General features: G+C 64.4%; 52 protein-coding genes and 1 tRNA gene (2 of these 53 only partly in view). 24 read left to right on the top strand and 29 right to left on the bottom strand.

Annotation, left to right across the window (positions count from 1 at the left end; translation table 11 throughout):
• The 10 genes from HIM68_RS19185 to HIM68_RS09175 all read left to right on the top strand — a co-directional run.
• A protein-coding gene (locus tag HIM68_RS19185; protein ID WP_301539194.1) for a winged helix-turn-helix domain-containing protein crosses the window boundary here: on the top strand, positions 1 to 757 show its 3' portion. It extends 149 nt beyond the left edge of the window; the window shows 757 of its 906 coding nt (coding positions 150–906); its start codon lies off the left edge, out of view; the stop codon is at positions 755 to 757.
• Positions 754 to 1,797, top strand: a complete 1,044-nt coding sequence (gene mshD, locus HIM68_RS09135; protein WP_172171575.1) for a mycothiol synthase — start codon at positions 754 to 756, stop codon at positions 1,795 to 1,797. The genes HIM68_RS19185 and mshD overlap by 4 nt, the downstream gene beginning before the upstream one ends.
• Before the next feature lie 4 nt (positions 1,798 to 1,801).
• Positions 1,802 to 3,946, top strand: coding sequence for an RNA degradosome polyphosphate kinase (locus HIM68_RS09140; protein WP_253903870.1), 2,145 nt, complete (start codon positions 1,802 to 1,804; stop codon positions 3,944 to 3,946).
• On the top strand, positions 3,943 to 4,917 hold the full coding sequence (locus HIM68_RS09145; RefSeq protein WP_172171579.1) for an NUDIX domain-containing protein: 975 nt from the start codon (positions 3,943 to 3,945) through the stop codon (positions 4,915 to 4,917). The genes HIM68_RS09140 and HIM68_RS09145 overlap by 4 nt, the downstream gene beginning before the upstream one ends.
• A 279-nt stretch (positions 4,918 to 5,196) precedes the next feature.
• Entirely contained in the window at positions 5,197 to 6,327 is a 1,131-nt protein-coding gene (gene pstS / locus HIM68_RS09150; RefSeq protein ID WP_367647488.1) for a phosphate ABC transporter substrate-binding protein PstS, read from the top strand.
• Between the two features lie 244 nt (positions 6,328 to 6,571).
• The gene (gene pstC, locus HIM68_RS09155; protein WP_101544086.1) at positions 6,572 to 7,462 is read left to right on the top strand and encodes a phosphate ABC transporter permease subunit PstC; all 891 of its coding nucleotides are present in this window, start codon (positions 6,572 to 6,574) and stop codon (positions 7,460 to 7,462) included.
• Positions 7,463 to 7,476: 14 nt separating this feature from the next.
• The gene (gene pstA / locus HIM68_RS09160; RefSeq protein ID WP_139468090.1) at positions 7,477 to 8,616 is read left to right on the top strand and encodes a phosphate ABC transporter permease PstA; all 1,140 of its coding nucleotides are present in this window, start codon (positions 7,477 to 7,479) and stop codon (positions 8,614 to 8,616) included.
• 55 nt (positions 8,617 to 8,671) lie between these two features.
• Positions 8,672 to 9,451: a phosphate ABC transporter ATP-binding protein PstB gene (gene pstB / locus HIM68_RS09165; RefSeq protein WP_101543804.1), complete on the top strand. Its 780-nt coding sequence runs from the start codon at positions 8,672 to 8,674 to the stop codon at positions 9,449 to 9,451.
• A 406-nt stretch (positions 9,452 to 9,857) separates the two neighbouring features.
• Complete coding sequence (locus HIM68_RS09170; RefSeq protein ID WP_172171581.1) at positions 9,858 to 10,415, top strand: PadR family transcriptional regulator; 558 nt, start codon at positions 9,858 to 9,860, stop codon at positions 10,413 to 10,415.
• Positions 10,416 to 10,583: 168 nt separating this feature from the next.
• A complete protein-coding gene (locus HIM68_RS09175; protein ID WP_253903898.1) occupies positions 10,584 to 12,356 on the top strand; it encodes an AarF/ABC1/UbiB kinase family protein in 1,773 nt (590 codons plus the stop codon).
• A 69-nt stretch (positions 12,357 to 12,425) separates the two neighbouring features.
• Here the strand turns inward: HIM68_RS09175 and HIM68_RS09180 are convergent, their stop codons facing one another.
• Positions 12,426 to 13,064: a helix-turn-helix domain-containing protein gene (locus tag HIM68_RS09180; RefSeq protein WP_172171585.1), complete on the bottom strand. Its 639-nt coding sequence runs from the start codon at positions 13,062 to 13,064 to the stop codon at positions 12,426 to 12,428.
• A gap of 127 nt (positions 13,065 to 13,191) precedes the next feature.
• On the opposite strand from HIM68_RS09180, the gene HIM68_RS09185 reads away from it, so the two are divergent.
• Positions 13,192 to 13,752 (top strand): dihydrofolate reductase family protein, encoded by a 561-nt coding sequence (locus tag HIM68_RS09185; RefSeq protein ID WP_139468085.1) that lies wholly within the window; start codon positions 13,192 to 13,194, stop codon positions 13,750 to 13,752.
• 85 nt (positions 13,753 to 13,837) lie between these two features.
• Here HIM68_RS09185 and HIM68_RS09190 read toward each other — a convergent pair whose 3' ends face one another.
• The 3 genes from HIM68_RS09190 to HIM68_RS09200 form a co-directional block, all read right to left on the bottom strand.
• Complete coding sequence (locus HIM68_RS09190; protein WP_172171587.1) at positions 13,838 to 14,971, bottom strand: hypothetical protein; 1,134 nt, start codon at positions 14,969 to 14,971, stop codon at positions 13,838 to 13,840.
• Between the two features lie 119 nt (positions 14,972 to 15,090).
• Complete coding sequence (locus HIM68_RS09195; RefSeq protein WP_172171589.1) at positions 15,091 to 15,729, bottom strand: response regulator transcription factor; 639 nt, start codon at positions 15,727 to 15,729, stop codon at positions 15,091 to 15,093.
• On the bottom strand, positions 15,726 to 17,264 hold the full coding sequence (locus HIM68_RS09200) for a sensor histidine kinase (RefSeq protein WP_172171591.1): 1,539 nt from the start codon (positions 17,262 to 17,264) through the stop codon (positions 15,726 to 15,728). The genes HIM68_RS09195 and HIM68_RS09200 overlap by 4 nt, the downstream gene beginning before the upstream one ends.
• Before the next feature lie 122 nt (positions 17,265 to 17,386).
• On the opposite strand from HIM68_RS09200, the gene HIM68_RS09205 reads away from it, so the two are divergent.
• Positions 17,387 to 17,845: a DUF4383 domain-containing protein gene (locus HIM68_RS09205; RefSeq protein WP_229663967.1), complete on the top strand. Its 459-nt coding sequence runs from the start codon at positions 17,387 to 17,389 to the stop codon at positions 17,843 to 17,845.
• Between the two features lie 104 nt (positions 17,846 to 17,949).
• On the opposite strand, the gene HIM68_RS09210 is transcribed toward HIM68_RS09205, so the two are convergent.
• The 3 genes from HIM68_RS09210 to HIM68_RS09220 form a co-directional block, all read right to left on the bottom strand.
• Positions 17,950 to 18,963 (bottom strand): inorganic phosphate transporter, encoded by a 1,014-nt coding sequence (locus HIM68_RS09210; protein WP_172171593.1) that lies wholly within the window; start codon positions 18,961 to 18,963, stop codon positions 17,950 to 17,952.
• 3 nt (positions 18,964 to 18,966) lie between these two features.
• Positions 18,967 to 19,587, bottom strand: coding sequence for a DUF47 domain-containing protein (locus tag HIM68_RS09215; protein WP_101543807.1), 621 nt, complete (start codon positions 19,585 to 19,587; stop codon positions 18,967 to 18,969).
• A gap of 340 nt (positions 19,588 to 19,927) precedes the next feature.
• The gene (locus HIM68_RS09220; protein ID WP_253903871.1) at positions 19,928 to 20,515 is read right to left on the bottom strand and encodes a hypothetical protein; all 588 of its coding nucleotides are present in this window, start codon (positions 20,513 to 20,515) and stop codon (positions 19,928 to 19,930) included.
• A gap of 175 nt (positions 20,516 to 20,690) precedes the next feature.
• On the opposite strand from HIM68_RS09220, the gene HIM68_RS09225 reads away from it, so the two are divergent.
• From HIM68_RS09225 to HIM68_RS09245, 5 genes are all read left to right on the top strand, one after another.
• Positions 20,691 to 21,629 (top strand): hypothetical protein, encoded by a 939-nt coding sequence (locus HIM68_RS09225; protein WP_172171595.1) that lies wholly within the window; start codon positions 20,691 to 20,693, stop codon positions 21,627 to 21,629.
• Positions 21,630 to 21,772: 143 nt separating this feature from the next.
• Positions 21,773 to 21,845: transfer RNA gene (locus HIM68_RS09230), tRNA-Lys, on the top strand.
• A gap of 1,277 nt (positions 21,846 to 23,122) precedes the next feature.
• On the top strand, positions 23,123 to 24,283 hold the full coding sequence (locus HIM68_RS09235) for a DNA cytosine methyltransferase (protein ID WP_172171597.1): 1,161 nt from the start codon (positions 23,123 to 23,125) through the stop codon (positions 24,281 to 24,283).
• Positions 24,283 to 25,104 (top strand): GIY-YIG nuclease family protein, encoded by an 822-nt coding sequence (locus HIM68_RS09240; RefSeq protein WP_172171599.1) that lies wholly within the window; start codon positions 24,283 to 24,285, stop codon positions 25,102 to 25,104. Before HIM68_RS09235 ends, HIM68_RS09240 begins: the two co-directional genes overlap by 1 nt.
• Before the next feature lie 83 nt (positions 25,105 to 25,187).
• Positions 25,188 to 26,003 (top strand): hypothetical protein, encoded by an 816-nt coding sequence (locus HIM68_RS09245; protein WP_172171601.1) that lies wholly within the window; start codon positions 25,188 to 25,190, stop codon positions 26,001 to 26,003.
• 1 nt (position 26,004) lies between these two features.
• On the opposite strand, the gene HIM68_RS09250 is transcribed toward HIM68_RS09245, so the two are convergent.
• Positions 26,005 to 26,577, bottom strand: coding sequence for a recombinase family protein (locus HIM68_RS09250; RefSeq protein WP_172171603.1), 573 nt, complete (start codon positions 26,575 to 26,577; stop codon positions 26,005 to 26,007).
• 247 nt (positions 26,578 to 26,824) lie between these two features.
• Here HIM68_RS09250 and HIM68_RS09255 point away from each other — a divergent pair, with 247 nt between their 5' ends.
• Entirely contained in the window at positions 26,825 to 27,253 is a 429-nt protein-coding gene (locus tag HIM68_RS09255) for a hypothetical protein (protein ID WP_172171605.1), read from the top strand.
• Between the two features lie 332 nt (positions 27,254 to 27,585).
• Here the strand turns inward: HIM68_RS09255 and HIM68_RS09260 are convergent, their stop codons facing one another.
• The 4 genes from HIM68_RS09260 to HIM68_RS18815 all read right to left on the bottom strand — a co-directional run bounded on the left by HIM68_RS09260 (position 27,586) and on the right by HIM68_RS18815 (position 31,068).
• Positions 27,586 to 28,431 (bottom strand): hypothetical protein, encoded by an 846-nt coding sequence (locus HIM68_RS09260; protein ID WP_172171607.1) that lies wholly within the window; start codon positions 28,429 to 28,431, stop codon positions 27,586 to 27,588.
• 699 nt (positions 28,432 to 29,130) lie between these two features.
• Positions 29,131 to 29,316 (bottom strand): hypothetical protein, encoded by a 186-nt coding sequence (locus tag HIM68_RS09265; RefSeq protein WP_172171609.1) that lies wholly within the window; start codon positions 29,314 to 29,316, stop codon positions 29,131 to 29,133.
• A gap of 488 nt (positions 29,317 to 29,804) precedes the next feature.
• Positions 29,805 to 30,389, bottom strand: coding sequence for a hypothetical protein (locus HIM68_RS09270; protein ID WP_172171611.1), 585 nt, complete (start codon positions 30,387 to 30,389; stop codon positions 29,805 to 29,807).
• Between the two features lie 385 nt (positions 30,390 to 30,774).
• Entirely contained in the window at positions 30,775 to 31,068 is a 294-nt protein-coding gene (locus tag HIM68_RS18815; RefSeq protein WP_216657049.1) for an AlpA family transcriptional regulator, read from the bottom strand.
• A gap of 575 nt (positions 31,069 to 31,643) precedes the next feature.
• Between HIM68_RS18815 and HIM68_RS09280 the strand changes: the two genes are divergently transcribed.
• On the top strand, positions 31,644 to 32,990 hold the full coding sequence (locus HIM68_RS09280; protein ID WP_172171613.1) for a tyrosine-type recombinase/integrase: 1,347 nt from the start codon (positions 31,644 to 31,646) through the stop codon (positions 32,988 to 32,990).
• Between the two features lie 338 nt (positions 32,991 to 33,328).
• Positions 33,329 to 33,808: an RDD family protein gene (locus HIM68_RS09285; protein ID WP_172171615.1), complete on the top strand. Its 480-nt coding sequence runs from the start codon at positions 33,329 to 33,331 to the stop codon at positions 33,806 to 33,808.
• A gap of 293 nt (positions 33,809 to 34,101) precedes the next feature.
• Here the strand turns inward: HIM68_RS09285 and HIM68_RS09290 are convergent, their stop codons facing one another.
• Complete coding sequence (locus HIM68_RS09290) at positions 34,102 to 34,941, bottom strand: helix-turn-helix transcriptional regulator (protein ID WP_172171617.1); 840 nt, start codon at positions 34,939 to 34,941, stop codon at positions 34,102 to 34,104.
• Between the two features lie 101 nt (positions 34,942 to 35,042).
• On the opposite strand from HIM68_RS09290, the gene HIM68_RS09295 reads away from it, so the two are divergent.
• Entirely contained in the window at positions 35,043 to 36,044 is a 1,002-nt protein-coding gene (locus tag HIM68_RS09295) for an aldo/keto reductase (RefSeq protein ID WP_216657050.1), read from the top strand.
• Positions 36,045 to 36,067: 23 nt separating this feature from the next.
• Here HIM68_RS09295 and HIM68_RS09300 read toward each other — a convergent pair whose 3' ends face one another.
• The 4 genes from HIM68_RS09300 to HIM68_RS09315 form a co-directional block, all read right to left on the bottom strand.
• A complete protein-coding gene (locus HIM68_RS09300) occupies positions 36,068 to 36,310 on the bottom strand; it encodes a PspC domain-containing protein (RefSeq protein WP_172171619.1) in 243 nt (80 codons plus the stop codon).
• A 10-nt stretch (positions 36,311 to 36,320) separates the two neighbouring features.
• Complete coding sequence (locus tag HIM68_RS09305; protein ID WP_172171621.1) at positions 36,321 to 36,890, bottom strand: GNAT family N-acetyltransferase; 570 nt, start codon at positions 36,888 to 36,890, stop codon at positions 36,321 to 36,323.
• Entirely contained in the window at positions 36,887 to 38,272 is a 1,386-nt protein-coding gene (locus tag HIM68_RS09310) for an FAD-dependent oxidoreductase (RefSeq protein WP_172171624.1), read from the bottom strand. Before HIM68_RS09310 ends, HIM68_RS09305 begins: the two co-directional genes overlap by 4 nt.
• A gap of 239 nt (positions 38,273 to 38,511) precedes the next feature.
• The gene (locus HIM68_RS09315; RefSeq protein ID WP_216657051.1) at positions 38,512 to 40,155 is read right to left on the bottom strand and encodes a hypothetical protein; all 1,644 of its coding nucleotides are present in this window, start codon (positions 40,153 to 40,155) and stop codon (positions 38,512 to 38,514) included.
• 279 nt (positions 40,156 to 40,434) lie between these two features.
• Between HIM68_RS09315 and HIM68_RS09320 the strand changes: the two genes are divergently transcribed.
• A complete protein-coding gene (locus tag HIM68_RS09320) occupies positions 40,435 to 40,950 on the top strand; it encodes a GNAT family N-acetyltransferase (protein ID WP_216657052.1) in 516 nt (171 codons plus the stop codon).
• Positions 40,951 to 40,957: 7 nt separating this feature from the next.
• On the opposite strand, the gene HIM68_RS09325 is transcribed toward HIM68_RS09320, so the two are convergent.
• The 6 genes from HIM68_RS09325 to HIM68_RS09350 form a co-directional block, all read right to left on the bottom strand.
• A complete protein-coding gene (locus HIM68_RS09325; RefSeq protein ID WP_172171626.1) occupies positions 40,958 to 42,037 on the bottom strand; it encodes an N-acetylglucosamine kinase in 1,080 nt (359 codons plus the stop codon).
• A complete protein-coding gene (gene murQ / locus HIM68_RS09330; RefSeq protein ID WP_172171628.1) occupies positions 42,034 to 43,086 on the bottom strand; it encodes an N-acetylmuramic acid 6-phosphate etherase in 1,053 nt (350 codons plus the stop codon). The genes HIM68_RS09325 and murQ overlap by 4 nt, the downstream gene beginning before the upstream one ends.
• Positions 43,083 to 44,591 (bottom strand): sodium:solute symporter, encoded by a 1,509-nt coding sequence (locus HIM68_RS09335; RefSeq protein ID WP_172171630.1) that lies wholly within the window; start codon positions 44,589 to 44,591, stop codon positions 43,083 to 43,085. Before HIM68_RS09335 ends, murQ begins: the two co-directional genes overlap by 4 nt.
• 101 nt (positions 44,592 to 44,692) lie before the next feature.
• Positions 44,693 to 45,916: an anhydro-N-acetylmuramic acid kinase gene (locus HIM68_RS09340; protein WP_172171632.1), complete on the bottom strand. Its 1,224-nt coding sequence runs from the start codon at positions 45,914 to 45,916 to the stop codon at positions 44,693 to 44,695.
• Positions 45,913 to 46,689 (bottom strand): GntR family transcriptional regulator, encoded by a 777-nt coding sequence (locus tag HIM68_RS09345; protein WP_172171634.1) that lies wholly within the window; start codon positions 46,687 to 46,689, stop codon positions 45,913 to 45,915. Before HIM68_RS09345 ends, HIM68_RS09340 begins: the two co-directional genes overlap by 4 nt.
• Positions 46,690 to 46,975: 286 nt before the next feature.
• Entirely contained in the window at positions 46,976 to 48,361 is a 1,386-nt protein-coding gene (locus tag HIM68_RS09350; RefSeq protein WP_367647489.1) for a GntP family permease, read from the bottom strand.
• A gap of 95 nt (positions 48,362 to 48,456) precedes the next feature.
• Here HIM68_RS09350 and HIM68_RS09355 point away from each other — a divergent pair, with 95 nt between their 5' ends.
• Both HIM68_RS09355 and mgrA read left to right on the top strand, forming a co-directional pair.
• Entirely contained in the window at positions 48,457 to 49,119 is a 663-nt protein-coding gene (locus HIM68_RS09355; protein WP_172171638.1) for a VOC family protein, read from the top strand.
• A 40-nt stretch (positions 49,120 to 49,159) separates the two neighbouring features.
• Entirely contained in the window at positions 49,160 to 50,200 is a 1,041-nt protein-coding gene (gene mgrA / locus HIM68_RS09360; protein WP_172171640.1) for an L-glyceraldehyde 3-phosphate reductase, read from the top strand.
• A 3-nt stretch (positions 50,201 to 50,203) separates the two neighbouring features.
• Here the strand turns inward: mgrA and HIM68_RS09365 are convergent, their stop codons facing one another.
• The 6 genes in view from HIM68_RS09365 to HIM68_RS09390 are tightly spaced (each overlapping or abutting the next) and all read right to left on the bottom strand, a layout consistent with a single transcriptional unit that may run on beyond the window.
• Positions 50,204 to 51,388 (bottom strand): phosphotransferase, encoded by a 1,185-nt coding sequence (locus HIM68_RS09365; RefSeq protein ID WP_172171642.1) that lies wholly within the window; start codon positions 51,386 to 51,388, stop codon positions 50,204 to 50,206.
• Positions 51,385 to 52,704, bottom strand: coding sequence for a phosphotransferase family protein (locus HIM68_RS09370; protein WP_139468009.1), 1,320 nt, complete (start codon positions 52,702 to 52,704; stop codon positions 51,385 to 51,387). The genes HIM68_RS09365 and HIM68_RS09370 overlap by 4 nt, the downstream gene beginning before the upstream one ends.
• Positions 52,701 to 54,611, bottom strand: a complete 1,911-nt coding sequence (locus HIM68_RS09375) for an ABC transporter ATP-binding protein (protein WP_172171644.1) — start codon at positions 54,609 to 54,611, stop codon at positions 52,701 to 52,703. Before HIM68_RS09375 ends, HIM68_RS09370 begins: the two co-directional genes overlap by 4 nt.
• A complete protein-coding gene (locus HIM68_RS09380; protein ID WP_172171646.1) occupies positions 54,608 to 55,927 on the bottom strand; it encodes a glycosyltransferase family 4 protein in 1,320 nt (439 codons plus the stop codon). The genes HIM68_RS09375 and HIM68_RS09380 overlap by 4 nt, the downstream gene beginning before the upstream one ends.
• Positions 55,924 to 57,279 (bottom strand): glycosyltransferase family 4 protein, encoded by a 1,356-nt coding sequence (locus tag HIM68_RS09385; RefSeq protein WP_172171648.1) that lies wholly within the window; start codon positions 57,277 to 57,279, stop codon positions 55,924 to 55,926. Before HIM68_RS09385 ends, HIM68_RS09380 begins: the two co-directional genes overlap by 4 nt.
• Positions 57,269 to 57,423, bottom strand: the 3' end of a protein-coding gene (locus HIM68_RS09390) for a glycosyltransferase family protein (RefSeq protein WP_253903872.1). The gene runs 1,201 nt beyond the window's last position; only the last 155 of its 1,356 coding nucleotides appear in the window; the start codon falls outside the window, past its right edge; the stop codon is at positions 57,269 to 57,271. Before HIM68_RS09390 ends, HIM68_RS09385 begins: the two co-directional genes overlap by 11 nt.

Genomic DNA, 57,423 nt, shown 5'->3' on the forward strand with positions numbered 1-57,423 from the left:
CGTCGTCATCGCCGACGCCTGCCTCGATCTGTCCCTGGCCCCGCGCATCTCCGACTTGCTCGCCGAGGCACGGATCACCGCCCCCGTCATCGTCGTCCTCGGGGAGGGCGGACTGGCGACCGCCTCGGCGAGATGGAACGTGTCCGACCTCATCCTCACCACTGCCGGCCCCGCCGAGGTGGAAGCGCGGCTGCGCGTGGCCCGTGACCGTCACGCCGCATCCTCGTCAGCTCATTCCGGCAGCGGATTCCCCGGCGGATTGCATGCCGGGTCCGGCCGGCTCGGCGCGAAGGGCGACGCCGGGGGCCGGGGACCGGTTCGCACCGGACGCGGCCCCGTCGGCACCGCCCGAGGAGGCGGGCCCGGTTCGTCCAGCCGCCTCGGCGACACGGGCGAGGAAATGTGGAATGCCGATGGCGAACCGATGGTCGTCGTCACCGGGGACCTGCGCATCGACGAGACCGCGTTCACCGCCGAGCTCGGCGGACGCAGCCTCGACCTCACCTACCGCGAGTTCGCCCTGCTGAAGTTCTTCGCCATGCACCCCGAACGCGTCTTCACCCGCGACGACATCCTGCTCGCCGTGTGGGGCGACGACTACTTCGGCGGCACCCGCACCGTTGACGTGCATGTTCGCCGCCTCCGTGCGAAACTCGGCAAAGACCTTGAGAACGCCATCCACACCGTGCGCAACGTCGGCTACCGGTTCAGCGCCGACAGCGTCACAGACACAGATTCAGAGGACGTGACGGCATGAGAATCCAGGCCAGCGGAGCAATCACCTCCACCCCGATCGACACCCTCACCGAGGATGAGCTGAAGTTCCTCGATGACGTGGCGGCCACCGATGGCGCCCCCGAGATCTCCGGCGGGCTCATGGCCGTCGCCACCGGTGAGGACACCGCCCACGAGGCGCAGACCGCCTCGAGCGTGTGGCGCGTCTTTGCCGACGACGCAGACGGTTCCGGCCCCGCCGATGCCGGCACCACCGATGCCGACTCCGCCGGCAATGACACGACCGGCGAGCTCATCGGGTTCGGAATCCGCGCCCTGCAGGGGGATCGTCACGCCGCCGAGTTCCTCATCGCCCCCGACCATCGTCGTCAGGGCCTCGGCGAACAGCTGCTGAGAACGATCCTCGACGAAGAGCCCGAAGCCTGGTGCTGGTCGCACGGGGACCACCCGACCGCGGCCCACCTCGCCCAGAAGCACGGCCTCGGCCGCGATCGAGTGCTCTATCAGATGCGCACCGACACCGGTCTGCGCCTCGACGGCCTCCCCGAGACGCAGAGCCCCGACGGGGTCGAGATCCGCTCCTTCGCTCCCGGCGACGAGGACGGCTGGCTGACCGTGAACAACGCCGCTTTCGACTGGCATCCCGAACAGGGCGGCCAGACCCGCGCCGATATCGATGCCGTCGTCACCGCTGCGGACTTCGACCCGACCACCTTCATCATCGCCGCCCGCGATGGCGAGGTCATCGGATTCCACCAGACGAAGATCACGGACACGGATGATGAGGGCCGCCTCGGCGAGGTCTATGTCGTCGGAGTCGATCCGCGCATCCACGCCAAGGGCGTGGGCAAGGCGCTGACGGTCGAGGGAATGCGGCGGATGGTGACCGCCGGCGCCGAGACGATCGAACTCTACGTCGAATCGGACAACGCCCCGGCGCTAGGGTTGTACGAGCGACTGGGTTTCCATGTCGCGGTCGCGCACGTGGCCTATGCACCGGCCTCCGCAAAGGTCACCGGCACTGAATCTGCGAGCACGGCGTCGACGGACGAGAAGGAGTAGAGCGTTGTACGACATCGCGGCTTCGGGTAAGGAGCTGGGACTGCCCGACCCGGCAGATCGCTTCCTCGATCGTGAACTCAGCTGGCTGGCCTTCAACGAACGCGTCCTCGATCTCGCCTCGGATCCGGAGATCCCGCTGCTCGAACGCGTCCGATTCCTCTCGATCTTCGCGACCAACCTCGACGAGTTCTTCATGGTCCGCGTCGCCGGTCTCAAACGCCGCATCAACACCGGTCTCGCCGTGCCCAGCGTCACCGGCCGCATGCCCGCGCAGGTCATGCACGATATCGGGGTGCGCGCGTTCGAGCTGATGAGCCGGCATGCCGCCCTGCTCAAGGACGATATCGGTCCCCGCCTCGACGCGGAATCGATCACGAAGGTCCAGGTCGAGGACCTCACCGAGGATGAGCGCCACCGCGTCGACGAATTCTTCTTCGGCCACGTTTATCCCGTCCTCACCCCGCTGGCCGTCGATCCGGCCCACCCGTTCCCGTACATCTCGGGTCTCTCGCTCAACCTCGGCGTGCTCCTGCGGTCGCCGGAGACGGGCAAGGAGTTCTTCGCCCGCGTCAAGGTTCCCCCGCGCCTGCCGCGGTTCTTCAATGTCGCCGAGGCGACCGACCGGCCCGCCGGACGCGACGTCCCCGCCCGCTTCGTCGCCCTCGAGGACATCATCGCCGAACACCTCGGGACTCTCTTCGACGGCATGGAAATCGTCCACCATTCGACCTTCCGCGTGACCCGCAACGAGGACCTCGAGGTCGAAGAGGACGATGCGGAGAACCTCCTCAAGGCTCTGGAGAAGGAGCTGCTGCGCAGGCGTTTCGGTCCGGCCGTGCGGATGGAGATCACAGAGAACATCCACCCCCGCGTCCTCGAGATGCTCAAGGACGAACTGGGCATCCACGACTCGGAGATCTACCACCTGCCCAGCCCGCTGGACCTGTCCGGCATGTCCGATATCGCCGATGTCCCGCGCGATGACCTGCACTATCCGAAGATGGTTCCGCAGATGAACAAGGACCTGTCGCTGCGGGAATCCAGCGACCAGGTCGACGTCTTCGACGCGGTGGCCAGCCGAGACATCCTCCTGCACCACCCCTACGATTCGTTCTCCACGAGCGTGCAGGCCTTCCTCGAACAGGCGGCGTCGGACAAGAACGTGCTGGCGATCAAGCAGACGCTCTACCGCACCTCCGGGGATTCGCCGATCATCGATGCCCTCGTCGATGCCGCACAGGCCGGCATCCAGGTGCTCGCCGTCGTCGAGATCAAGGCCCGGTTCGACGAGGAGGCCAACATCACCTGGGCCCGCAAGCTCGAGCGCGCCGGCGTCCATGTCGTCTACGGAATCGTCGGGCTCAAGACCCATGCGAAGCTCTCCCTCGTCGTCCGTCAGGAGGCTGACGGGCTGGCCCGGTACTGTCACGTCGGCACCGGCAACTACCACCCGAAGACCGCCCGCGGCTATGAGGACTTCGGGCTGCTGACACGTGATCGGGCCGTCGCCGATGATCTGACGAAGCTGTTCAACCAGCTCTCCGGCTATGCGCCGAAGTCCGAATATTCACGGTTCCTCGTCGCCCCCAGCAATGTGCGCACCGGACTCATCGACCTCATCGACTCCGAGATCGCGATCGCACAGTCCGGCGGAGCGGGGCAGGTGCGGATCAAGGTCAACTCGATCGTCGACGAAGCCATCATCGACGCCCTCTACCGGGCATCCCAGGCCGGGGTCGCCGTCGAAGTCTTCGTCCGCGGAATCTGCGCTCTGCGCCCGGGCATCGAAGGTCTGAGCGAGAACATCACCGTGCGTTCCGTGCTCGGACGCTTCCTCGAACACTCCCGCGCCTTCGTCTTCGGCAACAACGGCGACCCGATCGTCTACATCGGTTCGGCAGATATGATGCACCGCAACCTCGACCGTCGGGTCGAAGCGCTCGTGCAGATCGTCGATGACGGTCACCGGGCGGAGATCATCGAACTCTTCGATCTCGTCTTCGCCCCGACCACCTCGGCATTCGATCTGTCCGGTGACGGCAGATGGACCCGGCGGACTCACGACGACGAGGGCAGCATCCTCGCCGACTATCAGTCGGAGCTCATCCGTCGGCACCGGAAGCGTCGGCGAATCGGGGATGAGGCGTGAGCCGGTCCGAGGTCGCCTCGGCACAGGCATCATCGCGCGTCACCGCCGATGTCCTGGCCGCCGGGGCCGTCTGCTGGAGACACGGTCCGAGAGGTCTCGAGGTGGTGCTCATTCACCGCCCGAAGTACAACGACTGGTCGTGGCCCAAGGGCAAGGTCGACCCGGGTGAGACGTTGCCGGAGGCCGCGATCCGCGAGGTCAAGGAGGAGACGGGGTTCGACATCCACCTCGGCATCCCACTGCCGTCGGCCGAGTACACGGTCGGCAAGAACACGCTGAAGAAGGTCTTCTACTGGTCGGCCGAGGTCAAGGACGAAGCGGACTTCGCCCCGGTGAACAAGCGAGAGGTCGACACCGCTGGCTGGTTCCCTGTCGACAAGGCCCGGTCGAAGCTGACGTCGTTCTCGGACCGGGAACAGCTCGACGCGCTGGAGAAGTTCGCTGAGACGGACGCGCTGCGGGCGTGGCCGCTCATCCTCGTCCGCCACGGGAAGGCGTTCCCGCGGGCGAAGTGGTACGAAACCGAGCATGTACGGCCTCTGCTCAAGCTCGGCACCCGACAGGCCATGGCATTGACCGGTCTGCTGGGAGCCTGGGGCGTCCGCAAGCTCGTCTCGAGTCCGTGGAAGCGGTGCATGGCGACGCTGACTCCGCTGTCGGCGGCGACGGGCAAGTCGATCAAGAAGGTGTCGACGCTCAGCGAGAAGGCAACCGCTGCGAACCCGGACAAGACCGCCCGCTATATCGAGAAGCTGCTGGCGAAGGGCAAACCCGTCATCTACTGCACGCACCGGCCGGTGCTGCCGACGATCTTCTCCGTCTACGCGGCCCATGCCCCGAAGCGTGTGGAAGCGAAGCTGCCGAAGGACGATCCGTACCTCAAGCCCGGTGAGGTCCTCATCGCCTATGTGCGACCCGGACCGGTGCCGCGCATCGTCGAGATCGAACGCGTCCGCCCCATCGACAGCTGACCGAGGCGCACGACCCACGAGCGAGCCGATTCTCAAGGTCGAGCATGCGCACTGGGTGGGCCGCCTCGGCGAACTTACACACGTACGGAACGGGCCGCCTCGGCGAGCGAATGCCGGTCCCGACAATGATCCTTTCATGAAACCGACGAAGTCTGTGATCGAGCACTCACAGCGGTTCCAACCCTTCGCCCCTCATTCACCTTCCATTCACGTTTCAACTCCTTGCACTTCACGCGTGATCTTTAGCGTGGATGACGAGCAATCGAGAACTCTCGAGCTGTGTCCACAAACATGAAAGGCATCTTCGTGAAGATGAAGCATCTCGCCCCCTCCGCTGCGATCCTCGCGGTCGGCGCCCTCACCCTCTCGGCTTGCGGTGGCGGACAGTCCGCCACCGGCGAAGAGGCATCCGGCGGCAGCAGTGACCTGCAGGGCACCCTGACCGGCATCGGCGCCTCCTCGCAGAAGGCCGCGATGGATGCCTGGACAGCGGACTTCACCTCGCAGAACTCCGGCGTGACCGTCAACTACTCCCCCGACGGATCGGGTGCCGGCCGTGAACAGTTCCTCGCCGGCAACGCGCAGTTCGCCGGATCCGACGCCCACCTCGACGATGACGAGGTCAAGGCCGGAAAGGAAGCCTGCGGCGCCGACGGAGCCTACGAGTTCCCCGTCTACATCTCCCCCATCGCCGTGACCTTCAACGTCAAGGGCGTCGACGAGCTCAACCTCTCCCCCGAAACGATCGCGAAGATCTTCAAGGGCGACATCACCAACTGGAACGACAAGGCCATCAAGGCCGACAACCCGGATGCCGAGCTGCCGGACCTCAAGATCACCGCCGTTCACCGCGCCGATGACTCGGGCACCACCGAGAACTTCGCCGAGTACCTCAAGGCCACCGCCGAGAAGGACTGGGACGCCGAGGTCGACGGCAACTTCCCGAAGGAGTACGGCGGCGAGGCAGCTCAGGGCACCGACGGTGTCATCCAGACCGTCTCCGACACCGACGGAGCCATCGGCTACGCGGATGCCTCGGCCGTCGGTGAGCTCTCCACCGCCAAGGTCAAGGTCGGCGACGAGTTCGTCGAGCTCTCCCCGGAAGCCGCGACCAAGGTCGTCGACGCATCCGAGAAGGTCGAAGGCCGCAGCGAAGGCGACCTCGCCTTCGACCTGGCCCGCGACACCACCGAGTCCGGCGCCTACCCGATCGTGCTCGTCTCGTACCACCTCGTCTGCTCGTCCTACAAGGACCAGGAGACCGTGGACATGGTCAAGGCCTGGGAGAAGTTCGTGGTCTCGGAAGAGGGACAGAAGTCCGCTGCCGATTCCGCCGGGTCCGCACCGCTGTCGGACGACCTGCGCAAGCAGATCGAAGAAGTCATCGACTCGATCAAGGTCGAAGGCTGATTTCAGTCTCTGACCTGGAGATATAGCCAGTCGGGAGCGGCGCAGAAGCCCTGCGCCGCTTTTCCGCGCCTGTGGAACCACCCCGGTTTCACCACAAGTCACATGAGGAGTACTTGTGCCGATCAGCACACAGACCACTGAGTCAGGCCCCACAGGGCCCGGCTCCACGCCCGAATCCGGGCAGAAGCCGCCGCAGAGTCCGGCAGCTCGGCAGCAGAAGGCCGTCGTCCGACCCGGCGACCGCATCTTCTCAGCCGCCACGCTCATCGCCGGCATCCTGATCCTGGTGATCCTCGCCGGAGTCGCCCTGTTCCTTCTCGCACAGTCGAAGGACACCATCACCGCGCAGATCAGCGACCCCTCCCAGATCACCGGCGGCAAGGGCTTCTTCTCCTATGTCTGGCCGCTGGTCATCGGCACGCTCATCTCCGCGGCCATCGCACTGATCGTCGCGACTCCCTTCTCGCTGGGCATCGCTCTGTTCACCACCCACATGGCCCCGCGCAAGCTCGCTCCGGTGCTCGGCTACGTCATCGACCTGCTCGCCGCCATCCCCTCGGTCGTCTACGGCCTGTGGGGCATCGCTCTGGCCGGCAACCTCACCGGCTTCTACCTGTGGCTGTCGAAGTGGTTCGGCTGGATTCCGATCTTCGCTCCGGCCGCCGACGGTTCCGTGTCGCAGACGGGCCGCACACTGCTCACCGCCTCCCTCGTGCTCTCGATCATGATCCTGCCGATCATCACCTCGCTGACCCGCGAGATCTTCCTCCAGACCCCGCGCCTGCAGGAAGAGGCGGCGCTGGCGCTCGGCGCCACCCGCTGGGAGATGATCCGCATGGCCGTGCTGCCGTTCGGCAAGTCCGGAATCGTCTCGGCCACGATGCTCGGCCTCGGCCGCGCCCTCGGTGAGACCATGGCCGTGGCCATGATCCTCTCGCCCGGCGTCCTCACCGCCTCGCTCGTCGTCAGCGGCAACCAGACCATCGCCTCCGAGATCGCGCAGAACTTCCCCGAGGCCGCGGGACTGCGCCTGTCCGAGCTCATCACCGTCGGCCTCGTGCTCTTCGTCATCACCCTGCTGGTGAACATGGGAGCCCGCGCCATCGTCGCCCGCACCTCGGTGAAGGGAAGTTGAGACCAATGACCACCATGAACACCACCACCGAGGCGGCCGTGTCGAAACCGGCGAAGCTCACCTCCAAACAGCTCCCGAAGGCCACCCCGTGGATCGTCGCCGTCGCCTCGATCCTCGTGGCGATCGTCATCAGCTTCATCGCCTTCGGCGGCTTCAACATCCCCGTCGTGGCCGTCCTCGCCGGCCTCATCAACGCGATCGCCGTGTTCGCGGTCTCCGCGTCCTACGAAGGCCGCCGCAAGGCCGTCGACCGGATCGCGACCACCATCGTCACCTCGACGTTCGTCCTCGCATGCGTTCCCCTCATCTCGCTGCTGTGGCTGACCGTGTCCAAGGGCGGGGCCGCCATCAGCGGTGACCTGCTCACCCGCACCATGCTCGGCATGAAGGGCGTCCTCGATCAGCAGTACGTCGCCGGTGAGGCCACTCTGGCCGGCGGCTTCTACCACGCCATCGTCGGCACCGTGCTCATCACACTCGCCGCCTGCGTGATCTCGATTCCGATCGGCGTCCTCACCGCCATCTACCTCGTCGAATACTCGAACAAGAACCGCCTGGGCAAGGCGATCACCTTCCTCGTCGACGTGATGACCGGTATTCCCTCGATCGTCGCCGGTCTCTTCGCCTTCGCACTGTTCTCCACGATTGCCAACGTGCTTCTGCCCGGCGCGGCCGGAATCGCGAAGACCGGCTTCACCGCGGCCGTGGCGCTGTCAGTGCTGATGATCCCGATCGTCGTGCGCAATACGGAGGAGATCCTCCGCTTGGTGCCGATGGACCTGCGCGAGGCCTCCTACGCACTCGGCGTGCCGAAGTGGAAGACGATCGTGAAGATCGTTCTGCCCACCTCGGTGTCGGGAATCCTCTCCGGCGTCACCATCGCCATCGCCCGCGTCATCGGTGAGACGGCACCCATCATGGTCACCGCCGGGTTCGCCAAGACGCTCAACTGGAACCTCTTCTCCGGTTGGATGTCGACGCTGCCGACGTTCATCTACGACTCGCAGCTGCGCCCGGTCTCGCCGGGAGCCGCCGCCCTGGCCAGCTCGGAACGCGCCTGGGCCGCAGCCCTCGTGCTCGTCGCCCTCGTCATGGTGCTCAACCTGCTCGCCCGCATCATCGCAAAGGTGCTCGCACCGAAGGCCGGACGCTGACCGGCGACAGCCCACAGACCTCCAGACTCACCCATTTCCACGGATAGGAAACACAATGTCCAAGCAGATCGACATCAAGGATCTCGACATCTTCTACGGCGACTTCCGCGCCGTCGACGGAGTGCAGATGCAGATCAAGCCGCGCTCCGTCACCGCCTTCATCGGCCCCTCCGGCTGCGGCAAGTCCACGGTGCTGCGCACGCTCAACCGCATGCACGAAGTCATCCCCGGCGCAAGCGTCTCCGGTGAGGTCCTCATGGACGGCAATGACATCTACGGTGCCGGCGTCGACCCGGTCAACGTCCGCCGCGAGGTGGGCATGGTCTTCCAGCGGGCGAACCCGTTCCCGACGATGAGCATCAAGGAGAACGTGCTCGCCGGTGTGCGCCTGAACAACAAGCGTCTGTCAAAGACCGAGGCCGACGATCTCACCGAACGTGCCCTGCGCGGCGCGAACCTCTGGAACGAGGTCAAGGACCGCCTCAACCTGCCCGGTTCGGGTCTCTCCGGCGGTCAGCAGCAGCGTCTGTGCATCGCCCGCGCAATCGCCGTCGAACCCGAGGTCCTGCTCATGGACGAGCCGTGCTCGGCTCTCGACCCGATCTCGACCCTGGCGATCGAGGACCTCATCAACGACCTCAAGGACAAGTACACGGTCGTCATCGTCACGCACAACATGCAGCAGGCCGCTCGTGTGTCCGACAAGACCGCGTTCTTCAACATCGCCGGCACCGGCAAGCCCGGAAAGCTCATCGAGTTCAACGAGACCTCGACGATCTTCTCGAACCCGGACAAGGAAGAAACCGAGAACTACATCTCCGGTCGCTTCGGATGATCTGAAGGCTCGCCCAAACGGCGGGCGCCCCTCGGGGCGGGTGCCGCCTAGAGGTGGGTACCCCTCAGTGGCGGGTGCCGCCTCGGCGGCATATGCCTCTTTAAGTGGTCGTTCTGGTCACGCTCTGCTCAGCGGAACGTGACCAGAACGACCACTTTGCGTTGGCAGCTCCGCCGGACGCGACTTCGGGCGGTAGGGCACTCGCGCAGAGTCGCCTCGGGGATCGCGCAGGGCGCCGGCAGATCGGTCGTCACGTCACCCTGAACGCGCGCAGTGAGTTGCCTCCGCAGACGACCTCATGGTCTTCCCGACAACACATCGGCGATATATCGTTACATATCGTCAGGGCAGTGAACTTCGTGCAACCAGCGGGGTACTGCGGTGTTGTCAGACCGGGGAGGTCATCATGAACGAGCCATTCACCCACGGAAGCTCCCATCACCGAGGCGGCGACCGGGGCAGCGCTAGCATCTGGGAGGCGTTCGAGCAGCTGCGCTCATCCTTCGCCCCCAAACAGCCTGCCCGCATGAACCGCGGTGACGTCCGTGCCGGAATCCTCTCGCTGCTGGCAGAGGCCCCGATGCACGGATACCAAATCATCCAGGAGATCGAGGAACGCAGCGGCGGCAGCTGGAAGCCCAGCCCCGGGTCGGTCTATCCGACGCTGCAGCTGCTCACGGACGAGGGTCTCATCAATGCGGAGCCGTCGAGCGGACGCAAGACCTATTCCCTCACTGAGGCGGGACGCGAGCACGTCGAGGCCGATTCCGATTCCGCCGCCCCGTGGGAATCGGTCGGCAGGAAAGAGCCTCCGCGCGCGGCCACACTGGCCAAGGCCGGGGTCGAGTTGGCACAGGCCGCCGCTCAGGTCGGACGCTCGGGCAGCAAAGAGCAGGTCGCAGAGGCGGTCACCGAGTTGGAAGAGACCAAACGCAGGCTGTATTCGATCCTCGCTCGGGACTGAGCGATGTCGACGGGAGCCGAACAGAGAAGCGTGAGTCCGGATGAGCTCGGCCGAGAAGCCGGTGAGCACAGCGGAGCAGACACTGTCGGCCCTGGCCAGGGTCTTCCCGACCGGAAGCGAGCGCTGCGGTCCCGGTCGTCCCGGATCCTGCGCTTTGCCGCGGCCCAGATGGCCATGGCCTGGTGGTTCGAGCTCGTCCTGCCTCGCATCGGTCTGGGTCGCCTGGCCGCCCGACGACGAGTGGAGCGCTGGCAGTCGACCGCCAGGAAGTTCAGGGCGCTGGCGATCGATCTCGGCGGGCTGATGATCAAGGTGGGCCAGTTCCTCTCCTCCCGCATGGATGTCCTCCCGCCCGAGGTCGCCGCAGAGCTGGCAGACCTGCAGGACGAAGTATCGCCGGTTCCCTTCGACAGGATCAGGCCCCTCGCCGAGGCGCAGCTGGGTATGCGACTCACCACCGCCTTCGCCACTTTCGACCCCCGACCGCTGGCCGCGGCATCACTGGGCCAGGCTCATTCGGCCACCCTGACTCCGGATGTGGCCGCCGAGCTCGGATTCACCGAGGTGGTCGTCAAGGTCCAGCGCCCCGGCATCGCCGACGTCGTCGAGGTGGATCTGCGTACACTGCGCCGGATCGCGGGGTGGCTCTCCCGCGTCGGGTTCATCGCCAGCCGGGTCGATATGCCGGGGCTGGTCGAGGAGTTCGCCCATGTCAGCCTCGAGGAGATCGACTACCTCCACGAGGCGGCGAATGCGGAGCAGTTCACCACCGAAGCCGCACGCTTCGCGGACGATGCCGAGCGTTCGGCATCGGGTTCGCCCGGTCCGACGCAGGCCCCGCGAATCGTCTGGGAGCAGACCACGACCCAGGTTCTCACCATGGAGGATGTCTCGGCGATCAAGATCAACGATGTCGCGGCGCTGCGCAGGGCAGGGATCGATCCACGCGAGGTGGCTTCGGCGTTCGCGCACACGATGTTCGATCAGCTCTTCCGCGGCGGCTTCTTCCACGCCGATCCCCATCCCGGCAACATCTTCGTCACTCCCGACCGAACTGGAGCGGTCGGGCGCTCGGGTGTCTCTCCGGCGTCCGAGGACATGGGTGGCTCACCGCCGACAGGGGAAACGCACACCTCGACTGGGCATCCCGCCTCGGCGGGGGTCGGCTGGCACCTGACCTTCGTCGACTTCGGAATGATGGGCCATGTCCCCGAGGATCTGCGCTCGGGGCTGCGTGAGCTCATCATCGCCGTGGCCACCAGGGATTCGCACCGCCTGGTCACGAGCGTCGAACTCATCGGGGTGCTGCTTGACGGCGCGGACACCGCGGAGCTCGAATGCGCACTGACCGAGCTCTTCTCCCGGTTCGGCGGGATGGGATTCGCTCAGCTGCGCGAGGTCGACGAGAAGGAGCTGCGGGCCTTCTCCAGGGACTTCGAATCGGTGGTCCGCGACCTTCCGGTCCAATTGCCGGAGAACCTCTTCCTCATCATCCGTGCGCTCGCCATGGTCTCTGGTCTGTGCAGCTCACTCGATCCCCGGTTCAACATCTGGGAGGTCGTCGAACCCTATGCACGCGGCCTCATCAGCGACTCACCGGGAGGAGTCGCCGGCTCGGCGACGAAGGAGGCGCTCAACCTCGTGCGTCTGACCCTGAGCCTGCCCGGACGCCTCGACGCACTGGTCACGAAGGTCGAAGACGGCGAGCTCACGGTGTCGACGCCGAAGCTCGATCGTCGGGTGGAAGGGCTCGAACAGCTGGCGCGCGGCGTGATCTCGGCCGTTCTATTCACCGGCTTCGTCATCGGCGGGTCGATCCTGCTGCCGGTGATGACGGTGGGCGGCGTTCTGCTGCTCATCGCCTCGGCACCCGCGCTTCTCCACGCCCTGGTCACTCTGCTGCGGCACCGAAGGGCAGACCGGCGGAACCGTCGTAGGTGAGGAGTCGGCGCAACCGTCGCAGACGAGGGAACGGCGACAAGCTGTTCGAGGACGACGCGGCGTTGCCTCCTAGCCGGCCGCCGGTTCGTCGCGGGGAGCACGGAAGGCCGCGACGAAATCGACCAGCAGGGATTCGTCGCCGTCGACCGTGATCGTCCCTGCCGCTCGTGCGGCTTCGGCTGCGCCATCGGCAAGCAGGTCGCGCAGCCCGGGACCTTCGATCCTCAGGTCAGCTTCTGCCTGGGCCCCTTCCGCAGCCTCCACACCGCGCTCGCTCACGGTCGCATGAGCCGTCGCGGGGCCGGCAGTGATTTCGACTGTGAAGGGTCGGACTCGGGCGTCGGTGCGCGCGGTCAGCAAAGCCGCGGCCAGAGAGGAGTCCGTCGGAACCTCGCCCTCGCGGGGCTCAGCCATCCGCCGTGCACCCCAGCGGCCGAGCTCGATGAGCACCGGACTAAGATCCGAACCATAGTCGCTGAGTCGGTAGACGACGTTGCGCCCGTTGAGGCCGCGCTCGATGATCTCGGCGGCCTCGAGTTCGCGCAACCGCGTGGTCAGCAGGTTCGAGGGGATGCCGGGATTTCCCTGTCGAAGCTCGTTGAAGCGCTTCGGACCGACGAGGAGGTCGCGGAGGATGATGAGCGACCACCGCTCCCCCAGCACCTCGGCTGCCCGAGCCAGACCGCAGAATTGTCCGTACGACTTCATGGTTGACAGCATAGCAATATCAGTTCACTATTGAAACCATAGTTCACTTTCTGAACTTTCTGGGCTGCGGAACCACAGCCCTCAGGAAACGCAACGGCCCGCACGACAACTCGATGAGGAGATCACCATGTCCCGCACTGTCATCGCCGCACTGTTCCAGTCACTCGACGGGATCGCATCCGATCCGTTCAACTTCCAATTCGATTCCTTCGACCAGGAGATGGGCGAGTGGATGACCACGGCCATCGGCGGCGTCGACGACTGCCTCCTCGGCCGTGTCACCTATCAGGAGTGGGAGGGCTACTGGCCGAACCACACAAAAGGCGAGGACGCACCGTTCGCCGACTTCATCAACTCGACTCCCAAGCACATCGCCTCAACAACGCTGTCGCAGGCCGATCTCAGCTGGGAGAACTCGACTCTCATCCAGGGCGAGCTCGTCGACTTCGTCCGCGAACTCAAAGCCGGCGACGGCGGCAAGATCGCTGTCGAGGGATCGATGTCGATCGTCCGTCAGCTCGTCGAAGCGAACCTCGTCGACGAGCTGACGGTGGCCATCCACCCGGTCGTCGCCGGCAGCGGACGGTCCCTCTTCGAGGGTGGAACGACGACCCGGTTGGAGCTCAAGGACGTGCAGCGGACCAGCAAGGGCAACCTGCTGGCCACCTACGGGCCGTTCCCCGGCTGATCCAGCGGGTGGATCCACCTCGAGATCGTCCGCTTATTCGAGGTGGATCCGCCCGCAGGAGACATCGAAGATTCGAAAAGACAGCTCAGACATCGCCGGACGCACCCGCCTCGGCAGCCAGCCGACGTTCCCGGTAGGCGAAGGTCGCCCAGCCGAGCGCCACGGCCCAGAGCGGGAAGAGCAGCGTCGGCCCGATCGTCACCCACCAGCTGTCGGCGAAGATTTCGGGGGTCCCCGAGAAGATTGTGCGCACCAGGCCGACTCCGCCGGTGAAGATCGCCAGCGACACGATCGTCGCGGGAATCGTCGCCAGAGTGATCGGCACTCGCTTTCCGCCCAGAGGACCAAGCCATGTTGGCAGCCGCTCTCCCCATCTCTGGATGAGACCGAGGGTGAGCAGGATTCCACCGATGGCGGCCAAGGCGAGCGCGAGTCCCGAATGCCAGAGTCCGACGCGCTGCCCTTCATCGAAGAGTCCGGAGCTCAGGCCGAAGGGAATTCCCACGGCCCAGAGGACCCGCGTCAGGGCATAGAAGCCCGGCACGATGACCGCCACGGCGACGGCGATCTTCGCGCTTGCGGTGACCGACGTCGATCTCCCCACGCGTCCGGCACTGTCACCGTCTGCACGCCTGTGACCGGCGGCGGAATCCTCAACCTGAACGGTCTCGGTCAGATGACGATGACTGTCCTCGCGTATCCGACGACTGGTCTTCTCTGCGCCGGCCCACACGATGATCCACAGCAGCGGACCAAGCAGCATGACTGCCTGCCAGATCACCGGAGTCGGGACCGGTGGGAACTGCAGGCTGAGCGCATAGCCGAGGTAGGCCAGCAGCAAGGTGTCGGTGAGCATGACCGTGACCACGGCGGCGAAGGCCAGAACGACAACCCCGAGAACGCGTGTCCCGCCTCTGTCGAAAAGGCGCTGCCGCAGGCGGGTCGCGGTGAGCAGGGCCGCCGAGCCGACAAAGCTGAGCAGGGCGACGGAGCCGATGATGAGACCCGCGAACGGTCCCGGGAGTGCGGCGATCATCGACGTGAACGTCCACTCCTCGGATCCGGCCAGGGGTGAGGAGACGACTCCGAGTCCCCAGAGGACCGACATGATCATGAGGAAGAGCGACCACGCCAAGGCGGCCGTCAGTCCCACTTGCACCCCGCGGTCGGTCGATTGAGTTGGATGATGGGCGGTTTGAGTGAGCTGTTTCCGTGTCATGACTCCAGGCTCGTCCCCGAAGGCCCGCCGGGGGCTCCCCCACAAGGGTGAAGCCGGCTCCCGAGAGGGTGAATGCACACTGGGCGGCTGAACGGCCGTCCCGCCTGCTCACTTTGGGGTCAGGTCTCGACGAACCCCGATTCGAAAGCCTTGATCACCGCTTGTGTCCTGTCACGGGCACCGAGCTTCGACAGCAGCGAACTGACATAGGTCTTCACCGTCTCCGCCCCGAGGAACATCTCCCCGGCGATCTCGGCGTTGCTCATTCCTCTCGACATGAGGGTGAGGACTTCCTGTTCCCGCCTGCTCAGCCCAGCAGAACTCACCACATCGACGGCTCGGTGAGACCGTGCTGCCATGTCCCGGATCTTCTGCGGATAGAGCAGCGCATCTCCCCCGGCCACGGTATGCACCGCCCGGACGAGTTCGGACGGCTGAGCGCGTTTGAGGACGAAGCCGTCCGCACCCACGCGCAGAGCTTCGAAGACGTAGTCATCACTGTCGAAGGTCGTGAGGATGAGCACCCGAGGCGGCTCCTGCCTGCTCATGAGCAGCCGCGTGGCCTCCAATCCGTCGAGGTGGGGCATGTGCACATCCATCACCACGACATCAGGATCCGACCGAGTCACCAGATCGAGTGCTTCCGTCCCGTCATCGCCCTCCCCGACGACCTCGAGTCCCGGGTCGGAGTCGATGATCGCGGCCAGACCCGCACGCACGAGAGGCTCGTCATCGATGAGGATCACCGAAATGGTCATGGCATCTGTCCCTCCGAATACGGCAGTCTCACCTGCAGAATCCATTGTCCGTTCTCGATTCCCCAGTCGGCGCTTCCGCCGAACAGAGCGACCCTCTCACCGATGCCGACGAGTCCGCGTGACTGCCTCGCCGAGGCGGCCGCCCCCTTCGCACCGGCAACCCCCTTCGCATCGCCCGCCGCTTTCGCGTCAGCCGCCGCCTTCCCATCGGCCCGTCCCTTCTCCGATGAGCCGAGCACCGGGCCGGTGGCCGCGCCGGCATTGCGCGTGACCACTTGTACGCAGTCGGCGCCGATGTCGACGGCCACATCGAGGCCGGGCGTCGTCGCGTGCCGCAGCGAGTTCGTCACCGCCTCGCGCACGATCCGGTGGAGTTCGTGGACCACGGTCGGCGGCAGTCCGGTGGCATCCCCGCTGACCGTCAGTCGGGTGGGGTGCCCGATCGCACGGGCCTCCTCGGCCAATCGGGTGATATCGAGCATTGTTCGCCGAGGCGGCCCCGCACTTCCGCTGTCACCGTCCCCCGCGAGCTCTCCGCCCTCCACTGCTTCGCTCTCGGCGCCATCGAGGGCATCGGCACCATCGATGGCATCAGCAACGCCAAGGGCGTCGGCGTCGCCTGCGGTGCTTTCGTCGCTGACTGCGCCGTCGGCCTCCGCACGCAGCAGGGCGAGGACATGGTCCAACTCGGCCACCGCCTCACGGCTGGTGCGAGCGATCTCGTCGACGGCCGCCTCGGCGAGTATCTGATCCTGGTGCAGGGCACGTTTGGCCACAGCTGCCTGCATCATCGTCACGGTCAGGGCATGACCGATCGAGTCGTGGACTTCGCGGGCGAGGACGGTGCGACGGAACCGACGGACTCGCTCGGCCCCGGCGAGCTCAGCCCGGTCAGCGGCCGAGGGGCCGAGCAGGATCTGTGCGTAGTGAGGCAGGAAGTAGCCTTCGGCGATGATCGTGGCCGTGAGGAGAAGCAGGATCACGGGTGCGAGGATCTGCACGAGCCCGGCGGACAGGACGACGACGGACTCGGCACCGGTGCCGGCCGACGGATCGGCATTTCCGGCCGGCGATCCACCAGTCGCCCCGGCTGGGGAGCCCGCAATGCCGAGGAGTCCGTTCGACAGTTCCGAGGCCTGCTGTGGGTCCGCAACCATCAGCAGCACGGAAGGAAGGACCACGACGACCGTGATCAGGAGCAGGGCACCGGCGAAGGCGTGGCCGAAGTAGAACAGGGCACCGCGGAGGCGATCGGACCAGCTCGGCCGCCTCGGCGGGGTGGGGATGGACAGTTCGAGGAGCTGCTCAGCCAGGGTCCGTTCGAGTGCGCGGATGACGGCAAGGAACGCGGGTATGCACAACAGCACGAAGACGACGGCGCTGAAGGCGAGCATGCTGAACGCCAGAGACCGGTCGCTGACCTCGTTCCACGCGGAGACGGCCCAGATGATGACCGCAATATAGGGCACGGCGATGACCCCGCCGATCAGAAGGACCAGCAGTCTGCGCCACAGCTTCGCCGCCCAAGCTCCCATTGCCACCAGACTACAGCGGCGGGCCGACATGAGACGGCGGCCGGAAAGTTTCGCCCGTCGGTCATCCGAATCGGCATCTGCTCCGAATCACCGATACCAGCCATCTTTGGGAAAGGATCGTCATGAATATCTCGATGTCGTCACAGTCGCCCGCCGCTGCACGCGGTGCGCGTTCGCAGGTGCAGATGGTCTCCGGGCTCTTCGGCGCAGTGTTCCTGCTCGTGGGGATCCTCGGCTTCGTCCCGGGCATCACCGCGAATCTCGGCTCGATCAGCTTCGCCGGACACCACACCGACGCTGCACTGCTCGGCCTCTTCCAGGTCACGGTGCTCCACAACATCGTCCACCTGCTCTTCGGAGTCGTCGGGATGCTCGGACTCCGCTCACGTGCACTGGCGAAGAACTACCTCGTCGTCGGCGGAATCATCTATGCGGTGCTGTGGATCTACGGAATGGTGATTCCGATGGAGTCGATGGGCAACTTCGTCGGGCTCAACACCGCCGACAACTGGCTGCACTTCGTCCTCGCCGCGGCCATGATCACCACCGGCTTCGTATTCGGGCGGAAGCCTCGGGGCTGATTCGTCGGCACCGACGTCAGCGATTTCGTCAGAGCCGAGCCCGGGCGCCTCGCGCTCCCGGGCTCGGCTCCGGCGTCAGCGAACAGCAGGAACCGGGTGGCCTGTCAGAGTCCGACGGAGGCCTTGACGATCCACCCGAGCACCACGGCCAACAGCGCGGCGGCCGGGATCGTCAGGAGCCAGACGCCGAACATCGGCACGAAGTACCGGGCTCTGGCGTGGCCCTTGCGCCCGGCGTATTGGGTGCCGAGGATCGATGATCCGAGGACGAAGGTCAGCGACACCGGAACCCGCATGATCAGAGCTGCGGTGTACATGAGGATCGTGGCCGCGCCATCGGCGATGGAGGATTTGAGCGGGTCGAGTCGGACCATGCGCACGGACAGTGTCTGGACCACTCGCCACCCGCTCAATCCGGTGCCCAGAGCCAGAGCCGCGGCGATGAGCAGGCGCACTGGCCAAGAGATGTCGACCACGGAGAGGACATCGTGCTGCTGCGTGTCGACGGCGAGAATGGCGACCATGACGAGGGCCGCGATCTTCTGCGCGTCCTGGACCCCGTGGACGAGCGAGAGGGCCGCCGTGAGCACGGAGTCGACCATGCGCGCACCCCGGAAAAGCGGCTTGGGTGGAGTGGAGGCGAGCGACTTCGACAGGATGAGCGTGAGCACCCACGCGAGAATGAACCCGAGGATCGGTGAGAGCACCAGCGGCCACACCACGGAGTCCATCGCTTCACCGGTATTCACTGAGAACCCGAACACGACTCCCGCGCCGAGCAGACCGCCGATCAGACAGTGGGTCGACGACACAGGCAGCGCGAGATAGTAGGTGAACAGGCTCCACGTCGTCGCTGCGACGAAGGCGATCAGCAAGGTGGTCAGGATGAGGTCTGTCGAACCGGAGAAGAGCACGATCTGGTTGGCCACGACGATGGCGATTCCCTCACCGAGGAGCGCACCGATGAAGTTGAAGATGACGGCCAGGCTGAGTGCCCAGCCGGGTCGCATCGCTCGCCCGACGACCGCGTTGCCGACGGTCAGTGCGGCATCGTGGAATCCGTTCGAGCCGGCGAAGATCACCGCGGCGATGACGACTGCCGCCAAGAGCAGCTCCACGGACTACGACTCCTTGATCGCGATGGCTGCGACGACCTTGCCGAGTTCGGTGAACCCGTGGGCGGCCCGGACGAAGGCCTGCCCGAGTTGGGACACGGCGGCCATATACGTCAGTCCCCGTTTGGAGTTCGGCACCGCGTCCGACATCCGCCACTGCAGGCTCTCGACTTGGTAGGTCAGTCGGTTGATCGCGTCGACGTAGTCCCACTGGTCGAGCTTGCCCGGCAGTCGGGTGATCATCCGCGAGGTGTGGTCCGTCTGATTCGACAGCACGGCCAGGGTCTCGGGGACGCCGGAGGGCAGCGGGTCGAAGGCTCCGGAGGCGAGTACGTAGCCGACTCCGTGCAGCCGGTGGCAGATATCGCGCATGTGGTGGCTGAGCAGGTAGAGGTCGTTGCGGTCGAACGGGGTGATGTAGTTCTCGCGCAGTGCGCGCAGCATCGCGCCCATGTCCTCATCGGCCCTGTCCCCGATCTCGCGGAGGCGGTCGGCGACGTCGCGGCGTTCGCTGATTTCGATTCCGGAGAGTTCGGCGAGCACCAGGTTGCACTGCCGCATCTGTGAGACGAGATCGGACAGCCGCTCATAGAACACCTTGTCCTGCGGTACCCGCTTGAGCCGCATGCGCTCCTCCTGCCCGGGGCCCGGACAAGCCGGACGAATATGCATGATGCCTCAATGATATGTGCCGGACGCTGAACCGAGAGCGCCTCTCGGCGGAAGGCCGCTCGAAGCGGCTGAATTTGGAGCCCGGGGCTTCAGCGATCCAGCGTCCGGTGGCCCGAAGGCCACCCCCTACGATACTCGTTCATGCTCATGAATCCACCGCCGAGGCGGCTCTTCGTCCGTTGAGAATCTCACAGTCGATGTCGTGGTCGGGCGGGAATATCCGGTCCCTACGGGGACCACGCTCATTCGGTCGGGCGGGGCCGCCTCGGCGAGGGGATTGCCGGCGAGCTGAGGATCAGTCGAGGCCGCCTCGGCGATGGGCGACCGCGGCGTCGGACAGGTCTTCGGAGAGCTGGCGCAGGCGGACGGCGGTGTCGTGGTCGTCGGCGCCTGCCGCGCAGATGCCGACGAAGGCGGAGGCGCGCAGCAGCGCAATGACGACGTCACCGCGGAAGGCGCCGACGAGGATCTCGTCGATGGCGTGGGCCACTTCGTCGGGTCCGGCGGGCAGTTCGACGCCGGCGAGGATCTCGTCGTAGCCGATGCCCTCGGTGACGCGGCGTTGGCCGTCGGAGAACATCTCGGCGAGTTCGCGAGGTGCGGACTTGATCCATTGGCGCAGGGCGTAGAGGCGCCACAATGCGCCGGGTGCGGAGACGGCGGGAGCGGCTGACCACATCTCGGCGATGATCTCGAAGCCGATGTCATCGGCGAGTTCGACGAAGCGCCTGGTGGCAGCCTCGTCGCGGTTTCCCTCTGCATCGCCGAGCAGCAGTGCCGCGGTGGCGTGCGAGGTCTCCGAACGGGCGACGGGATCGTCGACGGCACCGACGGAGTCGAGGTCGGCCAGGGGAACGGGACGATGGAATGCGCGCTGTGACATGGTCAGGGCAGTTTAGTCCCTGTCAGGGTGCGCGGACTAGGACGTGGAGCACATTCGGGCTTTCGCCGCACGGTCAGGTTCTGCTCCCGGGACTCACAACGGACGCTATTAAACTTGAGTCTGATTCGTGACTGCGACCGGCAGTCGCGAGTGACCGAAACGAGGAGGAACTCTCGTGGCAAAATCATCAGTGGCGAAGAAGGGTCTCGACAAAGCTGCGAAGTTGGCAGTCAATGACGATGGGACCCTCAATCCCCGCGCCCAGTCGATGTTGTCGCGTCTGCTGTCCGTGCAGCGGCCCGTCGCCCTGGCTTATGTGCGCAGTCTGCGCCGCCGGCATCCGGACGCGACCCCCGAAGAGCTCATCACGATCATTCGCCGGCACTATCTGACCCTGACGACCTCGGGCGGAGCCGCAGTCGGTGCGACCGCGGCCGTTCCGGGATTGGGCACGACGGCCGCGCTGGGTGTCGCCAGCGTCGAGACTGCGGGCTTTCTGGAAGGCACTGCACTGTTTGCGCAGGCCATCGCAGAGATCCACGGACTGCCGGTGGCCGACGCCAAACGGGCGAACGCCCTGGTCCTCGGCCTCATGCTGGGCAAGGACGGGAAGAACCTCATCCAGAAGTTCGGCAAGCAGAACGGCGGCGTGGAGTCGATGTTCGGCAGCTGGGGCGCCACCGTGACCAAGCAGCTGCCGGCCCCGCTGGTCGATCTGCTCGTGCGCAAGCTGCGCAAGACCTTCATCCGCAAGTTCGCCGCCCGTGCCGGCGGATCGCTGGTCGGTCGGCTGCTGCCCTTCGGCGTCGGCGCTGTCATCGGTGCCGTGGTGAATGCGCAGATGGCGCGGAAGGTCGCTGGGGAATCGAAGGAGGCCTTCGGTGCTGCGCCGACGGTCTTCCCCATCGAGACCGACCCCGAGTACGTTGCGCCGAAGAAGGATCGGAAGCTGCTCGCGGGCCTGAGCAATATCCGTGCCCTGCTCGGGAAGGTCAAGAAGAACAAGGCCATCGAGTCCGACGTCATCGAGCCCACGGATCCCGAGGATCTCGAGGCCCCGGACGGTCTGCCTCGTACGTACACCGCTGAGGATCGGCGCGGACTGGAGAAGTGAGCCGCGGAGCTTCGTCGGGAGGAAGTCGACGGACTCCCTCCCGACGGCGGTTCCTGGTTTGAGTAATTCGGGCGCGAACCTCTACTATTGGTTCGTCTCCATCATGCTTCAGCAGGCCTGTGTACTGCGCTTGTGATGGGGCGGGGCCTCTAGCTCAGTTGGTAGAGCAGCGGACTTTTAATCCGCGGGTCGTGGGTTCGATCCCCACGGGGCCCACCGTAAAACAAACCGCCTCACCAGCGATTATGCTGGTGAGGCGGTTTCATTCACAGGTAAAGATGGCTGTCAAATTTACCGGCGTGTCACGTTGGATCATTGCAGGAACTTGCATTCTACTTGCATTCTGAGTCGGCAACTGCGCTTGCCGTTCGCCCTGATCTGCCGGGGGTTCGCGCCGAGACCATGCGATCAAGTTCTGGGGTCACTTCGTTGCGGCAGGACGAGCGCTCGGACTGATCGAACCGTGTTACGCGAACTCTATATCATAGATGATTCGGTTACCACCAAGTGTCAAGTCGGCATTGTAATCTAACTGTAATGATTAGTTTGTGACGATCCGCCGGGATCGGCCAGCGCAAAGGCGTGCGGCTCCTGTCGTGTTGATGGCCTCGGCGCAAATGGGCCGCGAGGTCGGACGGCCTCACCAACGCGGCGTGACGGGAACGGCGGCGCTGATTTCGGTGGAATCCTACTTGATGCCGTAGGGGTCACCAGACCGCTGCTGGTAGTCGCGAATGAATCCGACTACGGCGGAGTATGAGCGGCCTAAAAGTTCGGCGCGTTCCGATAGAGATAGGTCTGTTCGAGTGCATGCAATAGTTGCGTCTTCTCGGCTCCACGGCTTCCACCGGTTCCGGGCCAGGCTTTTCCCGTACTTGCCGACAGCGGGTCTAACCCTCCACTGCCGAAACCATTTACCGAGTGTTGATTCGTTGACTCCGACTGATACGGCAATATCGGTGATGGTCTCGCCCAATTCGCGCCGACGAGTAACTTCATCTCGAACCCGCGCTTTGGTGTCTCGGGTTGTGTATTGCCGTGACTTCTTTGGGCTGACCCCACGCCTATAAGTTGCATAGCAACGCTGGCAGAGGCCGCGAGCTATTGGGCTCCGATCACACCACACCACCGCGCACGTCTTCATGCCGGTCTCATCGTTGAGCGCATGCACGTCAGACTAGTTCAATGCTGGAGCAAGCTCCAGACATTCGTATACATGCGACTACCTGAAGTCAGATAATGATGAAAACCAATTCGGGAGGTAAGCAATGTCGCTGCGCAACGAGACTGAGATAGGTAATTTGCCTGAGCTGGCGAAGTATCGGCCAGAACCAGGGCTTCGCCCCGGTGTCTTTTTCTACCCGCCGGGCAGTTCGCCGGTCGCGTTCTATCCGAGGCCTCGGTCTTCTGACGAATGATCGGTTTACAGTCCCCGCAACGTTCACAGGTGTGCCCTCTGACCAGTGTCAGTCTGCTCAGCTAGTGTTGGGCACATGGGAGATACAACATCGATTGGTGGCACGCGGCCTAAGGTTTTAGAGTTCTTTGCCGGTATCGGACTCGCGCGTATGGGCCTTGAAGCCTCAGGCTTCGATGTTGCATGGGCGAATGACTATGAGCTCGATAAGAAGACCATGTATGACGCTCAGTTCGGAGAGTCTTCCGAGCACTCATTTTCGCTTGGAGACATCGGGGGCGTCGGTGTGGAAGAGCTTCCCCACGGCACCTCACTCGCGTGGGCTTCGTCGCCGTGTACTGATCTTTCATTGGCCGGCGGTCGCGCTGGGTTCGCCGGTTCACAGTCAGGTACGTTCTGGCATTTCATTCGCCTTTTGAAAGAACTTGGCGATGACCGTCCTGAAGTTGCCGTGCTTGAAAATGTTACGGGTCTCGCCTCGTCCCATGGTGGCGATGACCTCATTGCAGCGATCCGCGCTTTCAACGACCTCGGCTATTCGGTAGATGTGCTCGCGATTGATGCACGTCGGTTTGTTCCGCAGTCACGTCCGAGGCTTTTCCTGGTCGGCGCGATGAACCCGCCTGAGGATACTCCCGAGCCCAATTCGGAGTTGCGTCCAGATTGGATTCAGTGGGTTTACGGTGACAATGAATTGCGAACTCATCGTGCGGAACTACCGAAGCCGCCGTCGCCATTAACTGACGGGTTCGGCGAATTGGTGGAAGCTATGCCCGCGACTGATGACCGGTGGTGGGACGAGACTCGCACCAAGGCTTTTGTCGGGTCGCTATCCCCGTTCCAGCTAGAGCGCATTACGAAACTTCGCCAGTCATCTGGCGTCAAATATCGGACTGCCTACCGGCGAACCCGGAAGGGTGTAGCCGTGTGGGAGGTTCGCCCCGATGACATTTCGGGTTGCCTTCGCACTGCTCGGGGCGGATCGTCAAAGCAGGCAGTGGTTCGTTTAGGGAACGGTCGGCTTCAAGTCCGCTGGATGACCCCACGCGAATACGCGCGGCTCATGGGCGCGGGAGATTATGACCTCAGTGCGGCGAGAACGACTCAAGCAATGTTTGGATTTGGTGACGCAGTTGCAGTGCCAGCAGTGTCTTGGCTTGCAGACAACTACCTGTTGCCTTTAATCAGGGGGAAGTTTGACGGTCATCGTTCCCCTGCTCATCTTGAGGCGGTCTGATGGCGAGCACGAGCAAAGCCTCGGCTCGGGGCGCAGGTGGCGCTGGCAGGAAGAAGCCGAAGCTGAAAGACTTGCCAGCTCCATTGGTTCAGGAGTTCCGGCAACTCTTTGACGAAGCGAAGAAAGCGACTGACAGCCAGGGGCGGAAGATCGCCTCAGCCAAATGGGGAGCTTACGCGTTCTTCGATTATGATGGCGAGCCGATTTATGTCGGACAGACCAACGAACAGCTTTCGACTCGGCTTAATCGCCATCTCACGAATCAGCGAACTGACGCTGTAGCTATGCGGATTCTTGATGTATTCGAAGTGGCTGAAGTTGAGATGTGGCCGCTTTGGGAATATGAGGGAGTTGCAAGCAGCAACGCAGAGGCAAAGAAGCATCTGAATGCTTTGGAATATTCGGCTTATCTTCGCGCGATCAAGGACAGCAAGTTCGGCGCTATCCTGAACGAAAAGATTCCGCCGCTCTCCGAACCAATCGACCTCCCAGAATCGTTCCGCTTTCCTCTTATCTCAGACGCAACTCGCCAGGAGCGAGGCCACCCTGACGTGCGTATCGCTCGCAGAGCCGAGACGATTTCGCGACTGGCTGCCGTTGCCCACGAGCGTGGAGAGGTGTCGGAGGGACTGCGCCGTGTACTCGTCATCCAGGCAGTTCGTCTGGCGTATATTTCGGCAGTTCGCCTGGCCGAAACTGAGGGTCGCCAGGAGCCTGACCCGGATGCAATCTCGGTCGAAGGGCTTGTCGGCAGTGTGCTTTACGAGCGCTCCGACCCTGACGGCGAAAACAGCGACGGCGACACCAGCGAGGTGGACTAATGAAACTACTCCAACTGGCATCACCAGAGGCCGATGACTATGAATTCATTGCCGATAGCCACGGTCGAATTTAGTCTCTAGCTATGGCTCAGTATTTAGATGATGATGACTACGAAGCACTCGACCGCATTGACCAAATGGTTAGTGACATTAGAGCTACGGCTGACAGCCTGACTGTCCCGGACAGTGGCACAGAACTAGACCAGGATGACGAGGAGACAGTTGGCGAAAGAACCGCCAGCCGCGTGGTGTCTGCGTCAATAACCTCCGCTCTTTGCGGCTTACAGGGGTTCCAAGCACTTTGGGCTGGGGGCGAAAAACTGCAACGTGGAACGACATTTGGCCTTGTACATCGCACGGCACTTCTCGGCGCGTGTGAAGCATTTTGGGTTATTCGACCAGACGACCGGGAGTCACGAGTAAGACGAGCGAATGCTTCGGCCTTGCGTCAGCTCAACGACGAGATCCTAAGCAAGGAAGACATTCAGACGATGGACCGGTTGTTTCAGGATGACCGAGAGGTAACAGATGAAGAATTGGAGGGTTTACGTTCAATTCGTACAGACCTCACGCACGCGGTTGGGGGCAGACCTCCGTCTTTGACCACGATGTTCAAGGAAGTAGCAAGCGATCTTATTAGCGATGAGTTCTTCGCTGATGAAGATGTAGAGCATTTCAGTCAGGTGCTTCGGTCACAATGGAGAACTTCGTCTGCTGACGCTCATGGTGCCTCTTGGCAACATCGGTTCAGTGACCCGCTAGCGGAAGATCAGGAATACGATTCACCTGTTGTGAAACGCGTAGCAGACTTGGGCATGGTGATCGCGAAAGCATATACTGCCGCTGGAATCGCAAGGTATGCAGCACATATCTGGGAGCAGCGAGCCATTGCCGATTAGTTCAGGCAGATTTTAGCGCCGTGTAGAGCGTCTGCCGTGAGACTCCGAGGTCTCGGGCTATCTCAGCCTTGGCTGCACCCTCAGCGATCCGCTGGCGGGCTTCTGCGATCTGCTCGTCGCTGAGCTTTTTCGCCTTAGCGAACTTCCCTTGAGCCTTGGCAATCTCGATTCCCTCTTGCTGACGTTCCCGGATTCGCGCTCTTTCGAATTGGGCGACACCGCCGAGCAGGTGGAGCATGAGGTCGGTCATTGCTTTGTCTGATTCTTCACCGTTAACGACGAATCGCAGTCCCTCCTTCTTCAGGTGGACGTTCACACCTTTGCCGTTGAGTTCGCGGATGATGGACTTCAGGTCATCCACGTCTCTGCCGAGTCGATCCATTGACGCGACGATAACGGTATCGCCATCTCGGACGTAGGCGATCATCTCGGCTAGCTGCTCACGCCCGTCGCGTGATCCGCCTGAGACTTTCTCTGAGAACACACGGTCTACTTCTCCGACCGCTTCTAACTGTCGGGCTGTGTTTTGGTCGATGCTGCTGACGCGGACGTAGGCGACTGCCTGACCTTTCATGTCGATCCCCTCTTGCTGGTGGGCGAACACCGCCCAATAAATGTGTATTGAACTCTACGACTTCCTTAGACATGTGTCCATTCATTTCGACATGAACTTCCCTTGACGCTAAACTTCGGGGCAGTTGAGAGCCGATTGGCAGCGTCCAGTGAGCATACTTCCCTTGACGCGGGCCAAAAACCACTTTTGCCCGTGATGCGCGGCTCCGCCACAGATGAACGGGACCCGCATCGACTACATTTGGACTATGAGTGAAAACCCAGTAGTGAACAATGATGTCGGCGGCACCTCAACGTCAGACAAATGCGACAACGACCGTCCACTAGCAGCCAACAAAGACAGCGGCTACACAGACGAGGCAGTCGAATCGCGACTGCTGGGAGGTGGCCCCTTGGAGAGGCGGGATCGAGACGCCGCCTACGCCGCATGGCTACGCACCTATTCGGAAAGGCGCTCCAAGATGGCAGGCACGTTTTCGATCCTCGCGGCGGCGTTAACCCTTACCGGCGGATTCGCGTCAAACAGCAGCGCAGTGCCAGCCGGAGCCGCGTATGTCGCGGTGGGTCTTGTCATCGTGATCAGTGGGTACTTCATCGCGAAGCACATCCTCGGCAGGGACAGAGAAGCGATAGAGGCTGCCGCAGCTGTCCATCAGCTCAGGAGCGAAGGAGACTAACAGCTACGCAGCCAGTGGGGGCACCACCCCCACCCCCGTCCCCTAAATCCACCGGTGGGTCATAGCAGGAATGGACGCTCCCACTTCAGAAGCCCGTAATTGTTACTCGATCCCATCCAGGAGTAACTAAGGGGACTCGACTAGTGGGTGGTCAAGGCGTGTTCGGTCGAGGGGTGGGGGCCTTAAAAATCGGCCCCCACCTATTCCTATGGCGTGTGGGTCAAAAAAAGTTTCAGAAGTTCAGAGAAGTCCGTGAATACAAGAACGCCCCCGGCCTAAGCCGAGGGGCGTTCTCATTTCAGATGTTCGTCAGGTGAGTCACCCGCGTCACTTCACCAGGTGGCCGGATCAGCGAATACGGGTTCGGGCGGCATTGTCGCCGTGGTCTCGAAAGCGCGGGCGCGGCGGAAGCGTTCTGCAGTCCAGTTGTCGTGGGCGACTTTGAACCGAGCGTAGGCTTCGCGATGGGCGGCTCCGGCTTCCCATTCGGCCTGCGCTTGAGCTTTGGCCTCACGGTCAGCGTCGCGTTGCTTCGCAGTTTCGGCGGCGTGTGCTTCGCGGCGTGCGACGACCCGAGGGTCATCGGGAACTCTGAAAGCTTCTTCGACGGTCGAGGACGTTAGCCCGACGGGGTCGAGACGGATGCCGTCGAAGACGTGTTCGCCCATGCCGCCGGACGGCTCCGAATACCGTGGGTGCGAGTTGTCGATACCGGCACCGCGTGCAATTGAGGCTATCTCGCCTTTAAGGTCGGTGACGGCATTCAGCTCTGCCCATGCCTCGGCAGCGATAGGCGCAAGCATCGCCGCGTACCGGCGGATGAAAGCGTTCCGGTCGAAATCACGTATGGCCTCGGCGCGGTCTTGCATCTGAGCAAGGGCGAGCGCCCGGTTCGCCTCGGCGGCTTGAGTCTCGGCTTCCGCGACGGCTGAAGATCGTGAGGCGACCATGCGTTCATACCAGGTGATCGTGGCGGTGAGTTCGGCTCCGTCATGCGCCCAATTCTTTGGCTTCGACTTGGCCGTCTCGGCTTTGGCTTCATGGTCTGCGAGGTTTTGGCGAGCCGTTTGGAGTTCCGCCTGAGCTTCGGTTAAAGCCTCCCGGGCCTTGGCAAGTTTGGAGTCGGCTGCTTCGGCGGCTGGACGGTGCTGGTCTTCGTTCTCATGAGTGATGTTCAAATTCGTTCCTGTTCGTATTGGATTGGTGTGTTTTAGATGACCGGGGAGTCAGGGCATCCAACTGGTGCACCGTCGACTCCAGGTCGGGTAGAAGCCCTCACGCGACAGCGGAGACCGCGTATTGAGGTGCCGTGTACTGAGTGAGCCTGCACCAGCCGTGGACAGCAAGGATCGGAAACTTCGAGACGACCCGAGAGCAAGGCAAACAGGGCGGCTTCACGTTTGAGAACCCAAGCTGGTGCCCCCATGCGCCCTGACTGGAACAGCGCGGGCATAGCCCTGCGCGGTAGTACCAGGACTTCACTCGCGACCATTTCTCTGCCTGTCGTGGCGTTTCGGGCGACCAGGTAGATTGCGAGGGGGAATGTTCGGGAATGTCTGCTGGTCGTGTAGAAGCCCTAGTTTCATGCGGCTCTGTGGGCAGCGGGCCTAACCCCCACGAATCGGCCAGGTCGTCAGAGCTGGGCCCATCGTTGATGGGCGCTAGTGCCTGAGCTCCGATCCACTTGTCAGCAAATCCGCCCGGCCCCGTCTCGGGGCCACGCACCAGCCCCGAATCGCCACTGTTGCTTTCCGCGCCCCCGTACCAGTACAGGTCGCGTTCGCCGTCCCCGAACTCGATCACGGCGACGGGTACGGACATTCGCAGTTTGACGACCTCGGCGACTTTGCCGTCTACGGTCACTTGGTCTCCTATGTTCATTTGGTCTCGCTTTCGATCTGGTTAATGAGTTCCAACACCACGTCCAGCTCGTTGAGGTAATACTCCATCTGCCGCTCACGGCGGGAGTCGGGCGCGCGTAGCTCTTTAAGCTCTAGCCGGTCGAACCGGCGTTCTAGGTAGTTCGCGTAGTTGTGGAGGACTTGGGCGTTGAGGTTGGTCAAGCCGCGACCTCCGGTTCGCCGCCGGTCACTACTGCGTCCGCCCAAGGCCAGACACCGGAGGGCAGTTCGATTCGTTCATGGCCTCGGAACTGTCGGTCACTGAATGCTTCGACAGCAGCGGCTACTCGTTCCCCCACGACGTCTTCGGGGACAAGGAGAACTTCTAGCGCCGGGCGGTAGAACGTGCTCGTGTAGGCGGCTCCGTCGCGCATGCCTGCAAGGCACGATGCGTCCAGCTGGGCACTGCCGCCCATCGTCAAATGGTGGCCTCGGGCGACAAACGTCAGGGGACTATTCACTCCAAGAGTGAAGAAGTCACCGGGCTCAAGATCTCCGACCTTGATGAATTCCAGATTGCTTTGATCCATCTGTAATGCTCTCTAACTCTCGTGCCGAGCCTTTTGCTCGGCGGCATGGGTGTTCACCTCCTTTGGGTGTGTCGAGAGTTGTATCGACTGAATTGCTACACAGTTCGCGTAGTGGCCGGGCTAGACGGCGCGGGCGACTCGCTTATCCGCGAGCAAGTAGTCAGTGCCGAAAAAGGCATTAGCGAACCGTGTCCCGGTGCCATACAGCGGTAGGCTGTGGGTCTCAGCGAATGTCAGCAGGTCAACTGGCGCTTCGCGGTTCGCCTGAGCGATCCGCCAGATGTTTGTAGCTTGCTCGTCGCGGGTCAGCACTTCATGCTTCTTCTTAGTCATAGGGATGACGTGAAGCGGGTTGCAACAGAGCTTTCTATCGCATGAATGCGATAACTCCAGTCCCTTGGCATGTGGCCCGAAGAAGTGGACATAGGTCAGACGGTAGGTTGTCCAGGTCAGCCCCGCACAACCGATCTGGGCTCGCCCGTTGGTGCTGCTCTTCTTTGCCGGTGTTAACCAACAACCAGTGAAACTGTCGGAAGTGATAATTCCGGCGAGGCGGTCGAGGGCACTTTGAACGGCTCCCGGCTTCGCTTCTTTGAGGTACTGGTCTTCATGCCTGCGGCAATAGCCGCGCTTCTTTGGGCCTTTTCCTCTGTTCGTGTCTCGGATTGACGTGCAGTTGTAGAGACTGCCGTCTTCGCGGCGCACTCGGTAAGAGCAGACTCCGTAGATCAAGCGGCGCTTCTTGTTGTAATGCTTTGCGCATACCCAATAGGAATACTTGATTCCTCCGCTTGTGTATCGGACGGTCGAGACTCCATCGGAGTCGCAACCTCCCGTTTTCATATCCCAGAATTGGCACTTGTTGTGCTTTCGCTTTACGCGACTCCTTCTATTTCCCGACCGATTGGTCAGTTGTAAAGTTGATTCCGGCACCCATTCCCTCTCAATGTCGCCGCCCCCGCTATTTCTGGGCGGGAAGAACTGCATTCCATTCGTCTCGTTACCGTCCACTCACACGGGGTCATTCCCTGCTGGACTGCCCGTTTGACAGCACTGCTTTTGGCTCATGGAGCCATAGCGGAATGAGCGTTCAGTGCTTCACTTCCTGTTGCTCCAGCCAGGTGTCTAGCGACCCGATCCTGTATCGAACGTTTTTCCCGACTTTGACGAATGGCGGCGTTGCCGGGCTTCGCCTGTTGTTCCTCAGCCACGACACTGAGCAGCCGATGTATTCGGCGGCTTCATGCTCGTTCATGACAGCCGTTCGCGGCTGCGGCTGACGCCTGAGATAGCTCTCTACCTCTGCAACCAGTGATGCGTCTTCACTGTCGCGCTCATTTGCTGGAGCGACAGACCGAGGGCCTGCTTGAGTATTGATGGGCATAGGTGTGTCCTTTGCTGATTCTGGTGCTGAGTTCGACCGAAATGTACTTCGCACCCTTTGGCTTACGGTCGGTACACCGATTGCGTAGTGAAGACAGGCCGCCTTTTTGCGCAGCCTCCGCGCATGGCGATCCATTGAATACGAGTACTTGCCACCCCTCGTGCTCTCGCAACCGCGCTGATCATTCAGGGCCGGGCGCTGAGGGACGTTCAAGAGTTGTGTCATCTGCCATCGAAGGCTTGACAACCACATCATCTTGTGCTCGTCTACGACTTTACATCCATATCCAGTGTTACACCAGTGTCATTTGCAGGTTCCACACCCTGTGCAACCGCAGTCCGCAATCGTCCACAAGCCGTGAAGTAACGCCGAACCCTTGATTTGTCAAGGCCACGACTCGTTCTGGACAACCTTTCGGAATGTGGGTCTACAACGGTTTTCCACCGCTTTCCACAGGGAAAAATTCTACCTGTGGGCATGTCGCGAGTGCATCAAGACCATCAGGCCTGCGGGGCGCGGCGATGTCGCGACTCCCAATTATCTGACTCACGGACTTTTAGTTGTATTCTTGCTTCATGAGTGTGAAGAATCTGGCCACGGGCAAGTTACCGTGGGAGTGCCTGTATCCCGTCATGGACGGGGGCCAGCGGAAGTACAAACGCAAGAAGTTTCGGACGAAGCGCGAAGCTGAGGACTTCGACCGTGAGGCTTACGCGAAGCTGGATTCGTCTTCGAATGTCGATCAGTCTAAGGCTGAGAAGATGACGGTAGAGCAGCTTCATCAGGAGTGGTTGCAGTATCTGCGTGGCACTGGTGGGCGGAAGAACACCGGCACGGCCGGGAACACACTAAACAGGTATGACGAAATCTACCGATCCGTCATCGAACCACGGTGGGGCGGCGCACCGTTGGCGACGGTCACGGACAAGGCAGTCCGCGGGTGGGTGGAGCAAGGGAAGTTCAGTTCGCCCAGCAATAAAGCTAAAGGCGTGCGTCAGTTCAGTCGCCTAATGAACTATGCGGTCGGCAGGTATGTCGCGGCGAACACGGTTAAGCCCTATCTCAAGCAATTGCCGAAGTCGGAGGATTCCGACGTGGAGCGATACAGCCTCAGCATGAGGCAGGTCTACAGGATCGCAGCGTGCTCGTCGGAGCACTTCGCTCCGATCTTCGTTTTCCTCGCATTGACTGGTCTGCGATTTGGGGAGCTTGCGGCTCTCCGTGGCCGTGATGTTGAGAACGGTGCTCTCAGGGTCCGCAGGACTCAGAGGACTATCGACAACAAAATCAGCTACGCCGAGGTGACAAAGGGTGGCGAGCGCCGAACGATCCCGCTTACTCAGATCGCTTTGGATATTGCCGAGGCTCGCCGCCGGGGCCGGGATGACCACCTGTTTACCGCCCCGCGCGGGGGCGACTTGCAGAACCAGAATGTCAACAACCGGGCACTGAAGCCTGCTGTGAAGATTGCGGCTTCAGCCGTTGAACGTTTGCAGAATGCTCTCAACATGGCCGACGAAGAATATAGCGGGGACTTCCATGTCTACGGCCCGGAGACAGCCAGAGCGGTCGAGCAAGTACAGCAGGCTCACGGCCTGCCGGTCACGGGTGAAGCCGACCCTGAAACGCGACAGGCGCTGAGTCTGCCCGACGCCGCCCACGGCTACACTCTCAATCGGCAGGACTCGGACTTCCCTGATGACTTCAGCTTGCATGGCTTCAGGCATACGTGTGTTTCTCTCGTGGTCGGTGCTGGTGCGAACGTGAAGCTCGCTCAGAGCTTCGCAGGTCACGCTTCAGCCGCCATGACCCTAGATACCTACAGCCACTTGTTCGCGGATGATCTGACTGGAGTTGCCGAAGCGCTCGGAAGGATCGCCGCTGAGGCTCAGGACGCGGCGCGGCTAGAGTTGCATCGGTGACAAGACTTGCATTCAACTTGCACTCAATCCCCTATAGCCCTGTATTCATAAGGGTTTATTAGGGGTCTTTTAATCCGCGGGTCGTGGGTTCGATCCCCACGGGGCCCACCTAGCCTGACCAGGCATGATACATGGCACCCCCGAAGCTGCGAGCTTCGGGGGTGCATCATTTTCAGCAGATTTTCAGCAGACGATTCAGTTCTCCCACCGACCGCGGACGGTCGAGAAGGGTTGTACCGGAACTGGCACAGGATGTTGCCTGACGAACACCCCCTGCGGGCCGGCAACCGCATAGAGTCGGAGTCATCGACCGGTCAGCAGCGAGAAGGATACGCACAATGAGTTCGAACTACCGCGCCCAAGCTGGGCTTGCCGTCAACGGCCCTGGTCATTGGCGCAACCGCGGTCCGCTGACCCCGGCGCCATCGGTTCGGCGTTGGTGGGCGAGGATCCTCGATGCGGTCCTCGTCCTCTTCTTCACCGGAATGCTCATCGGCATCGCGCTGGCCCTCGCCGCGGTGAATATCATCTCGATCGACGATGCCATGAAAGTTGCTCTTATCAGCTATCCGCTGATGGCATTGGTGTTCGGCGTTCTCTACGGCTGCACCGTCTCCCCCGGCCAGGCGCTGTGCGGAGTCGTCACGCTTAAGCACAGCGGCCGACGCGTCGGTTTCTGGAGGGGTATGACGCGTTATCTGGCGATCGCGTTCTTCCCGGTCACGGTCGTTCTCCTCATCTGGACGATCTTCGACGCACCGACGCTGGACCTGGATCCGATCGACGTCTATTACCGAAGGGCTCCACAAGTCTGGTAGCTCCGACTATCGGGTACGGTTCACCGTCGGGGCGCGATGATGAGTCCGAGGAACGCTCCCTGGTTGGCTGCGACCTCGGCATTGGGCATTGACGTCGCAGCACCTGACCTGCGTGCGGCGATGAGCGCGTCGTCTTCACCGACGAGAGTGTCAGTGAAGTGCCTGTCGACCGCCTGTCATTCGTCGGCGGCCGGGTAGCGATCGGTCGGTGCGGAGGGCTCGCTTTCGCTCATGCCCTCATTCTTGCGCATCGGTCGGCAGTGCTCCCCGCGAGTACTGACTCGGTCCGCACCTCACCCCGAGGCCAGAGTCTGTGTCCCGACGACGCCGAGCAGCTCCAAACGACCCGCTGTCTCGGTGCCTTCGAGAGGCAAGAAGACAAGCAGCGAGATGTCATCGTCGGGAGTGAGAAGCACTTCGCACCGGAAATCGAGTCGACCGACGTCCTTGTGGGCGATCGCTTTGATGTCGGAATGGCGAACCGCGACGTCGTGCCGCTCCCACAGTCCGGCGAACTCCTCGCTGATGTCGATGAGGTCGGCGATGAACTCCCGCACGCGCCGGTCACCCGACCGCTTGGCGTATGTCGCCCGCAGATCGCTCACATGTGTCGCCGAGATCCTGTCCCAGTCCTCTTCGGGCATCGGCCGTGACTCCGGGTCCTCGAACCACTTCCAGATCAGATTCCTCTCACGTCCCGGCTCCTCCGGCAGATCGCCGAACAGAACACGCCCCATCGGGTTCCGCCAGACGACCTCGCCGAGGTCGGTGACAATGACGGCCGGCACATCGACGAGCCGATTCGCCACGGCGATGAGCCCGGGCCGGATATGCCCGTCCGAACTGCGCGGCGGGACCGGGTGTCCTGCGAGATGCAGCAGGTGATCGCGCTGGTCCCGGTCGCACTGCAGCGCACGGGCGACGGCGCTGACGACTCCGGCCGACGGCGTCGCTCCTCTGCCCTGTTCGAGGCGGGAGTAGTAGTCGACGGAGACGCCCGCGAGCATCGCCACTTCCTCACGTCTGAGTCCCGGCGTGCGCCGGCGAACCGTGGTGCCCACACCGACGTCTTCGGGTCGCAGGCTCTCGCGGCGACGGCGGAGGAAATCGGCGAGGCCCGAACGATCAGTCATCGCCCCATTATCTGCCTGCTGCCCGACAGCAGCCAGGGACAACTTGTCCCTGGATCGACAGAGCATTCTCACCGGCGCTCAATGCGAGCAGACTCATTGACATGACTATTGAAAACAACTCGCAGACCATCGACCACCGCCGACTGGGCGCCGCAGGACCCATCGTCACATCGCCCGGCCTCGGCGCCATGAGTATGTCCGGTGCCTACGGCCCGACCTCTGACGCTGAGGGAATCGCCGCCATCCACACCTACCTCGACGCCGGAGGCACCCTCATCGACACCGGCGATTTCTACGGAGCAGGCCACAACGAGATGCTCATCGGCCGTGCGCTGAGCCAGCGCAGCCGTGACGACGTCATCCTCTCGGTCAAGTTCGGGGCCGTGCTCTCACCTGACGGATCCTTCATCGGCTTCGACTCGCGCCCCGATGCAATCCGAAACTCCCTTGCCTACTCGCTGCGACGTCTCGGCGCAGATCATGTCGACGTCTACCGGCCGGCACGCCTTGACCCGAATATCCCTATCGAAGAGACCGTGGGGGCTATCGCCGAACTCGTCGAGGCCGGGTACGTCCGGTCGATCGGATTGAGCGAGGTCAGTGCGGAGACGATCCGCAGGGCGGCAACGGTCGCTCCGATCAGCGACCTGCAGATCGAGTACTCACTGCTCACCCGTTCCATCGAGTCCAATGGGATCCTGGCCGCCTGCCGAGACCTCGGAATCGGCATCACTGCTTACGGGGCGCTGGCGAAGGGACTGTTCGCGGGCAAGACCGGCGGGAATCGAGCGATGTTCCCCCGCTTCCAAGGGGAGAACCTCGAACACAACGAAACGATCATATCGGCATTGGGTTCGGTCGCCTCGGCGAAGGGGATCACGCTGCCCCAGCTGGCGATCGCCTGGGTCGCAGCACAGGGTGAGGACATCGTCCCCGTCGTCGGTTCGCGCACCGTCCAGCAGGTACGAGCGACACTGAGCAGCACCGAGGTGGAGCTGAGTTCAGTTGATCTCGCAGAGATCGACGAGGTCCTCTCCAGAACCGAGGTACGTGGCGATCGCTACCCGAGTGCGCTTATGGCGCAACTGGACAGCGAACGCTGATCAGCTCACGCGTGTCACTCGATCTAGCGACCGCCGAAGACCTGCTGCAGCGGGATCGAATTGTCCTGCCACGGAGTGAGGATCCACGCGACGAGGTAAGCGCCGATTCCGAGTACGGGGAGGAGGAACGAGGCGAGGACGATGAGCCGCATGATCCAGACGTTGATGCCGGTCACCTCGGCGAGGCCCCCGGCAATACCGCCGAGGATGCGGTCGGGACCGCGACGGAAACCGATTCTGCGGATGGAGTCGAATAGTGAGTTCATGTCTTCGACTCTACGGATCGGCCGTCACCGCGGCACTAGTGCTGACCGTCGAGGCCGATTGAGGAAAACCGGAATCCGCGCCGATCCAATAACGCCGCTTCGGCGGTCCGTCACTGTTTTCGCGCACGTCCTCGAGGACTCCCCCGCACTGTTCGATCACACTTGCCGAGGCGATGTTCGTCTCATCGCACGTGACGAGCACGCTCTCGACTCCGGCCGATCGCAGACGTTCGACCGAGCGGGACAGGATCTGCTGGGCGTATCCTCGGCGACGGAATTCCGGGGCGACTGCATATCCGACGTGCCCGCCGAAATCGAACAGGAAGTCGTTGAGTTCGTATCGGATGGAGGTGCGACCCACGGGCCGCCCGTCCACCTCGGCGACGAGGAATTCCGCGCGCACTCGTCCCGGTGGGAGATCGATTCCGCGAGCCTCGCGCTCGTGGGCGGCGATGATGTCGTCCCACGTGCCCTCGGCTTGGAGGAATGCGAAGTCGTCGGCGCGCAGCTGCTCATGGAAGCCCCTCAGCACCGCTTCATCGGCGGGAGCCAAGGGACGCAATCTCAGGGTTTCGCTCATCGGGCTCCGTCGAAGGTCGGTTCCTCGCGTCGTGCGAAATCCGGGGCGTGTTCTGCGGTGATTCCCATGCCGAGGATACGCGCCGGCACCACGGTGAGCGCGGGGAAAGTCGTCAGCAGCCACTCCACCGGTGCAGGTGGACGGATGGGCCGGTGCCCGTGAACGGCGGGTTCGACCATCCGGTGGATTCCTGACTGCAGGAGTTCGACCGCACGAGTGGTCGGGAGTCGTCTCAGCTGCAGTCGCCGCAGCTCGGCGGTGCCCACCGACCCGGCACGCAGCGGCTCGGCGAGAATCCGGGCGACGGCGATTCCGTCCTGCACCGCGAGGTTGACTCCGACCCCGCCGAGCGGACTCATCGCGTGTGCGGAATCGCCGATGCACAGCAGGCCGTCGACGAACCACTGCTCGGCCTCATTGCGGCGGACGTCGAGAAGCTTCACGTCATCGAAGTCGATCCGGCCGACGTCCGCGGCGAGTTGCGGATAGGTCTCCGCGACGGCATCACGCAACTCATCGATTCCCTCGGCGCGCAATCGCGCGTCCGCGCCTTTCGGGATGAGGCGGGCGATCTGCACGTGCCCGTCGCGCGGAATGGCGACGAAGACCTTTCCGTTCCCACCTCGTGGGGCCACGGAATCGGGCAGCACCGCCTCGGTGTCGATGCGGAACCACCACACGTCGATCGTCGACGGCAGTTCCCTCACGGACAACCCTGCCTCGGCGCGCGCCTTCGACCATCTGCCGTCGGCGGCGATGACAAGTGGTGCGCGGAGTTCGAGGGTGGCCGGGGTGGGAACGTCGGTGGCGGGGTCAGCACGTTTCCCGTGGGGAACGTCGGTATCTTCGGACTGTGGGGCCGCCCCGGCGACGGTCGAATTCCGGGCACGGAGACCGACCACACGGTCTCCGTCCCAGATCAACGAGGCGGCCTCGACGCCCATCCGCAGGTCGAAGTTCGAGTCGTTCTCGCCCGCTTTTGCAAGCAGGTTGAGGAAGTCCCACTGGGGCGCGATCGTCATGAACGGATGGGGCAGGTTGAGCCGCGTGAAATCGGCGAGCAGAATGTCCTGGCCGCCTCGCCCGGTCAGGGTCACTCCTTCTACGCGGCGATGAGCAATGCGGGCGAACTCGTGGTAAAGGCCGAGTTCGTCAAGCAGTCGCAGAGTGGACGGGTGGATGGTGTCACCGCGGAAGTCGCGGAAGAAATCCTCGTGCTTCTCGAGCACCACGACCTTCACTCCGCCACGGGCGAGCAGCAGGCCGGCCACGATTCCGGCAGGGCCGCCTCCGCTGATGATGCAGTCGAAATGCTCGATGTCGTGTCGGGCGGTGTGTGGGGTGTCGGTGCGGGCGGTGTGTGGGGTGTCGGTGTCGGCCATGACACTCTCCTCGGCTCCACGGCACCGCGGCTCCGGGAATCGGCGGCACCGTTGACTCTGTGAACGCTGGGGCTCAGTTCCCAGCGTAGACCTCGCTCCGGGCGACGGAAATAGGGTATGCGCTCCGGCCAGCCGACCGACCGCCTCGGCGACGGAGGTGACAACTGGTTCAAAGTGCAGGAGAGGAGCCTGAAATCCGGGCACTCACACTTTGAACCAGTTGATTTGCCGGCACCTGGTCAGTTGGAGCGTCCGCCGGCCATCTTCTCGGTGACGTCGAAGCGTTCGCGGTAGCGGCCGGTGAGCAGGCACCACTGCGAGTACAGCGCGGTCGAGGAATTGAATACGAGCAGCGTGAGCGGATAGAGCAGCCACTGCAGCCACATCGTCACCCGGCGTTCGCGCGGGACGTGGATCGGCCGAGGGGGCAGCAGCGCGTTGAACACGATGATGGAGACGATGAGTCCGATCATGCCGATCTGCTGAATGATGCCCACGGTAATCGGCATGCGCTCGACCAACGAGGATGCCTGCCCCGTCTGCGTGGCCACGACGAAGGGGATCCACCCGCCGATGGCGATGATGATCGAGATCGAGGCGAGACTGACGTGCCCTTCGAGCAGGGAGAAGAAACGGATGGCTCCGGGCCAGAACGGTGCGCGGGCTCCGGGAGCGAAGACGCGCACCCCGACATAGGGAACGTCGGAGGCGCCGTACGACCAGCGGCTGAGCTGTTTGAACTGAGCGACCATGGTCGTCCTGAACGTCCCTGCCTGCACCGCGTCTTGGAAGATCGGGACGTGGATGGGGACGACCCGGTAGTCCCCGTCGAAGTGGAACCAGCTGCGCCAGTACTGGTGGCCGTCCTCGACGATGGTCCGCTTCGACCAGAAGCCCATCTCGACCAGAGCAGTCAGCGGCTGCGCGTGGGAGGCGAAGTTGCGCAGGGCGAGCCGCCGGACCGTGGTGGTGAGATTCCAGAAGCAGTTCGCACTGGCGACCACTCGCGATGGTGCGGGCACGTCCCAGATGTTCGTGATGTAGAGACTGATCGGCTGGAACGACAGACGCTCCCGGTCCGGCGCGGTCGCATATTCGTAGGCGACACAGTCGAAATAGGACTCGTGCGGAATGTTGTCGCAGTCGAGGCTCGTGACGATCACCCGACGCGGGTCGATGGCCTCGTCACGGACCCATTCGGCCAGGAGGTGACCGGCGTACGTGATGTTCGCTCCCTTGCCGGCGATCTCGTCGGGCAATCCGGCCGGGTGTTCGACGAGGACGAAGGCCCCGAAGCGGTGGCCGTACTCGGCTTCGAGCCGCCGAGCGGTCTCAGCCATAGCCGGTCCTCCCCGTTCCTCATGGGCGAAGAAGACGAGGAGCTGTTCGGGCTTCGTCGAGGTGTGCAGCAGGGTGCGGATGGTGTCAGCGATGACCGGGTAGGGCTCGTTGTACGCAGCCACAACGACCGCGTGGAACAGGGCCGATGGTCGCATGATCGAGTCCGGATCGGCACTGACTTTGGCGACGATGGCAGCGTGGTCGGCAGCACGGAATCCACCCCGAGGATGCGCCAGGGAAGGGCGACCGTCCAGGGCCCGCTCGAGGTCGGTCAGGCGTGCCGCCCAGTCGACGCGAGCGCTGCGTCGGTAGCGAAGGAACCCGCGGGCGACGTCGATCGCCCCGAGCATCGCCCGGACGAACATCAGCCCGACGATCGAGAGCACATAGACCGCTCCGAGCATTGCATCGACGAATGGGAGGACGAACACGAGCCCGACAGCGGTGAAGCTGATCGCCGCCGGCAGGGCCTCGAAGAATCGATACAACCGGGTACGCGGGCCCATCGGCAGCTCGAGGCCGGAGGGCGGTGGTGCTGCCACCGGCTCGAATGCGACGGCTCCCCCGCCGGAGCTCCGAGGACCGGGTGGTGACGGCCGGAGCGGTTGAGGAAGTGGGTGGCCGGAGGTTGGCGATTCGACGGAGGTGACTGGTTCGCGGTTCGCTCTCACTCTCTCGATCCTGGGTGCCCCGGCTGGACAGCTGTTTGTCGGCAGATGCAGGTCAGGTGAATATTTCGTGCCGGGGACCGGAGCTCCACCTTGTGTTGTGAATGGTCGTAGGCCCGGCGAACGATCGGCACCCGGGGGTAGAGTCGGTTCATGACACTTGAAGTCCGCCCCGCAGTCATTGCCGACGTCGCCGGAATGGCGCGCGTCCACGTCGACACCTGGAGTGAGACCTACCGCGGGATCATGCCCGACGAACTCCTCGATGCTCCCGACCTCATCGACCGTCGCCGGCAGATGTGGACGTCGGCACTCGATGAGGCACGTCAGAGAACTCACTCCTGCGCAGTTGCCGAACAGAGTGGCCGGATCGTCGGCATCGCAATGTCCGGGCCTTCTCGCGACACCGACCGACCCGATGAGCGGGAACTCTTCGTTCTCTACACCTACAAAGCCGTGCAGGGCTCCGGCGTCGGGCAACAACTCCTCGACACGGTCGTCGGCCCAGGCACCACCTGCCATCTGTGGGTGGCGGATCCGAATCCCCGCGCCCAGGCGTTCTACTCAAAGAACGGGTTCGTCCCCGACGGCACCATCAAGACCGACGAGTACGACGGGGTGCGCGAGGTGCGCGAGGTGCGGATGGTGCGGCAGGCCAGGGGCGACTGACGCCCAATCAGGTCCAGAGGACCTTGTCCTGTGCGCCCAGTGTCCCACCGGCACCGAGGTGACCGAGCGTGAGTGCCCCATCCAATGGTCCGCCTGCGGGCTCGACGATGGTGATGGTCGGATCCAGTCGTGCGGCTTCGGCGCGGAATCCCTCGACGAGGTGATCGCCGGCGGCCGCGACTCCCCCGGTGAGAGCGATGCGGGTCAAGGAGTTGGAAGTGGGAAAGGCCTCGGTGGCTACCGTTGAAGAGTCAGTGTCAGTTCGCACGGAACGAGCTGCGGCGAGCGCGCTGCGGGCCGCTTCCTGACCAGCTTCACGGAGCAGGTCGGCAGATGCTGTGTCGCCGGCCCGGGCACAATCAGCGACGTCGACGGCGAATTCGGCGAGGAGTCCGGCCCGGTCGCTGCGGGTATAGAACTGTGCCGGCCACGAGGCGGGTGGGCCGAAGCGTCGGGTGGCTGCCTCGAGCAAAGCACGGCCGTGTTCGTCGATTCCGTCGTGTGTGCGCAGGGCGAGTTCGAGACCATGACGTCCCAGCCACGCTCCTCCCCCGCGATCGCCGAAGAGGTGTCCCCAGCCATCGGCTCGTGACCAGTCTGCTGTCCATTTGCCGTCAGCGTCCGGACCCGGATGGGCGATGGCGATCGCCCCGGTGCCGAGCACACTGATCGCCCCACCGGCCCCACCGAGAGCACCGAGGTGGGCGGTCACGGCATCGATCGCGGCGACTGCGGGCACCCCGACCTCGCCGGAGATCTCGGCGAGAACGTCGGACGGATCCTCAGCGAGGGAGGCGATGCCGGTCGCACCGATTCCGATGCCGCTGACCTCGCGGAGACGTTCGGACCAGGTATCGGCGGCCGACTTCACGAGTTCTCGGAGGACGTCGAGAACAGTGCTGCCGCTCGGCCCGATCTCGATCAGCGGGCCGGTGAGTTGGTCGATGATGCGTGGGACGAAGCCCCCGCCGTCAGCGATGCCCGGTCTGCTAACGGCATTGCCACGATGGTCAGTTGCATCGCCAACGTCACCGAGCGCGGCTCGGCTGCCGGTGCCGCCGATGTCGATGCCGAGGATCAGGGTCATGCGCCCACGGTACCCGGGCCGGAACCTTCCGAGTCCGTACCGTCGTCCGAGCCGACCGGTTTCTTCGTCCCGACAAGCTCGGCGATCGCGGCCCTGACTGAACCATCATGGGACTCCAGAGTCGACGCTGCCAGGGCGGGGGCCGCCTCGGTGAAGGAGACGACGATAGCGGACTTGAGATCGCCATCGCAGCTCTCGAGCAGAGCTCGCGCGTCGGCGTCTCCCAGGTCGGCTGCCTCGCGGAGGATGCGCACAGTGCGCTCGCGCAGCTTCGCGTTCGTCGCGACGACGGAGACCATGAGGTTGTCCCAGGTCCGGCCGAGAGCGACCATGAGCGCGGTCGAGAACCCGTTGAGGGTGAGCTTCTGGGCGGTGCCGGCCTTGAGCCTGGTCGATCCGGTGATCACTTCGGGGCCGGTGTCGAGCACGATGTGGTCATCGGCTTTCTCCGCCAGAGAGGCGTGCGGGTTGTTCGAGATGAGCACAGCGTGGGCGCCGTTGGCTCGCGCCGCGTCGAGCGCCCCGCCGACGTACGGGGTCGACCCGCTCGCGGCGATGCCGATGGCCACATCGTCGGGTCCGAGCTCGGCACCGGCTGCGGATCCATCGGCCCCGGAGTCCTCGGCGTTCTCCACCGCATTGACCAATGCCGCCTGACCACCGGCGATATGACCGATGACTCGGCCCGGTTCGAGATTGAACGTCGGCAGGAGCTCGCTCGCATCGAGGACGCCCAACCTCCCCGAGGTACCTGCGCCGAAGTAGTGGACGCGGCCGCCTCGGCGCATGCGGTCAGCGGCAATGTCGACGAGTTCAGCCAGCTGCGGCAGGGCCGCGGCGACCGCATCGATGACGGCATGGTCTTCGGCGTTGAGGACCCGCAAGACCCCGAGCGTGTCAAGGTTGTCGAGTCCGGAGCTCGCCGGATTGCGCTGCTCGGTCGGGGACAGCGGCCGGCCGGCCGCCGGCGGTGCCGTTTCAGACGTCGGCGGGTTCGGTTCCGACGTCGGCGAGGTCGGGCGGGCTGAGCCCGGCTGGGAGAAAGTCATGGACGGGGGCTCCCTTCCACCTCGGCGATGGTGGGCTCTTCGACTGTGGTCTTGTGGCGCAGACCGAGCAGGCCGCCGACGATGAAGGTGACGATGACGCCGAGCAGCGGGTACCACTGCCACGCCACCCACACCTCGCCGGTGACGTACTTCTCCATGACGAAGAAGAACGCGTTGACGGCCACGGCCAGGGCGAAGGCGATGTTCGCGTCGACGGCACGGGCTCGTTTGTTGACGATGCCGAAGACGAACGCGCCAAGCAGACCGCCGTACGTGATGCCGGCGATGCCGAGAGCCAGGATGACGATGTTGCCGGAGTCGGATTCGAAGACAGTGGCGGGCAGGATGAACGCGATGCCCCAGCCGATCGTCGCCCAGCGGCCGACCTTGAATCCCTGTTCGTCGGTCATCGGGGTGCGCTTGAGCTTCGCGTAGACGTCGTTGACCGTCGAGGACGACAGGGCCGACAGCGACGACGACAGCGTCGACATCGCGGCGGCGAGGATGCCGGCCAGCAGCAGTCCGGAGATTCCCGTGGGCAGTCCTTCGATGATGAACAGCGGGAAGATCTCGTCGTCGCGAGTCAGGCCGAGGTCCGCAGGCAGTGCGTGATCGTAGTACGCCCAGAGAGCCAGACCGACGGCGAGGAAGATCGCGAACTGGACGACCACGACGAATCCGGAGGTGATGAGAGCCTTCTGCGCCTCGAGCTTCGACCGGCACGACAGCAGGCGCTGAACGATGAGCTGATCGGAACCGTGGGAGGCCATCGCGAACACGGCGCCGCCGAGCACCGACGGGATGAACGAGGTGTCCGCAGAGATCGGGTTGCCCTCGAAGACGAAGATGTTCGTCTTTCCGGCCTCGACCGCCTCGGCGAGCCATCCGCCGCCGATCGATGCGGAGATGATGATGATCGCGAGGATCCCGCCGAGGACGTAGAGGATCATCTGCGCGACATCGACCCAGACGACGGCCTTGATGCCGCCGATGAACGTGTACACGATCGTCACAAGCGAGAGGACGACGATGATGACGAAGTAGTTCGTGTGGATGCCGAGCCCGTCGAGGATGACCTTGAGCGGGATGGCCGCGGCGAGCACGCGGATGCCGTCGGCGAGCAGTCGGGTGAAGAGGAAGGTCACGCCGGCCGTGGTCTGCGTCGACTGGCCGAAGCGTTTGCCCAGGTAGGCGTACGCGGTGATCATCTCACCGTCGTAGTAGCGCGGCAGCATGAAGTAGGCGACGATGACGCGGCCGAGGATGTAGCCGAGTCCGAGCTGCAGGTAGTTGAGGTCGCCGAGGTAGCTCATGACGGGGATGCCGATGACGGTGAGCGCGCTCGTCTCGGTGGCGACGACGGACAGGCAGACTGCCCACCACGGCAGGTCGCGCCCGCCGAGGAAGTAGCCCTTGAGGCTGCTCTGCTTGCCGCTCAGTGCCAGTCCCAGCCACGCCGTTGCGACGAGATAGGCGATGATCACCAGGAGGTCGATGATCTGCATTGGTCTCTCCTTGTTGGGGTGTGGAGTGTGTCGGGTGGTCGGTGGTCAGGAGGTGCGTTTGTTTGTGTGGCCGGGCGGGCGTTGCCGGTGGCGGCCGCGGTTCAGTCGGCCAGTCTCAGTCGGGTGGGTCGTCGGTGGAGTGGTTCGGGCAGACGGAGCGGCTCGTTACCGGGAGTGAACCGGCCCGCGATGCGCGGTCCGATCGCCCCGGTCAGACTGGGCTGCGTGCCGTCGAGTCCGTGCCAGCTCAGCCACCCGAGGAGCGCCATGAGCAACGCTTCCTTGCTGCCTTCCGGCAGCCCGAAGGCCTCATCCGTGCTCGTGAGGACGATGCCCTCGCCCAGTTCCTCGCCGAGGCGGCGCATCAGCTCCGGATTCCTCGTCCCACCTCCCGAGGCGATGACGGTGGTGACATTGTGCTCCCGGACCGCCTCGGCGATGGTGCACGCGGTCAGCGCGGTGACCGTGGCGATCTGATCATGCTCGCCGAGGTGGGGGTGGGATTCGAGGTATGAGTCGAGGTAGGCGGCGTGGAAGAGTTCCTTGCCCGTCGATTTCGGGGCGGGGCGCGTGTAGAAGGGTTCAGTGAGGAGCGCGGTGAGCAGGTCCTCGTCGACGGTGCCGGCGGAAGCGAGCGCACCGTCGCGGTCATAGCCCTGGCGACCGTCGGTGATGCGGCGGGCGAGGATGTCGATGAGGGCATTGGCCGGGCCGGTGTCGAAGGCGATGGGATCGTGGCCAGGTGCGATGACGGTGATGTTCGCGATTCCGCCGAGGTTGAGCACCGCGGTCGGCGCCTCGGCGTCGGAGAGCAGGAGGGAGTCGAGCAGCCCGACGAGCGGGGCGCCCTGTCCCCCGGCAGCGACGTCACGGGAGCGGACATCGGAGATCACGGGCGCACCGAGTCGTTCTGCGATGAAGGCCGGCTGTCCCAGCTGAAGGGTCGAAGTGACCTGCCCGTCGGTGATGTCGTGGCGGACGGTCTGTCCGTGGGAGACGACGAGGTCAGGGGTCAAGTCGTGGTCGGCGCAGAGTTCGGACAGGGCGTCGGCGCAGAATCGGCCGAGCCGGGCGTCGACGCTGCTGACCAGTGACAACGGCAGATCTGCCGGCTCGAGGAGGCGAAGGATGTCGTCGGAGAGTCGGTCGTCGAACGGGGTTTCGCGCTCGGCGAGGATCCGCACGGTCAGGGTGGTGGGGTCCGCGCCGACGAGGTCGAAGCTGGGGGTGGGTTCCGTGTCGCTGATGGGGTCGGGTCGGAACTCGGCGATGACGAGGTCGAGGCCGTCGGCGGAGGTTCCGGTCATGAGGCCGGCGATGATCATGGCTGCACTCCTCCTGTGTGGTCGGTGACGGTGGCGGGAGCGGTGCCGGTGGGGGCGGCCCCGGATGCGGCCGGGGCGGGGACGGTGAGTTCGGTGCGGACCTTGTAACGGTCGCCTCGGTAGACGGAGCGGACGAACTCGAAGGGGCGGTCATCGGCACCGCGGGAGATGCGTTCGAACAGCAGGGCGGGTGAGAGTTCTTCGACGCCGAGGTGTTGAGCTTCGCCGGCGTCGAGGAGGGTGGGCTCGATCGTCTGCACGCTGTGGTTGAGGCGGATGCCGAAGTTCTGGCGCAGCAGATCGTAGAAGGACTGGTCCTCGAGGTCACCTGGACTCAGCCCCGGGACGAGAGCCGAGGGGACGTGGAGTTCTTCGAGAGCGATCGGTTCGTCATCGGCCAGGCGCAGACGCAGGATCGCGATGACGTCGTCGTCTTCGGCAATATGGAGTCGACGAGCGATGTGCGCGCCCGCCTCGGCGACGTCGAAGCTGAGGATATGAGACCCGGGACGCATTCCGCGGGCGAGCATATCCTCGGTGAAGGAGCTCGCGGCCAGCGGTTGGTCGAGTTTCGGTCCGAGTGCGAAGACACCCGTGCCGTGCCGCCTGCGGACCATGCCCTTGGCGACGAGTTCGTCGATGGCGCGGCGCAGGGTCATCCGCGAGATGCCGAGCGTCTCGGCGAGCTGCCGTTCCGGAGGGAACTGCTCACCGGCGGCCATGTCCTCGAGACGGTCGAGGAGCTGGTCACGGATGGCATGGAATTTCGTCACACCACCATTGAGGCACAGGACACACTGCGAAATCAAGACCACTGGTCTATTTTGCGGTGCCCATCCCCTCGGTCGACGTTTCACTCGTGCCGTCGATCAAGCGCTCGCTCACTTTCAAGCGCTCCCTTCCCTCGATCAATTGGCGCCGCGAATATGGCGTCGTCGACCACGACATATCTGCGCCCCGGCTTGAACGGCGCGTCCTGGGCCGGCGGAGGTCGGGCGAGCAGAGGGCAGGCGGTCAGTGGCCGGGCTGGCGGGCTGAGACCGGGCGAGCGGAGACCCGTCAGACGAAGAGCAGTGAGAGCAGGAAGGCGAAGATCAGCCCGAAGACGCTGACGAGAGTCTGGACCATCATGTGAGTCTTCGTCGCCTGACCGATCGTCATGCCGAAGCTCTCCTTGACGAACCAGAATCCCGCATGGTTGACCCAGTTCAGACCGATCGATCCCGAGCCGATCGCAATGACGACCAGAGACACGTATGCCCCGGAGTGATCACCGATGAGAGGGGCGACGATGCCGGTGGCCGAGGTGATTCCGACGGTCGCCGATCCGGTGGCGAACGACAGCAGGATGCCGATGAACCAGCCGAGCAGGATGAGGTTCATCTCCAGATGAGAGGTCGCGCCGACGACGGCGTCGCCGATGCCTGAGTCCTTGAGCACCTCGTTGAAGGCACCACCGCCGCCGATGATGAGGATGACTCCGGCGATCGACTTGAGGCTGTCGCCGAAGGAACTGCGGATCCGCTCGCCGCCCATTCCCGAGGTCCATCCGAGTGCGATGGCGGCGAAGACGACTCCGGCCAGCATGGCGATGATCGGGTTGCCGATCACCTCGGCGATGGGTTCGAACGAGGACTCCGGCGCCACGAGCTGAACGACGGTGTGCACGAGCATGAGCACGACGGGGACGAGGACGGTGACGAAGGCGAGCCAGACCGGAATCGTTCGCAGTTCCTTCTGGTCCACCTCGGCGCGGGCTCCGGTGTACTGGTCGATGAGGTCAGCGGTCGGTTCGAGTTTGACCCGTGGGGCGATCCAGCGGGCGTAGACCGGGCCGGCGAGGATGACGGTGGGGATCGCACAGACGAGGCCGAGGCCGATGGTCATTCCGACGTTCGCGTTGAGTCCGGATACAGCGATGAGCGGTCCCGGATGGGGCGGAACCATGCCGTGGAGGCAGGCGAGCGCGGCGATCGCGGGAACGAGGATGCGCAGGTACCACAGCTTCTTCTGCCCGGTCTTCTTCTCCAGCTGCGAGGCGACCGCGTAGATGACCGGGATGAGGACGACGAGGCCGACCTCGAAGAACATCGGGATGCCGATGATGAAGGCGACTCCCGTCATGATCCACGGTGCGGCCTTCGGCGAGGAGTGCTCGATGACGAGGTTCGCGATCCGCTGGATGGCGCCGCTGTCGGCCAGAAGCCGTCCGAGCATCGCTCCGAGGGCGACGACGACACCGGTCTCGCCGAGGGTGTCGCCGGCTCCGGCGGCGATCGTCTCCGGAATCTTGGCGATCTCTTCACCGGCGGCCAGTGCCGTCACGGCGGAGGTGATGAGGAGAGCGAGGAACGGATGCAGCTTCGTCTTCCAGTTGATGAGGAGGATGAGAAGCGCGATCGACGCGAAGAGAAGCGTCACGAGGTATGCGGTTGAGCCAATCACTGGGGCAACGTTACGCCCCTGCCTGCTGGATCCGGGAACGAGGGGTTCGCACGCGAGGGGTTCACGTGGGAGGGAGAAGTCCCTAGCATGAAGCCATGACTGCATATACCGGACAGAAGCTGCTCGACGCACTCGACTCCCAAGGGCTCGGCGACTGGCAGGGGCTGCCGGACTGCATCGGCGCCCGGTTCCTCACAGGCGACTTCGCGACCGGGCTCGATCTCGTGGCTGAGATCGGGTCCCTCGCCGAGGCGGCCGGCCACCATCCCGATGTCACGCTCACTTTCCCCCACGTCGACATCCGCCTGACCAGCCACGACACCGGTGCCGTGACCGAACGCGACCTCAACCTCGCGGGACAGATCAGCGAGGCGGCCGCCTCGGCGGGGGTGAAGGCGGACCCGACCATCCCGGCACTGCTCGAACTCGGCCTCGACACCGCGAACCAGGACGCCATCGCCCCGTTCTGGGCGGCGCTCCTGACCGGGGATGCGAGTAACGTCTCCGGACCCGATGTCGTCGATCCTGCCGGACAGATGCCGCTGCTGTGGTTCCAGGACTGCGAGGAACATGCCATGCCGCACCAGCGTCTGCACGTCGATGTCTCCGTGCCGGCGGCGGTCGCGCCGGAGCGGATCAGAGCCGCGGTCGACGCCGGAGGCACGATCGTCGACGAGTCCCAGGCGCCGTCATTCACCGTCCTTGCCGACGCCGACGGCAATCGCGCCTGCGTGTGCACGCTGGCCGCTCGCCCGTAAGCTGGGATACGACCTCTTCCACCCAGCTCAGGGAGTCCGTGTGTACCTAGCAGCCGAGAACCGCTACGACTCGATGACCTATCGCCCCGTCGGCCGATCCGGACTCGTCCTGCCTGCGTTGTCACTGGGACTGTGGCACAACTTCGGCGACGATGTCGCCTTCCAGAACCAGCGCGATATCGTTCGTCGCGCCTTCGATATGGGCATCACGCACTTCGACCTGGCGAACAACTACGGTCCTCCCCCGGGCTCGGCGGAGACGAACTTCGGCCGGCTGCTGCGCGAAGACCTCCGCCCCTACCGCGATGAGCTCATCATCTCGACGAAGGCCGGTTGGAACATGCATCCCGGCCCATATGGAGGTCCCGGCGGCAGCCGCAAATACCTTCTGGCCAGCCTCGATGCGTCACTGCGCCGACTCGGCCTCGACTATGTCGACATCTTCTACTCCCACCGCCCCGATGCTTCGACGCCTCTCGAGGAGACCATCGGCGCACTCGACACCGCCGTGCGCTCCGGTCGCGCGCTCTACGCCGGGATCTCCTCATACTCCGCCGCCGATACGGCCCGGGCCTCGCAGATCGCTCGCGATCTCGGCACTCCCCTGCTCATCCACCAGCCGTCGTACTCGATGATCAACCGGTGGATCGAAGATGATGAGCTCCTCGACACTACCGCTGACGAAGGGCTCGGTGTCATCTGCTTCTCCCCGCTGGCGCAGGGCCTGCTCACGGACAAGTACCTCGGCGGAGTGCCCGAAGATTCGCGCGCGGGCAAGGCGAAGCCATCGTTCAAGGACGGGTTCTTGAGCGCCGACAACCTCGCCCGGATCCGCGGGCTCAACGACATCGCGGCCGCTCGCGGTCAGTCGTTGGCACAGCTCGCCCTGTCCTGGGCACTGCGGGATGACCGAGTGTCTTCGCTGGTCATCGGGGCCAGCCGTGTCGAACAGCTCGAGCACAATGTCGCGGCTCTCGACGCGGCACCCTTGAGCGATGAAGAGCTCACGGCAATCGACGAATTCGCCGTCGACTCCGGTGTCGACATCTGGGGAGATGCTCGCCGAAGCACCGCGGAGTGAGATCTAGCGGGCCGCCTCGAGCAGCCATCCGATCCGGTCGCTCCACGCGGGTCGGAAAGCGTAGACGCAGGCGAGCCGAATGAGGGTGGCTCGTTCGTACACACTCACCCTGGCCGGGTCGATCCCCGCCGCTGAGGCGACCCGGGCGATCTCATCGATGACCACGGCCGCCTCGGCGGAGGTCCACAGTCCCTGCTCGGTGCGCCACCGGGCATGCGCGCAGAGGTTTCCGAGGTCGAGCGCCCGTTCACCCCGGCACGCCGTATCGACGTCGAGCAGTCCCGGTCCGGAGACCGGATCCCACATGATCTGCTTATCGTGCAGGTCCCGGTGGATGAGCCCGATCGATCCGTCCCTCGCCGAGGCGGCCCCGTCGTCGAGTTCGACCGTGACCTCTGCGATGAGTTCGTCCACGTCGGCGAGCAGAGTCTCCCCTCGCACAGTCCGCGTGGTCTCCAGCAGAGGACGGGCGCGCTCACGCCATAAGTGGAGCACTTCGACCTCGTCCGCAGCCCCATGAAACAGCATCGCGGTCGGCAGTTTCGGCGCAGCCGCTGGCACGGTATTGGTCGGATGTGCCTTTGCCTGAGCCCAGGCGTCGAGGGACTCGGCCCAGGCGCGTGACCACTCCTCGCCGAGCTCGGCTGGATCATGGAGTTCGACCCCGGGCACCACGCTTAGCACAACGGTCGAAGAATCCGAACTGAGCACCTGCGGGAGGGCGAAACCGGGAAGGAACCCAACCGCTCGGCGCTGTCCCGCGATGACGTCGGAGGCCTTTCCGTCGCGCACGCATTTGGCGAAGCTGCCGTCGCGCAGACGGACGACGGCGCGTCTGCCCGGCCGATGGGAGACCAACCTGCCTCCGTCTGCGAGCAGCCTGGCGAGACCCGGCAGCTTCGGGTCACGGTCAGCGTCTAGGACCGTCACGCCGCGTTCGTCGAGATAGCCGACCCGGATCCCCTGGCCAGGAAGAGAAGCCTCCCACGCGATTCGGCTGTCTCCTGCGGGCCAGGCTCGACGCACTTTCCAGTCCTGTCCGTCGATTGTCACTGCGTCGGGGATCTGCAGTGCCGCGCCCCACTTCGTCGCAGCCTGTTCCGTCACGGTCTGCTTCGTCGCGACCTGCGTCGCCGCGGTCTGCTTCGTCACGGCTTGTTTCGTCACGGTCTGCTTCGTCCCGGTCATGGTGCGACCTCCGTCGTCGGGGCGTTCCCTTCCAAGGCGGTGCGCGCGAGGTCGATGATCCGCATCGTCTCGTCCCTCCAGGTCTCGGAGCAGCTGCGCCAGGGTTCGAGCGCGGCCACCAGGATCGCCCACGCCGTCCATGCGCCCAGGTCGGTCTCCTCGCCGCCGGCGGAACGGTAGCCGTCGATGAAGGGGTGCTCGAGCTCGTGCAACCGGGAATCGACGCGGCAGGCCGCGATCCATCGCCCCAGATCCATCCCGATCGGCCCGTACCCGGACCGGTCGAGGTCGATGATCCGGCACTCGGAATTCGCCAGAAGCACCTGGTCGGGGCTGAGGTCCCCGTGGATCTCCCGCAGTTCCCGCTTCGGCCCGAGGCCTCGATTCGGTCCGAGTCGTCGGCTCAGTTCGGAGAGCAGTCCGACGATGTCAGTCTCTCGTTCCGGGAGCAGACGAACCAGCGACCGGCTGGTGGTCTCGAGTTGGTCGAGCGGAGAGTCGAGCGCGCGTCCGTCCTCCCCTGCCGAAGCGCCAACTTTGTCTGCCTGCACGCCCGCGGATTCTCCCGGATCGCCTTCGTCGTCCGGCAGTGCACGTGTATCAGACACACCGCCTCTGTGCAGTTCGGCGATGATCACGCCGACTTCCTCGGCGACATTCGGATCCGGTCGATCGCTCAGGTCACCGGTCCCCCACCACGGCGAACGTGTGGCGGTGTCACGTCCGCCGACGAACTCGACCGGCAGGCTGGGAAGCTCCGCTCGCTGCCAACGGTCGGCTGCCTCGGCGAGGTGGATCTGGGAGTCGGCGGCGATCCGCACGAATTCCGGCGCCCCATCGGCCGGGGTGTGCTTGAGCAGCAGCCGCCTGGCGGGGTTGTATCCGATGATCCGCAGATCCCCGCCGAGGTGGTCGAGTGTCCGTGCGACATGCTTGCCGATCCTGGGGTCGGCCAGCACTCCGCCGGTGACCAGCACGGCACCGGTCGCACCCGCCGAACGCGGGTCGGCAGCCTCGTGGACGACCAGCTCCTGCCCGTGCCGAGCGGCCCGCCGCCGAGCATTGGCGAGCTTGTCCGGGCTCGTCAAAACCGCGGTGAATCCCCAACCATCGAATTCGCCGAGGCGGCTGGGCTCCTCTCGCTGCCATGCGACGATGGCGCTCTTCCCCGGTTTGACACGGACACGGCGAGGACGAACCGCGAAGCCGAGGCGTCGGGAGAGCTCGTCTGCCGATCGCAGTTCGTCGATATAGGGCAACAGGGCGAATCTCGTGTCCACGAAGTCGTTCACCGGGTCGGAAATCGATGCGGTCATGATGAGGCTCCTGCATAGGTGGGGGCGCTGCCGACGGTGGGCGGTTCGGACGGACGTGGTCCCGCGACCGTGGACGGCTCCGCCCCCATCGTTCGCCCCGGCACGCTGTCGGCTTCGTCGGCCTGCGAACGGATCCACCGGGAGAAGCGCGAGTCCGCAGCCGCAGCCAGCTCGCTCGGTGTTCCGTCCTCGACGACCCGACCGTCCTCGAGCCACACCACACGGTCGAGTCCGCGGATCATCGCCACGTCGTGGCTGATGACGATGCTCGTCCGGCCCGTCGTCAGCGCGGACACTGAATCGGCCACCTCGGCGCGAGTCTGCGGATCGAGCCCTGTCGTCGCTTCGTCGAAGACGACGACCGGGGCGTCGCGGACGAGGGCGCGAGCGATGGCCAGCCGCTGCCGCTGCCCACCCGAAAGCGTGTCCCCTCGGTTGCCGAGCTCGGTGTCGTAGCCGTCGGGAAGAGAGCGGATGAACGCATCGGCACGGGCCGCACGGGCGGCGGCGACCACCTCGGCGTCGGTGGCATCGAGCCGACCGTAGCGAATGTTCTCGCGCACGCTCGCGGCGAAGAGCACGGACTCCTGGAGAAGGACCGACACGTTCTGCCGCAGGGAGGCGCGAGTGACGTTGTGGGTGTCGTAGCCGTCGAGGTAGATCGACCCGGAGTCCGGCTGCGACAACCGCAGCAGGTAGCTCATCAGGGTCGATTTTCCGGCCCCGGAGGCCCCGAGGATCCCGACCTTCTGTCCAGCCGGAATGAGCAGGTCCAGCTCGTCGAACAGCGGCCTGCCATGCCCATCGGCCGAGGTGATGCGGTTGAAGACGACGTCGCCGCAGACCGGGCCCATGGACACTGAGTCGGGGGCGTCGGCGATCTCGACGGGTTCGTCGAGGAGGTCGGCGATCCTCTCCCCCGAGGCGGCCGCGCGAGCGATCCGGCCGGTGTACTTGGCCATGTCCCGCAGCGGCTTCATCGCGATCTTCAAGTAGAGGAGGAAGAGGACGAGGTCGCCCGGAGACATCGCCCCGCGCAGCACCTGCCACCCGCCGAAGGCGAGAACGAGAGCCTGCGAGATGCCGACGAGAACATCCGTGGAGCGCTCGAGCCCGGCCGCCAGACGGCGTGCCCGCACCCCGGCCCTGAGTGCGCGTTCGTTGCCGTCGGCGAAGTCGCGGGCCACGGTCTTCTCGAGTCCGTAGGCCTGGACGACGCGGATGGCACCGAGCGCCTCGGCGGCGGATCCGACCAGTCGGCCCTCACCCTTGCGCGTGGACCGGGAGGCCTTCGTGATCTTCGGGGTCGCCACCTTCGACAGCAGGCCGTAGACCGCCGCCGTGACGAGCACGATGGCGCTGAGCACGGGGTCGAGGACGACCATGACGACGAGTAGGACGGCGAGCGTGATGACATTGCCGACCAGGGGCAGCCCGGCGGTGACGGCGACTTCCTGCAGCCGTCCGATGTCGCCGACGAGTCGCTGTGAGGTGTCTCCGATCGAGGCCTTCGAGTGGTAGCGCAGCGACAGGGACTGGACGTGATCGAACACCCGTGAGCGCAGCTGGGTGGCGACACGGGCGCCGACGAGAGCGAAGCAGATCGTCGAGGCGTAGTTCGCCGCGGCCCGTCCGCCGACGATGACGGCCAGGCCGATGGCCACGACTGCAAGGGTCGTACCCACTCCGGCGTCGAGGCCGAACGTCGGGGCGATCTGGGCGCCCAGGGCCGCGGTGACGGCGTCGACGGCGATCTTGATCGGCCACGGTTCGAGAATACGGAAGACGACGTCGGCCAGCAGTGCGGCCATCCCGCCGATGATCAGCCACGTGTGCCGACGCAGGTGCGGGCGGATGATCCGCAGGGTCCGCCGCAGCGCGGACGCCGTGAGCTTCTTGCCGCTCATGAGATCACCGCCGAGGCGGGGCGCCGTCCCGATACGGACGTTTCCTCGCAGATAGGTGCGGCATCGGTTTCTCCGGCAGCTGTGTCGCCGGCGGTTCCCGTCACCGGTGCGAGGATCTGCTGACACCGGCGCATCCAGGAATGGCTGGTCAGGGCCTCTGCGCGGGCGCGTGCTCCCATCCTCGCGCGCAGTTCGCCGTCGTCGATGAGTCTCTGCAGTGCGCGGGCGAGGTCCGCGGGGTCGGCCGGGTCGGTGAGGATCGCGGCTCCGGTTCCTGCGAGCACGCCGGGGATCGAACCGACGCTCGATGCAACGACGGGCAGTCCGGCGGCCAGGTATTCGTAGACCTTCAAAGGGGAGAAGTAGTTCTCCCCTGCCGGGTACGGGGCGACCGCGATATCGAATTCGCGCAGCGCCTCCGGCACGGCTTCGGGTGCCAGAGCACCGTGGAAACGCACACGCCCATCCAACCCGAGCGTACGCACCTGATTCTCCAGCGCCTCGGATTCGGGGCCATGGCCGACGATGTCGACACGGAAGTCCCCGACCAGTCCGGCGCAGGCGGCGATGAGCCGATCCGTGCCGTGCCAGGGTTTGAGCGTGCCGACGAACCCGATCCGCACCGGACCGTGAACACTCGGAGGTCCCCCACCGGGGCGGTCCTCCCGTATCGAGCGACCGCTGGGCGACCCGCATCCTTCCCCGCCGAGGCTGTCGTGATCTGGCCGTGGAGTGATCCGTTCCGTGTTCACTCCGTTCGGGACGACGCTGACGTCGCCGAGGCCGGGATAGTCGGTGCGGACCCAGTCGGCGACGAGTTCGCTCACGCACACGATGCGTGCGGCTCCGGCGAAACTTGCCGCCGTGGCACGGGCGGCGTGTTCGGCGTGGACGAGTCCGCGATGGGTCCGCTGCTCCTCCAGCAGAGGCGCATTCACCTCCATGATCAAAGGCACGTCGAGGCGCTGGCTGATCCCGGCACCGGCCGTGGAGAACAGAGAATACCGTTCGTAGACGAGGTCGAATCCCTGCCCCGAGGCGGCCACCGTGTCCGTGACCAGGTCGGCGAGCATATCGGAGAGTCGCAACAGTACGATCTCACGCTGGGAGCGGTCAAGACCACGGGGCACCTCGAGGCGGGTGACATCGAGGTCGGCGAGGTCGGAGGGCACGTCGTCATCGGTGCGGGTGCAGAAGACGCTGACCTCATGGCCGAGTGTTCGGAAGGTGCGCACGACCTCCTGGACGTGGACGCTGGCACCTTTCGTGCCGAAGACTCCGATGCCGGGGTCGAGAAGGACATAGGCGATTCTCATGACACTGACTCCATTTCACGGACTGTCGGAACGGCAGGAACTGCCCCAGGCACCGCCGCAGCGTCGGCCAGGCTCGCGAGCTGCCCGGCCTGGACGCCCGAGTCGTGCAGGCGGCACACCCGGTCACGGGCGGCATCGGTGACGGCACGGATACCGGCGGGATCCGTGCGGAGGGCGGCGGCCACCTCGGCGATGGTGGAGGCGATGTTCGCCTCATCGGTACCGTCGACGAGCCACCCGGTCCGGCCATGGTCGATGACCTCTGGCACGGCGGTGACGGCCCCGGCGATGCAGGGAATTCCGGTGGCCATGCCCTCGAGCAGCACGGTGGGCAGGCCGTCGGCGTTGCCGTCGGTGCCGATGACGAACGGGGAGACGAGGATGTCATGGTCGGTGAGCATGTCGCGGACCTCGGCCTGGGTCAGCGCTCCGTGGAAGGTGACGAGGTCGTCGAGTCCGAGTGTGTGGGACCGGGTCCGCAGCTCCTCCTCGAGGGGGCCGGTGCCCACGAGGTCGAGACGGCAGCTCATGCCGTCGGCCCGGAGGCGGGCGAGCGCGTCGAGGAGGTGGGCGAATCCCTTCTTCTCGACGAGGCGGCCGACGGCCAGCAGCGAGGGCACCTCGCCCGTCGCGCCCTGCTTGGGCCGATACGGGAAGCGATCGATCTCGAGGCCGTTGCGCACGACGACGACCCGGTCGGCCAACTCGGGGCCGAGCACCCGCGACAGGTAGCGGCGATTGAAATCGCTGATCGCGATCACGTGGTCGGCGTCCGCGGTCTTGCGGGCCAGATCGGTGAGCACGACATCCTCGTGGAAGATGTCCTTCGCATGCGTGGTGAAGGAGTAGGGAATCCCCGTCAGCGCCGAGGCGGCCCGAGTCACGGTCGTCGACACCGACGCGAAGTGCGCGTGCAGGTGGGTGACCTCGTGGTCGAGGGCCAACCGGGCGAGGGTGAGAGCTTGGATCGCATCATCGTGGCCCAGTTCCATAAGTTCGCCGAGGTGGTCCGACACTGCCGCGGCCACGCGCGGTTCCGCTGCCGCCTCGGCGAAGGACTGCCAGAAGCTGCGGGCGCTCGAGGGCCGGTCGATGTGGATGACCTCGGCGCGGACGCGAGCGAGTTCGGGATGGAAGCGGGTGTCCGTGCTCGGGCGCAGGGAGAAGATGACGAGGTCCTCTCCGGCGGCTTCACGCGCGAGGATCTCGGAGACGATGAAGGTCTCGGAGAACCGCGGGTACATCTTGAGCACGTAGGCGCGGCGGCCGAGATGTCTTTCCGGTCGAGCGGTCGGGGCTGCCGGTGGACGCGGTGCCGGTGTTGAAGGGTTTGGTGTCTGTTCAGACAGCATGGCTGGTCTCCTCCAGGGTGATGGGCAGACGGGCGGACGGTGCTGTGCCGGCGGCTGCAGTCGCCGTCGGCGCTGTTGACGCCGGTGCGGTTGACGCCGGTGCGGTTGTCGGCGTCAGTGCGGTTGCGGATCCGGGTGCCGTTG

The organism is Brevibacterium sp. CT2-23B (genome assembly GCF_013168765.1).
Taxonomy (GTDB): Bacteria; Actinomycetota; Actinomycetes; order Actinomycetales; family Brevibacteriaceae; genus Brevibacterium; species Brevibacterium sediminis.

What these genes read in the sequence shown, in the direction of transcription:
- HIM68_RS09185 (WP_139468085.1), top strand. Translation starts at nt 13,192, where the DNA reads ATGTCCCGCACTGTCATCGCCGCACTGTTCCAGTCACTCGACGGGATC.
- HIM68_RS09375 (WP_172171644.1), bottom strand. Translation starts at nt 54,611, where the DNA reads ATGAGCGGCAAGAAGCTCACGGCGTCCGCGCTGCGGCGGACCCTGCGG.
- pstB (WP_101543804.1), top strand. Translation starts at nt 8,672, where the DNA reads ATGTCCAAGCAGATCGACATCAAGGATCTCGACATCTTCTACGGCGAC.
- HIM68_RS09240 (WP_172171599.1), top strand. Translation starts at nt 24,283, where the DNA reads ATGGCGAGCACGAGCAAAGCCTCGGCTCGGGGCGCAGGTGGCGCTGGC.
- HIM68_RS09325 (WP_172171626.1), bottom strand. Translation starts at nt 42,037, where the DNA reads ATGACCCTGATCCTCGGCATCGACATCGGCGGCACCGGCAGCCGAGCC.
- HIM68_RS09365 (WP_172171642.1), bottom strand. Translation starts at nt 51,388, where the DNA reads ATGACCGGGACGAAGCAGACCGTGACGAAACAAGCCGTGACGAAGCAG.
- HIM68_RS09200 (WP_172171591.1), bottom strand. Translation starts at nt 17,264, where the DNA reads ATGGGAGCTTGGGCGGCGAAGCTGTGGCGCAGACTGCTGGTCCTTCTG.
- HIM68_RS09385 (WP_172171648.1), bottom strand. Translation starts at nt 57,279, where the DNA reads ATGCTGTCTGAACAGACACCAAACCCTTCAACACCGGCACCGCGTCCA.
- HIM68_RS09170 (WP_172171581.1), top strand. Translation starts at nt 9,858, where the DNA reads ATGAACGAGCCATTCACCCACGGAAGCTCCCATCACCGAGGCGGCGAC.
- HIM68_RS09215 (WP_101543807.1), bottom strand. Translation starts at nt 19,587, where the DNA reads ATGCGGCTCAAGCGGGTACCGCAGGACAAGGTGTTCTATGAGCGGCTG.
- pstA (WP_139468090.1), top strand. Translation starts at nt 7,477, where the DNA reads ATGAACACCACCACCGAGGCGGCCGTGTCGAAACCGGCGAAGCTCACC.
- HIM68_RS09235 (WP_172171597.1), top strand. Translation starts at nt 23,123, where the DNA reads ATGGGAGATACAACATCGATTGGTGGCACGCGGCCTAAGGTTTTAGAG.
- mshD (WP_172171575.1), top strand. Translation starts at nt 754, where the DNA reads ATGAGAATCCAGGCCAGCGGAGCAATCACCTCCACCCCGATCGACACC.
- HIM68_RS09300 (WP_172171619.1), bottom strand. Translation starts at nt 36,310, where the DNA reads ATGAACTCACTATTCGACTCCATCCGCAGAATCGGTTTCCGTCGCGGT.
- murQ (WP_172171628.1), bottom strand. Translation starts at nt 43,086, where the DNA reads ATGACTTTCTCCCAGCCGGGCTCAGCCCGCCCGACCTCGCCGACGTCG.
- HIM68_RS09220 (WP_253903871.1), bottom strand. Translation starts at nt 20,515, where the DNA reads ATGTCACAGCGCGCATTCCATCGTCCCGTTCCCCTGGCCGACCTCGAC.
- HIM68_RS09290 (WP_172171617.1), bottom strand. Translation starts at nt 34,941, where the DNA reads ATGACTGATCGTTCGGGCCTCGCCGATTTCCTCCGCCGTCGCCGCGAG.
- HIM68_RS09195 (WP_172171589.1), bottom strand. Translation starts at nt 15,729, where the DNA reads ATGACCATTTCGGTGATCCTCATCGATGACGAGCCTCTCGTGCGTGCG.
- HIM68_RS09295 (WP_216657050.1), top strand. Translation starts at nt 35,043, where the DNA reads ATGACTATTGAAAACAACTCGCAGACCATCGACCACCGCCGACTGGGC.
- HIM68_RS09320 (WP_216657052.1), top strand. Translation starts at nt 40,435, where the DNA reads ATGACACTTGAAGTCCGCCCCGCAGTCATTGCCGACGTCGCCGGAATG.
- HIM68_RS09245 (WP_172171601.1), top strand. Translation starts at nt 25,188, where the DNA reads ATGGCTCAGTATTTAGATGATGATGACTACGAAGCACTCGACCGCATT.
- HIM68_RS09335 (WP_172171630.1), bottom strand. Translation starts at nt 44,591, where the DNA reads ATGCAGATCATCGACCTCCTGGTGATCATCGCCTATCTCGTCGCAACG.
- HIM68_RS09205 (WP_229663967.1), top strand. Translation starts at nt 17,387, where the DNA reads ATGAATATCTCGATGTCGTCACAGTCGCCCGCCGCTGCACGCGGTGCG.
- HIM68_RS09310 (WP_172171624.1), bottom strand. Translation starts at nt 38,272, where the DNA reads ATGGCCGACACCGACACCCCACACACCGCCCGCACCGACACCCCACAC.
- HIM68_RS18815 (WP_216657049.1), bottom strand. Translation starts at nt 31,068, where the DNA reads ATGCCCATCAATACTCAAGCAGGCCCTCGGTCTGTCGCTCCAGCAAAT.
- HIM68_RS09340 (WP_172171632.1), bottom strand. Translation starts at nt 45,916, where the DNA reads ATGATCATCGCCGGCCTCATGACCGGAACCTCCGCCGACGGCCTCGAC.
- HIM68_RS09370 (WP_139468009.1), bottom strand. Translation starts at nt 52,704, where the DNA reads ATGACCGCATCGATTTCCGACCCGGTGAACGACTTCGTGGACACGAGA.
- HIM68_RS09280 (WP_172171613.1), top strand. Translation starts at nt 31,644, where the DNA reads ATGAGTGTGAAGAATCTGGCCACGGGCAAGTTACCGTGGGAGTGCCTG.
- HIM68_RS09355 (WP_172171638.1), top strand. Translation starts at nt 48,457, where the DNA reads ATGACTGCATATACCGGACAGAAGCTGCTCGACGCACTCGACTCCCAA.
- HIM68_RS09250 (WP_172171603.1), bottom strand. Translation starts at nt 26,577, where the DNA reads ATGAAAGGTCAGGCAGTCGCCTACGTCCGCGTCAGCAGCATCGACCAA.
- HIM68_RS09175 (WP_253903898.1), top strand. Translation starts at nt 10,584, where the DNA reads ATGGCCATGGCCTGGTGGTTCGAGCTCGTCCTGCCTCGCATCGGTCTG.
- HIM68_RS09190 (WP_172171587.1), bottom strand. Translation starts at nt 14,971, where the DNA reads ATGACACGGAAACAGCTCACTCAAACCGCCCATCATCCAACTCAATCG.
- HIM68_RS09255 (WP_172171605.1), top strand. Translation starts at nt 26,825, where the DNA reads ATGAGTGAAAACCCAGTAGTGAACAATGATGTCGGCGGCACCTCAACG.
- HIM68_RS09285 (WP_172171615.1), top strand. Translation starts at nt 33,329, where the DNA reads ATGAGTTCGAACTACCGCGCCCAAGCTGGGCTTGCCGTCAACGGCCCT.
- HIM68_RS09180 (WP_172171585.1), bottom strand. Translation starts at nt 13,064, where the DNA reads ATGAAGTCGTACGGACAATTCTGCGGTCTGGCTCGGGCAGCCGAGGTG.
- HIM68_RS09305 (WP_172171621.1), bottom strand. Translation starts at nt 36,890, where the DNA reads ATGAGCGAAACCCTGAGATTGCGTCCCTTGGCTCCCGCCGATGAAGCG.
- HIM68_RS09380 (WP_172171646.1), bottom strand. Translation starts at nt 55,927, where the DNA reads ATGAGAATCGCCTATGTCCTTCTCGACCCCGGCATCGGAGTCTTCGGC.